General features: G+C 31.2%; 52 protein-coding genes and 1 other annotated feature. Of the genes, 38 read left to right on the plus strand and 14 right to left on the minus strand.

Annotated features, from left to right (window positions below):
- Positions 1 to 141 precede the first annotated feature (141 nt).
- Positions 142 to 693: a DUF5714 domain-containing protein gene (locus tag B5G32_RS05910; protein ID WP_087936117.1), complete on the plus strand. Its 552-nt coding sequence runs from the start codon at positions 142 to 144 to the stop codon at positions 691 to 693.
- A gap of 52 nt (positions 694 to 745) precedes the next feature.
- Here B5G32_RS05910 and B5G32_RS05915 read toward each other — a convergent pair whose 3' ends face one another.
- Entirely contained in the window at positions 746 to 1,669 is a 924-nt protein-coding gene (locus B5G32_RS05915) for an alpha/beta hydrolase (protein WP_239386210.1), read from the minus strand.
- 105 nt (positions 1,670 to 1,774) lie between these two features.
- Here B5G32_RS05915 and B5G32_RS05920 point away from each other — a divergent pair, with 105 nt between their 5' ends.
- The 19 genes from B5G32_RS05920 (at position 1,775) to mscL (ending at position 15,744) form a co-directional block, all read left to right on the plus strand.
- Positions 1,775 to 2,341 carry a GNAT family N-acetyltransferase gene (locus B5G32_RS05920; protein ID WP_087936118.1) on the plus strand — a complete coding sequence of 189 codons (567 nt, stop codon included), beginning with the start codon at positions 1,775 to 1,777 and terminating at the stop codon, positions 2,339 to 2,341.
- A 44-nt stretch (positions 2,342 to 2,385) separates the two neighbouring features.
- Positions 2,386 to 2,592 carry a hypothetical protein gene (locus B5G32_RS05925; RefSeq protein ID WP_087936119.1) on the plus strand — a complete coding sequence of 69 codons (207 nt, stop codon included), beginning with the start codon at positions 2,386 to 2,388 and terminating at the stop codon, positions 2,590 to 2,592.
- A gap of 109 nt (positions 2,593 to 2,701) precedes the next feature.
- Positions 2,702 to 3,304, plus strand: coding sequence for an L-threonylcarbamoyladenylate synthase (locus tag B5G32_RS05930; RefSeq protein ID WP_087936120.1), 603 nt, complete (start codon positions 2,702 to 2,704; stop codon positions 3,302 to 3,304).
- Positions 3,301 to 3,741 (plus strand): ribose 5-phosphate isomerase B, encoded by a 441-nt coding sequence (gene rpiB, locus B5G32_RS05935; protein ID WP_087245160.1) that lies wholly within the window; start codon positions 3,301 to 3,303, stop codon positions 3,739 to 3,741. Before B5G32_RS05930 ends, rpiB begins: the two co-directional genes overlap by 4 nt.
- Before the next feature lie 2 nt (positions 3,742 to 3,743).
- A complete protein-coding gene (locus B5G32_RS05940; protein WP_087936121.1) occupies positions 3,744 to 4,982 on the plus strand; it encodes a serine hydroxymethyltransferase in 1,239 nt (412 codons plus the stop codon).
- 117 nt (positions 4,983 to 5,099) lie between these two features.
- On the plus strand, positions 5,100 to 5,723 hold the full coding sequence (gene upp / locus B5G32_RS05945; protein WP_087936122.1) for a uracil phosphoribosyltransferase: 624 nt from the start codon (positions 5,100 to 5,102) through the stop codon (positions 5,721 to 5,723).
- Positions 5,724 to 5,886: 163 nt separating this feature from the next.
- A complete protein-coding gene (locus B5G32_RS05950) occupies positions 5,887 to 6,252 on the plus strand; it encodes an ATP synthase subunit I (RefSeq protein ID WP_087245157.1) in 366 nt (121 codons plus the stop codon).
- Positions 6,253 to 6,918 carry a F0F1 ATP synthase subunit A gene (locus B5G32_RS05955; RefSeq protein WP_087936123.1) on the plus strand — a complete coding sequence of 222 codons (666 nt, stop codon included), beginning with the start codon at positions 6,253 to 6,255 and terminating at the stop codon, positions 6,916 to 6,918.
- Between the two features lie 57 nt (positions 6,919 to 6,975).
- The gene (atpE, locus tag B5G32_RS05960) at positions 6,976 to 7,218 is read left to right on the plus strand and encodes an ATP synthase F0 subunit C (RefSeq protein WP_087296957.1); all 243 of its coding nucleotides are present in this window, start codon (positions 6,976 to 6,978) and stop codon (positions 7,216 to 7,218) included.
- A 37-nt stretch (positions 7,219 to 7,255) separates the two neighbouring features.
- Complete coding sequence (atpF, locus tag B5G32_RS05965) at positions 7,256 to 7,759, plus strand: F0F1 ATP synthase subunit B (protein WP_087296958.1); 504 nt, start codon at positions 7,256 to 7,258, stop codon at positions 7,757 to 7,759.
- Positions 7,759 to 8,289 carry a F0F1 ATP synthase subunit delta gene (locus B5G32_RS05970; protein ID WP_087936124.1) on the plus strand — a complete coding sequence of 177 codons (531 nt, stop codon included), beginning with the start codon at positions 7,759 to 7,761 and terminating at the stop codon, positions 8,287 to 8,289. Before atpF ends, B5G32_RS05970 begins: the two co-directional genes overlap by 1 nt.
- 8 nt (positions 8,290 to 8,297) lie before the next feature.
- Positions 8,298 to 9,821, plus strand: coding sequence for a F0F1 ATP synthase subunit alpha (gene atpA / locus B5G32_RS05975; protein ID WP_087936125.1), 1,524 nt, complete (start codon positions 8,298 to 8,300; stop codon positions 9,819 to 9,821).
- A gap of 3 nt (positions 9,822 to 9,824) precedes the next feature.
- On the plus strand, positions 9,825 to 10,673 hold the full coding sequence (gene atpG, locus B5G32_RS05980; RefSeq protein ID WP_087936126.1) for an ATP synthase F1 subunit gamma: 849 nt from the start codon (positions 9,825 to 9,827) through the stop codon (positions 10,671 to 10,673).
- Positions 10,674 to 10,687: 14 nt separating this feature from the next.
- Complete coding sequence (atpD, locus tag B5G32_RS05985) at positions 10,688 to 12,094, plus strand: F0F1 ATP synthase subunit beta (protein WP_087936127.1); 1,407 nt, start codon at positions 10,688 to 10,690, stop codon at positions 12,092 to 12,094.
- The gene (gene atpC / locus B5G32_RS05990) at positions 12,081 to 12,488 is read left to right on the plus strand and encodes an ATP synthase F1 subunit epsilon (RefSeq protein WP_087936128.1); all 408 of its coding nucleotides are present in this window, start codon (positions 12,081 to 12,083) and stop codon (positions 12,486 to 12,488) included. Before atpD ends, atpC begins: the two co-directional genes overlap by 14 nt.
- An 88-nt stretch (positions 12,489 to 12,576) precedes the next feature.
- Positions 12,577 to 12,885 carry a PTS sugar transporter subunit IIB gene (locus tag B5G32_RS05995; RefSeq protein WP_087245148.1) on the plus strand — a complete coding sequence of 103 codons (309 nt, stop codon included), beginning with the start codon at positions 12,577 to 12,579 and terminating at the stop codon, positions 12,883 to 12,885.
- Between the two features lie 98 nt (positions 12,886 to 12,983).
- Positions 12,984 to 13,763: an N-acetylmuramoyl-L-alanine amidase family protein gene (locus tag B5G32_RS06000; RefSeq protein ID WP_087936129.1), complete on the plus strand. Its 780-nt coding sequence runs from the start codon at positions 12,984 to 12,986 to the stop codon at positions 13,761 to 13,763.
- 61 nt (positions 13,764 to 13,824) lie between these two features.
- Positions 13,825 to 15,255, plus strand: a complete 1,431-nt coding sequence (locus tag B5G32_RS06005; protein WP_087936130.1) for a polysaccharide deacetylase — start codon at positions 13,825 to 13,827, stop codon at positions 15,253 to 15,255.
- A gap of 93 nt (positions 15,256 to 15,348) precedes the next feature.
- Complete coding sequence (gene mscL, locus B5G32_RS06010; protein WP_087245145.1) at positions 15,349 to 15,744, plus strand: large conductance mechanosensitive channel protein MscL; 396 nt, start codon at positions 15,349 to 15,351, stop codon at positions 15,742 to 15,744.
- 43 nt (positions 15,745 to 15,787) lie between these two features.
- On the opposite strand, the gene B5G32_RS06015 is transcribed toward mscL, so the two are convergent.
- From B5G32_RS06015 to B5G32_RS06040, 6 genes are all read right to left on the minus strand, one after another.
- Entirely contained in the window at positions 15,788 to 16,027 is a 240-nt protein-coding gene (locus B5G32_RS06015; RefSeq protein ID WP_239386211.1) for a TFIIB-type zinc ribbon-containing protein, read from the minus strand.
- 73 nt (positions 16,028 to 16,100) lie between these two features.
- A complete protein-coding gene (locus B5G32_RS06020) occupies positions 16,101 to 17,471 on the minus strand; it encodes an aldehyde dehydrogenase (protein WP_087936132.1) in 1,371 nt (456 codons plus the stop codon).
- Positions 17,461 to 18,630, minus strand: a complete 1,170-nt coding sequence (locus tag B5G32_RS06025; RefSeq protein WP_087936133.1) for an iron-containing alcohol dehydrogenase — start codon at positions 18,628 to 18,630, stop codon at positions 17,461 to 17,463. Before B5G32_RS06025 ends, B5G32_RS06020 begins: the two co-directional genes overlap by 11 nt.
- An 11-nt stretch (positions 18,631 to 18,641) precedes the next feature.
- On the minus strand, positions 18,642 to 19,100 hold the full coding sequence (locus B5G32_RS06030) for a hypothetical protein (RefSeq protein WP_087936134.1): 459 nt from the start codon (positions 19,098 to 19,100) through the stop codon (positions 18,642 to 18,644).
- An 80-nt stretch (positions 19,101 to 19,180) separates the two neighbouring features.
- Positions 19,181 to 19,450: a hypothetical protein gene (locus B5G32_RS06035; RefSeq protein ID WP_087936135.1), complete on the minus strand. Its 270-nt coding sequence runs from the start codon at positions 19,448 to 19,450 to the stop codon at positions 19,181 to 19,183.
- Positions 19,451 to 19,535: 85 nt separating this feature from the next.
- Entirely contained in the window at positions 19,536 to 19,877 is a 342-nt protein-coding gene (locus B5G32_RS06040) for a DUF4299 family protein (protein WP_158093980.1), read from the minus strand.
- A gap of 163 nt (positions 19,878 to 20,040) precedes the next feature.
- Positions 20,041 to 20,239, plus strand: a binding site (T-box leader).
- Here B5G32_RS06040 and metG point away from each other — a divergent pair.
- On the plus strand, positions 20,202 to 22,196 hold the full coding sequence (metG, locus tag B5G32_RS06045) for a methionine--tRNA ligase (protein WP_255374749.1): 1,995 nt from the start codon (positions 20,202 to 20,204) through the stop codon (positions 22,194 to 22,196). (Overlaps the previous feature by 38 nt.)
- A gap of 37 nt (positions 22,197 to 22,233) precedes the next feature.
- Here metG and B5G32_RS06050 read toward each other — a convergent pair whose 3' ends face one another.
- Entirely contained in the window at positions 22,234 to 23,190 is a 957-nt protein-coding gene (locus tag B5G32_RS06050; RefSeq protein ID WP_087936136.1) for a hypothetical protein, read from the minus strand.
- Positions 23,191 to 23,325: 135 nt separating this feature from the next.
- Here B5G32_RS06050 and B5G32_RS06055 point away from each other — a divergent pair, with 135 nt between their 5' ends.
- The 3 genes from B5G32_RS06055 (at position 23,326) to B5G32_RS13800 (ending at position 25,186) form a co-directional block, all read left to right on the plus strand.
- Complete coding sequence (locus tag B5G32_RS06055; protein WP_087936137.1) at positions 23,326 to 23,970, plus strand: YggS family pyridoxal phosphate-dependent enzyme; 645 nt, start codon at positions 23,326 to 23,328, stop codon at positions 23,968 to 23,970.
- Positions 23,963 to 24,940 carry an HD domain-containing protein gene (locus tag B5G32_RS06060; protein WP_087936138.1) on the plus strand — a complete coding sequence of 326 codons (978 nt, stop codon included), beginning with the start codon at positions 23,963 to 23,965 and terminating at the stop codon, positions 24,938 to 24,940. Before B5G32_RS06055 ends, B5G32_RS06060 begins: the two co-directional genes overlap by 8 nt.
- 87 nt (positions 24,941 to 25,027) lie before the next feature.
- On the plus strand, positions 25,028 to 25,186 hold the full coding sequence (locus tag B5G32_RS13800) for a hypothetical protein (RefSeq protein WP_158093981.1): 159 nt from the start codon (positions 25,028 to 25,030) through the stop codon (positions 25,184 to 25,186).
- A 34-nt stretch (positions 25,187 to 25,220) separates the two neighbouring features.
- Here B5G32_RS13800 and B5G32_RS06065 read toward each other — a convergent pair whose 3' ends face one another.
- Positions 25,221 to 26,537: an amidohydrolase gene (locus B5G32_RS06065; protein ID WP_087936139.1), complete on the minus strand. Its 1,317-nt coding sequence runs from the start codon at positions 26,535 to 26,537 to the stop codon at positions 25,221 to 25,223.
- Positions 26,538 to 26,654: 117 nt separating this feature from the next.
- Between B5G32_RS06065 and B5G32_RS06070 the strand changes: the two genes are divergently transcribed.
- The 8 genes from B5G32_RS06070 to B5G32_RS06105 all read left to right on the plus strand — a co-directional run bounded on the left by B5G32_RS06070 (position 26,655) and on the right by B5G32_RS06105 (position 37,800).
- Complete coding sequence (locus B5G32_RS06070) at positions 26,655 to 27,452, plus strand: MurR/RpiR family transcriptional regulator (RefSeq protein WP_087936140.1); 798 nt, start codon at positions 26,655 to 26,657, stop codon at positions 27,450 to 27,452.
- Positions 27,453 to 27,561: 109 nt separating this feature from the next.
- A complete protein-coding gene (locus B5G32_RS06075; protein WP_087936141.1) occupies positions 27,562 to 28,959 on the plus strand; it encodes a glycoside hydrolase family 1 protein in 1,398 nt (465 codons plus the stop codon).
- A complete protein-coding gene (locus B5G32_RS06080) occupies positions 28,959 to 30,260 on the plus strand; it encodes a PTS sugar transporter subunit IIC (RefSeq protein WP_087936142.1) in 1,302 nt (433 codons plus the stop codon). The genes B5G32_RS06075 and B5G32_RS06080 overlap by 1 nt, the downstream gene beginning before the upstream one ends.
- Complete coding sequence (locus B5G32_RS06085; RefSeq protein ID WP_087936143.1) at positions 30,253 to 31,518, plus strand: glycoside hydrolase family 1 protein; 1,266 nt, start codon at positions 30,253 to 30,255, stop codon at positions 31,516 to 31,518. The genes B5G32_RS06080 and B5G32_RS06085 overlap by 8 nt, the downstream gene beginning before the upstream one ends.
- A 109-nt stretch (positions 31,519 to 31,627) precedes the next feature.
- Positions 31,628 to 32,059, plus strand: coding sequence for a MarR family winged helix-turn-helix transcriptional regulator (locus B5G32_RS06090; protein ID WP_087936144.1), 432 nt, complete (start codon positions 31,628 to 31,630; stop codon positions 32,057 to 32,059).
- An 82-nt stretch (positions 32,060 to 32,141) separates the two neighbouring features.
- Positions 32,142 to 36,362, plus strand: a complete 4,221-nt coding sequence (locus B5G32_RS06095) for a 2-hydroxyacyl-CoA dehydratase (protein ID WP_087936145.1) — start codon at positions 32,142 to 32,144, stop codon at positions 36,360 to 36,362.
- 74 nt (positions 36,363 to 36,436) lie between these two features.
- The gene (locus tag B5G32_RS06100; protein WP_087936146.1) at positions 36,437 to 36,688 is read left to right on the plus strand and encodes a hypothetical protein; all 252 of its coding nucleotides are present in this window, start codon (positions 36,437 to 36,439) and stop codon (positions 36,686 to 36,688) included.
- A 146-nt stretch (positions 36,689 to 36,834) separates the two neighbouring features.
- Complete coding sequence (locus tag B5G32_RS06105) at positions 36,835 to 37,800, plus strand: alpha/beta hydrolase (RefSeq protein WP_479684585.1); 966 nt, start codon at positions 36,835 to 36,837, stop codon at positions 37,798 to 37,800.
- 55 nt (positions 37,801 to 37,855) lie between these two features.
- On the opposite strand, the gene B5G32_RS06110 is transcribed toward B5G32_RS06105, so the two are convergent.
- The 3 genes from B5G32_RS06110 to B5G32_RS06120 are packed head-to-tail and all read right to left on the minus strand — an operon-like array spanning position 37,856 to position 40,130.
- Positions 37,856 to 38,665: a Cof-type HAD-IIB family hydrolase gene (locus B5G32_RS06110; protein WP_087936148.1), complete on the minus strand. Its 810-nt coding sequence runs from the start codon at positions 38,663 to 38,665 to the stop codon at positions 37,856 to 37,858.
- Positions 38,658 to 39,689 (minus strand): M42 family metallopeptidase, encoded by a 1,032-nt coding sequence (locus B5G32_RS06115; RefSeq protein WP_087936149.1) that lies wholly within the window; start codon positions 39,687 to 39,689, stop codon positions 38,658 to 38,660. The genes B5G32_RS06110 and B5G32_RS06115 overlap by 8 nt, the downstream gene beginning before the upstream one ends.
- 12 nt (positions 39,690 to 39,701) lie before the next feature.
- Positions 39,702 to 40,130, minus strand: coding sequence for an Rrf2 family transcriptional regulator (locus B5G32_RS06120; RefSeq protein WP_087244651.1), 429 nt, complete (start codon positions 40,128 to 40,130; stop codon positions 39,702 to 39,704).
- Between the two features lie 151 nt (positions 40,131 to 40,281).
- Between B5G32_RS06120 and B5G32_RS06125 the strand changes: the two genes are divergently transcribed.
- The 5 genes from B5G32_RS06125 to B5G32_RS06145 all read left to right on the plus strand — a co-directional run bounded on the left by B5G32_RS06125 (position 40,282) and on the right by B5G32_RS06145 (position 44,673).
- Positions 40,282 to 42,729: a YhgE/Pip domain-containing protein gene (locus B5G32_RS06125; protein WP_087936150.1), complete on the plus strand. Its 2,448-nt coding sequence runs from the start codon at positions 40,282 to 40,284 to the stop codon at positions 42,727 to 42,729.
- A 115-nt stretch (positions 42,730 to 42,844) separates the two neighbouring features.
- Positions 42,845 to 43,255 carry a bilirubin utilization transcriptional regulator BilQ gene (gene bilQ / locus B5G32_RS06130; protein WP_087936151.1) on the plus strand — a complete coding sequence of 137 codons (411 nt, stop codon included), beginning with the start codon at positions 42,845 to 42,847 and terminating at the stop codon, positions 43,253 to 43,255.
- A 5-nt stretch (positions 43,256 to 43,260) separates the two neighbouring features.
- On the plus strand, positions 43,261 to 43,587 hold the full coding sequence (locus B5G32_RS06135; protein ID WP_087936152.1) for a hypothetical protein: 327 nt from the start codon (positions 43,261 to 43,263) through the stop codon (positions 43,585 to 43,587).
- Positions 43,588 to 43,598: 11 nt separating this feature from the next.
- Positions 43,599 to 44,147: a hypothetical protein gene (locus B5G32_RS06140; RefSeq protein WP_087936153.1), complete on the plus strand. Its 549-nt coding sequence runs from the start codon at positions 43,599 to 43,601 to the stop codon at positions 44,145 to 44,147.
- A 79-nt stretch (positions 44,148 to 44,226) separates the two neighbouring features.
- A complete protein-coding gene (locus tag B5G32_RS06145; protein WP_087304459.1) occupies positions 44,227 to 44,673 on the plus strand; it encodes a hypothetical protein in 447 nt (148 codons plus the stop codon).
- A 98-nt stretch (positions 44,674 to 44,771) separates the two neighbouring features.
- Here B5G32_RS06145 and B5G32_RS06150 read toward each other — a convergent pair whose 3' ends face one another.
- A complete protein-coding gene (locus B5G32_RS06150) occupies positions 44,772 to 45,455 on the minus strand; it encodes a YjjG family noncanonical pyrimidine nucleotidase (protein WP_087936154.1) in 684 nt (227 codons plus the stop codon).
- A gap of 96 nt (positions 45,456 to 45,551) precedes the next feature.
- On the opposite strand from B5G32_RS06150, the gene rnmV reads away from it, so the two are divergent.
- Complete coding sequence (rnmV, locus tag B5G32_RS06155; protein WP_087244644.1) at positions 45,552 to 46,088, plus strand: ribonuclease M5; 537 nt, start codon at positions 45,552 to 45,554, stop codon at positions 46,086 to 46,088.
- 14 nt (positions 46,089 to 46,102) lie between these two features.
- Here the strand turns inward: rnmV and B5G32_RS06160 are convergent, their stop codons facing one another.
- Positions 46,103 to 46,678 carry a hypothetical protein gene (locus tag B5G32_RS06160; protein ID WP_087304461.1) on the minus strand — a complete coding sequence of 192 codons (576 nt, stop codon included), beginning with the start codon at positions 46,676 to 46,678 and terminating at the stop codon, positions 46,103 to 46,105.
- Positions 46,679 to 46,791 lie beyond the last annotated feature (113 nt).

A 46,791-nucleotide genomic window follows, 5' to 3' on the forward strand; every position in this document is an offset into this window, starting at 1 on the left:
TATAAAGAAAAACTATTCACCCAACGGGTGAATAGAAAAAGAATAAATAAAAGCAGAAAATGCCTATGAAATAAGGATATTTCATGATTATATTATAATCTCATGAATAATTAAGGTAAAATAAAGAGAGAGGTGAGATTTATGGATGAAAATATGCAAATGATCAAAGATATATGTTTAAAAGAAACAAGTCAAAATCCAATAAAAATTGTGAAGAAATTGATGAAAATTGAAAATATACCAATTCATGGACCTGTTCATCATATTATTGATGGATATGCTTTTTTGACTGCTATGCATAATGTAGGAGTTGAATTTGATTTTCCAAAAGCCTTAGATGAACTAGAAGTCAGAGGAAAGAAAATGCCAGGAGCAACTTGTGGACAATGGGGAATTTGTGGATCAAGTTCTTCTGTTGGTGCAGCTTTAGCGATTATTCATCAGACAACACCATTATCAGATAATGAATATTATAAAGATAATTTAAAACTGACTTCATTAGCACTTGGCAACATAGCTGAAGTTGGAGGACCAAGATGTTGTAAAAGAAATGCTTATCTTTCGTTAAAAACAGCTATCAAATTCGTTGAAGAAACGTATGGTATTCTATTAGAAGATACTGATGAAAAATGTGAGTTTTCTCATTTGAATCAACAATGTATCAAAGAAAGATGTCCATTTTATCATCACTAACAGATATAAGAATTTATTATTAAAAGAAAAATGACTGAAAATCAGTCATTTTTTACTCTTTAACGTATTTATTCATAAATTCAATAATTGTGCTTTCACATAATTGAGGATCAACCAAATAGCTTTGCGCATGACCAGCACCCTCAACAATCAATAAATCTTTATCAGCACTACATGCATTATAAAGATCATAAACCATATAGGTTGGCACAAAATTATCACGATCACCATGTATAAATAAAGTTGGTGTTTTAGATTTTTTAACTTGTTCAATTGTTGAAGCTTCTTTGAAGCTATATCCTACACGTTTTTTACTTAATAAAGTTGCAGTTGGTAAGACAAGAGAAGCAGGAATATGTCTTTGATGAAGTTCATGTTTAAATTCATCAAGAACACTTGTAAATCCACAATCAGAAATAATACATTTGACATCATCAGGAAGTTCTTCACCACTAGCCATGAGAACAGTGGCACTTCCCATTGATATACCATGTAAAACAATTTGTAAATCTTTATGAAAATAATCTTTAACCTGATGAATCCATTGAATACAATCTAATCGATCTAACCATCCAAATCCAATATATGTTCCTTCGCTTTCTCCATGAGCACGATTATCTGGTAATAAAATATGGAATCCTAGATCATGATAAAATTTAATATAATAGGCATATTCTTTTAAATTATATGAACGATAACCATGAACAGCAATTAATACTTTATTTGTATCTCTATCAGCTTTTAAAAATTTGGCTTTGAGTTTTAAACCATCATTTGAAGTCATTTCCCATGTTTCAAAATGTTGTTGTTTTAACCAAGGAAGATATTTTTCAATACGTGGATCAACTTTTGGTTTCATTTTATTAAGTGGTGTGCTTTTATGACAGGCAAAATCAATTGCAGTGACACCTACAAAGCCAACAATAGCACCAGATAATAAAGCTGCACAAGCAAGAGTTTTCTTTTTCAATTTCATCATTCCTTTCCTAGTGATAATATCATACCATAAATTCATGAAAAAATAATGTTCTTTTTTCATATAATCATCATTTATTGTATACTTATAGAGGGAGTGAGACTTATGGAAAGAGAAATCATATATCAAAAAGATGGTTATACTTTAAGATTAACGCAAAAAGAAGATGCTATGGAATATTATAAAAACAACTTTAATCCAATAGATCCAGATATAGTGAGATTGACAGGTAGTCAATCTTCTTATACTCAAGATGAAGTGGTCAACTTTTTTATAAGCTGTATAGATGCTAAGGATCGTTATGACTTTGTTTTAATTGATCCTGAGGGACATATTGTAGGGGAAAGTGTTATTAATGAGATTGATTATGAATTGAAGAGTGCTAATTTTAGAATTGCGATATTTCATCATCAAGCACGTGGACAGGGTATTGGAACATGGATGATTGATCAGACATTGTCGTTTGCTTTTGATGTTTTAAAATTGCATCGTATCTCTTTAGATGTCTTTTCCTTCAATAAAAGAGCCATTCACACTTATGAAAAAGTAGGATTTAAACATGAGGGTGTTCTAAGAGATGCTATCAAAGATGGAGATCAATACGCCGATGATATTTTAATGTCTATTTTAGAAGATGAATGGAGAAAGATGAAATCTCAAAAACATGCATAAATTCTACATATTTTTATGTTATGATATATAAGGAGAAGATTTTTATGAAAAAGTTAATAGAAATTTTTGGGCTAGGGGTTTTAATGATTTTAGGTGGTTCATTAGCTGAATATACACTTTCTTCATTTTCAGAGGTTTTTATTTATAGTGGTGCGTTTGTTTTGATTTGGGGTTTAGGATTATTTTATTGGAAAGTGATTCAAAAAGGTATGGACTGGATTAAAGAACTTAAAAATATTTCAAAAGAATAATAATAAGGCGATAGAAAAATAAAGAATCTATCGCCTATTTTTTATTTTCAAGTGATATTTGTATAATTTTAAAAGCATTTGTGTTAGAATATCAGCTAAGGTGATGAAGATGACAAAAGTTGTATTAGAAAATCAAATGAATGAAATTTGTGATGTGATTCAAAAAGGTGGTATTGTTGCTTTTCCTACTGAAACAGTTTATGGCGTAGGTATTCATTTTAATGATGAAGAAGCATTAGAGCGTTTAATGGAAGCAAAAAATAGAGATTATTCTAAAGCGATTACTTTGATGGTTGCTGATAAAAAGGATATTTCTCAGTATGCTTACATTAGTCCACAGGCACAAAAGATGATTGATCAATTTATGCCTGGAATGATTACGTTGATTTTTAAGAAAAAAGAATCTGTTCGTGATATCATGACAAATGGAAAATCAACCATAGGAATACGTATTCCAGATAGTGAATTTGTTTTATCTTTATTAAAAAAGGTAGGACCTATGTTAGTCACAAGTGCGAATTTATCTCAACATTCTAATACAACTTCAACTCAAGAAGTATTGAATCAATTGGATGGACGTATTGATTTAGTCGTTGATGGTAAAACATCTGATAACATTGCCAGTACAGTTGTTGACGTGAGTCAAGATGAAATCAAAATATTAAGAGCTGGAAAAATAACAAAAGAACAGATAGAGGAGGCAATAAAATGAAAATAGCAGTTGCATGTGATCATGGGGGATATCGTTTAAAAAATGTATTAATGGAAGAAATGAAAAAACAAGGATATGAAGTTGTAGACTTTGGAACATATAATGAGGAAAGCTGTGATTATCCTGATTATGCTGCCAAAGCTGCCAAAGCTGTCGCAAATGGAGAATGTGAAAAAGGTGTTGTCGTTTGTGGTACAGGTATTGGTGTTTCTATTACATGTAATAAAGTCAAAGGTATTCGTTGTGCATTAGTTCATGATGTGTTCAGTGCCAAAGCAACAAGAGCTCATAATGATACAAATATGTTAGCAATGGGGCAAAGAGTGATTGGAGAAGGTTTAGCATTAGAAATCTTAAATGCGTGGCTACATACTGATTATGAAGGTGGTAGACATGATCAAAGAATTGCCAAAATGATGGCTTTGGAGAGTGAATAAAGATGAGAGATGAACAAGTCTTTGAAAGTGTTGAAAGAGAATTAAATAGACAAAGAAATAATATTGAGTTAATTGCTTCAGAAAACTTTGTATCAGAAGAAATATTAGAATTAGCTGGAAGTGTTTTAACAAATAAATATGCAGAAGGATATCCAGGTAAGAGATATTATGGGGGATGTCAATTTGTAGATGAAGTCGAAACTTTAGCAATCAATCGTTTAAAGGAATTATTTGGCTGTGAATATGCAAATGTTCAGCCTCATAGTGGGGCTCAAGCCAATACAGCTGTTTATTTGGCATTATTAAATCATGGGGATAAAGTGTTAGGAATGTCACTTGCTGATGGAGGACATTTAACACATGGACATCCACTCAATTATTCAGGAATCAATTATGAATTTTATAGTTATGGTGTTTCTCGTGATACAGAAACGATTGATTATGATGAATATAAGAGAAAAGTCGAAGAAATCAAACCAAAGTTAGTTGTTGCAGGAGCAAGTGCCTATTCAAGAATTATTGATTTTGAATATATGGCCAAGATTGCTCATGAAAATGGTGCTTTATTTATGGTAGATATGGCACATATTGCTGGTTTAGTTGCTGCTGGTTTACATCCTTCACCTTTCCCTTATGCTGATGTTGTCACAACAACAACACATAAAACTTTAAGGGGACCACGTGGTGGTGTCATTATGTGTAAAGAAGAATTAAGAAAAGCGATTGATAAAGCTGTTTTTCCTGGTATGCAGGGTGGTCCATTAATGCATATTATTGCAGCGAAAGCCGCATGTTTCTATGAAGCTTTACAACCAGAGTTTAAAGATTATGCAAACCAGATTATAAAAAATGCCAAAGCATTAGAACAATCTTTAAAAGAAGAAGGATTTAGATTAGTGGCTGATGGAACGGATAATCATTTAATTTTAATTGATGTGAAAGCAAGTTGTGGCATGAGTGGAAAAAAAGCGGAAAGATTGCTTGATGAAATTCATATTACAGCTAATAAAAATGCGATTCCATTTGATACTGAGAAACCTTTTAAAGCAAGTGGTATTCGTGTAGGAACACCAGCGATGACAACAAAAGGTTTTGATGAAAATGATTTTAGAGAAGTTGGTAAAATTATAGCGTATCGTTTAAAAAATGAAGAAACAGATAGTGTTAAGGAAGAATGTTTAAAAAGAGTGAAAGCATTAACTGATAAAGTGACAATGTATCAAGATAAAACATATTTGTAATAAGAGAAGTTTAATCTTCTCTTTTTTGATTATTGATCATGAAGATGGATAAAGATAGGCTTTATAGGGATAATTTGATATAATGATACTAGAAATGAAAGAAAGAAGGGATTAGAAATGGCAACAATTATTTTAAATCATCCTCTTATTGATCATAAGTTGACCATTATGAGAAATAAAGAAACAGGTACAAAAGAATTTAGACAGAACTTAGATGAAATTGCGATGTTAATGGCTTATGAAGTGACAAAGAGTTTACCATTACAAAATATTGAAATTGAAACACCAATATGTTCTATGACAGGTAAAAAATTAGTCCGTCCTATTGTTTTGGTTCCTATTTTAAGAGCAGGTCTTGGTTTAGTTGATGGTTTTAAAACAATGATACCAACAGCCAAAGTTGGACATATAGGAATGTCAAGAAATGAAGAAACTTTACTGCCAGAGGAATATTATGCTAAATTTCCTTCATGTTTAAAAGAAGCTGATGTGATTGTCCTCGATCCAATGTTAGCAACAGGTGGTAGTGCTTGTGCTGCTATTACAAACATTAAAAAAAGAGGCGCTAAAAATATTAAATTTGCTTGTCTTGTGGCTGCTCCAGAAGGTATTCAGGTGATTGAAACTGAGCATTCTGATGTGGATTTAATTGTTGGAGCACTAGATGAAAAACTGAACGATAAAGGCTATATTGTGCCAGGATTAGGAGATGCTGGAGATCGTTTGTTTGGAACAGATTAGCTATATGTCAAAATTGTATAGTGTGAATAATGGTATGATTTAAGTTATCTTGACAAATACTAAAAAGAAATGACTTTTGAACTATATCTTGTAATCAAAAGATTTGTTATTTTTGATTATCCACGGTATAATCAAGATAGTGTTAAAATAAGGAGTGAGCAATGTGAATGAAAAAGATGTTCAAACAGAGTCTAAAAAAATCTTTTTAATCATGTTGCTCTTTTTTTGTTTGATAGGTTTAATATTGAAGAATATGGCCTATCCTTTAGGAGTCATTGTTGGATATATAATTTGTTATATCAATTTTATATTGACGATTAAATTTAGTCATACTATTTTACAGGAAGGACATCATATTTTATTAATTATATTGATGTTTATGTTAAAATTATTTTTGATGATTGTAGGATTTATGATAGCTGTTATATGGAAAGAATACGTTCATCTTTTGAGTGTGTTTTTTGGTTATTTGATTACACCTATCACAATTCATTGGTTAAATTTAAAAACAAGAAAGGAGATGAAATAGATGCATATAGTGATTCAGACAGAATTGATATTTTCTTTAATTATCATGGCCATGTTAGCAGTCTTTTTTATTTATGCAGGAAGAAAGATTGCATTAGCAGATGCAACCAAGAGACCTAAAGGTTTAGTTCTGGTCGTTGAAACAGGTGTAGAAATGATTTATAACTATTTGAAATCAATTATGCCTAGTCGTTTTGAAAAGAACTATTATCCTTATTTTGCAATGCTGTTTTGTTATCTGATTGTTGCTAATATTAGTGGATTAATTGGTTTTGATGCACCAACATCCAATTATTCTATTACGTTGGCTATGACAATTATTACATTTGTTTTGATACAGTTTAACGCAATTCGAAAAAAAGGAATTAAAGAATATATCAAGGGTAATGTTTGGCCACCAACGAATATCTTTGGAACAATAGCTCCCTTAATATCGTTATCATTCCGTATTTTTGGTAATATTTTAAGTGGTAGTATTTTAATGTCGTTGCTTTATCAGTTTACAGGTTGGTTATCAAGTTTAATTATTCCAACGACAGTTAATTTTTTAGGACCAGTTATTGCGCCAGTGTTCCATGTTTATTTTGATTTATTTGCTGGTGTTATTCAGACATTAGTGTTTGTAACAATTTCATCTATATTAATCATGATGGAAAATGAAGATTGATCTTAACTATAAATATAGTTTTGATAAATAAAAAAATATAATGGAGGTAAATAAAATATGACAGATTTAGGTTTAGTTGCAATCGCTGCAGGAATTGCAGTATGTGCAGGTTTAGGTACAGGTATTGGTGAAGGTATTGCTGCAAGTAAAGCAGTTGAAGCAGTCGGTAGAAATCCAGAAGCTGAAGGTAAAATCAGAACAATGATGATTTTAGGTATCGCATTAACTGAAACAGTTGCTATTTATGGATTATTGATTTCAATTATTTTAATTTTCGTATTCCCAGCTTTATATTTATAAAAAGGTGATTGGCTTTTTATAAGAAGGGAGGCATACAATGAGTATTGATGTTGCAGGGAAATTATTCCCTAATCTTGCGACAATCGTGATTCAATTATTATCCACAGGTGTTTTATTGATTATTTTTAGAAAGTTCTTTTGGGCTCCAACACAAAAGTATTTTCAAAAACGTGCTGATTTTATCGAATCACAAATTCAGGATGCAAAAACATCTCAGCAAAAAGCAAAGCAGCTTATGTTAGAAAGTGAAGAACAGGCACGTCAATCTGCTAAAGAGTATCATGATATTATTGAACAGGCTAAAAATGATGCTTTAAAAATTCATGAAGATTTAGTTGCAAAGGCAAAAGAAGAAGCTGCTCGTAAGCTAGAACAGGCAGAAAGAGAAATTGAAGTTGAAAAACAACAGGCTAGAGAAGACATGAAGAAAGAAATGGTTAATATAGCTATTGAGGCAGCAACAAAAGTAATGAGTAAAGAAATGAATTCAAAGGAAAATCAACAAATGGTAGAAGATTTTGTTGATCAGGTTGTTCATTAATGGATACCATTGCAAAAAGATATGCTGAAGCATTATTTGCTTTAGCAAAAGAGGAAAATGCTGTCGAAACATATCAAAAAGATATGGAGAAAGTTGAAGATATCTTTCATGATCAAAGTATTTTACAGTTTTTTAGTCATGTTGCGATTCATGATGAAGATAAATATCAGGTATTGAATCAATGCTTAAAAGGACAAATTGAAACATATGTCTATCAATTTCTTTTATTGCTGATTAAAAAAAGAAGAATCAAATATATTGTTTTGATTTGTCATCAATTTCAAAATTTATGTTATGAATACTTGGGTATTCAAGTTGGAAAAGTATGGAGTGCTTATGAACTTTCTCAAGCAGAAATAGAGAAAATTCAAGAAGCCATGTCTATGAAGACAAACAAGAAAGTCTTATTAAAACAAGCGATCGATCCATCTTTAATTGGTGGAATTAAAGTTGAGATTGATCATCGTGTATATGATAATTCTATATCTTATAAGATGGGGTTATTGAAACAGGAATTATTAAGAAAGTAGGTGAAAGTGTGGATTTAAGACCAGATGAGATTAGTTCGTTAATTAAGGAACAGATTAAACATTTTGCAGATCAAATAGAATCAAAAGATGTTGGAACTGTTATGACAGTAGGTGACGGTGTAACATTGATTCATGGTTTAGATAATGCCATGTTAGGAGAATTGTTGTTATTTCCTGGCGATGTTTATGGAATGGTTATGAATCTAGAAGAAGATGCTGTAGGTGCTGTTTTACTTGGTGATGAAGGTTCTATCAAAGAAGGCGATGAAGTCAAAAGAACAGGACGAATTATTGAAGTTCCTGTTGGTGATGGATTATTAGGGCGTGTTGTCAATCCATTAGGACAACCTATTGATGGACAAGGAGAAATTGTTTATCAGCATACACGTCCTATTGAAAAAATTGCACCAGGTGTTATGACAAGAAAATCTGTTGATCAGCCACTTCAGACAGGAATTACATGTATTGATGCAATTATTCCTATCGGTAGAGGTCAACGTGAGTTAATTATTGGTGATAGACAAACAGGAAAGACAGCTATTGCGATTGATACAATATTAAATCAAAAAGGACAGAATATTTATTGTATTTATGTTGCTATTGGGCAAAAGAATTCTACTGTTGCTCAAATTGTTGAAAAATTGCGTCAAGGTGGAGCAATGGAATATACAACTGTTGTATCTGCTGGGGCCAGTGAATTAGCTCCTGTTCAATATATTGCGCCTTATGCAGGATGTGCTATGGCAGAAGAATGGCTAGAAGAAGGTAAAGATGTCTTGATTGTTTATGATGATTTATCTAAACATGCGGTTGCTTATCGTACAGTCTCTTTATTATTAAAAAGACCACCAGGACGTGAAGCTTATCCAGGTGATGTATTCTACTTACATTCAAGATTACTGGAAAGAGCTTGTCGTTTAGATGATGAACATGGGGGAGGATCAATTACAGCTTTACCAATTATTGAAACACAGGCAGGGGATATTTCAGCATATATTCCAACAAATGTGATTTCTATTACAGATGGACAGATATTCTTACAACAGGATTTATTTAACTCAGGAATAAGACCGGCTATTGACACTGGATTATCTGTCAGTCGTGTTGGTTCATCAGCACAGATTAAAGCTATGAAACAAGTATCAAGCTCTTTAAAATTAGAACTTGCACAATATAGTGAAATGCAGGCATTTGCACAATTTGGTAGTGATTTGGATGCTGCGACAAAAGCAACTTTGGAACATGGACAAAGAGTGAGAGAAGTTTTAAAACAGGCTCAATATTCTCCACGTAGTGTAGATCAGCAGGTTATCACATTATTTGCTTTAAAATATGGTTATACAAAACAAATTCCAGTTGCTAAAATCAATCAATTCATGGATGAACTTTATCAAAATATTCAAAACCAACATCCTGAAATGATAACAGATATTCAACAACAAAAATCAATCAGCGATGAATTATCTTTAAAAATGAAAGATGTTATCAATGCTTTTGTAGAAAATTTCTTAAAAGTGAATAAGGAAGGTTAGTTTATGGCTAATGATATGCAGTCTATTAAAAGACGTATAAAATCCGTTGAATCAACAAAGAAAATTACAAAAGCAATGCAGCTTGTCGCAACTTCTAAGTTGAGAAAAGCAAGAAATCAGATGGATGAATTAAGACCTTACTATAGTAAAATTCAAGAAACGGTAGGACAAATCTTAGAAAGCAATAAAGGTATGGTGGAAAGTCCATATTTAATAGAAAATCAGGCAGGAAAACATATTTATATTATTGTCACGTCAAGTTTAGGACTATGTGGTGGTTATAATGCAAATGTTTTTAAAACCATGGTTGAATGTTTAAAGCCAGATGATGAAATTTATATGATTGGTAGTAAAGGTGCAAGCTATTTAACACATCATCATATTGACTATCATTCACAATATGTAGAATTAAATTCAACATTAGATTTCAAAGATGTCATTAGACTTGTTCATGAATTAACAAAACGTTATCAAAATCAAGAGATTGCAAGTATTCAAATGATTTATACAAAGTTTGTTAATAACTTGACATTCCAGCCATGTGTGATGGATTTATTGCCTGTTCATACACAGGATTTTGAAAATATGACTTTAACTAAAAAAGCGACTTTATTTGAACCAAGTCCAGAAGCTGTTTTGAATGATTTGATACCTATGTATTTACAGTCAGTTATTTATGGATATTTGGTAGAATCAGTGACAAGTGAAAATGCTTCAAGAAGAACATCTATGGAAAATGCTACAGATAATGCAGAAGATTTAATAGAAGAATTATTATTGAAATATAATCAGGCAAGGCAAAGTGCTATTACGAATGAAATTAGTGAAATCGTGGCAGGAGCCAATGCTTAATAAGGAGGTGCAGCATGTCAAATATAGGAAAAATCGTACGTGCGGTAGGTCCAGTTGTTGATATTGCTTTTGATGATGGACATTTACCAGCATTAAATACTGCTATTGAAATTGATAATAATGGCGAATTATTGACAGTAGAAGTCGCACAACACATTGGTGATGATGTGGTTCGTTGTATTGCGATGGGGTCTACTGATGGTTTAAAAAGAGGTTTGGAAGCCAAAGATACTGAGCATCCTATTTGTGTACCAGTAGGAAATGAAACATTGGGAAGAATGTTTAATGTACTAGGGCAACCGATTGATGAAAAAGAGGCATTACCTTCAGATATTCAAAAAATGCCAATTCATCGTAATGCTCCAACATATGCTGATCAAAAAACAGAAACAGAAATCTTAGAAACAGGGATTAAAGTTATTGATTTAATTTGTCCTTATATCAAAGGTGGAAAGATTGGTTTATTTGGTGGTGCCGGTGTTGGAAAAACAGTTTTAATTCAAGAATTGATTAATAATATTGCGACGCAACATGGTGGTTTATCTGTATTTGCAGGTGTTGGAGAACGTTCAAGAGAAGGTAATGATTTGTATTATGAAATGAAGGAAAGTGGCGTTTTAAATAAAACAACACTTGTCTTTGGACAAATGAATGAACCGCCAGGATCACGTTTAAGAGTAGGTTTAACTGGATTGACAATGGCAGAATATTTTAGAGATGAACAACATCAGGATGTCTTATTGTTTATTGATAATATTTTCCGTTTTACTCAGGCAGGTTCAGAAGTGTCAGCATTGTTAGGACGTGTTCCATCACAAGCAGGATATCAGCCTACTTTAGCTACAGAAATGGGACAATTACAGGAACGTATTACATCGACAAAGAAAGGGTCTATTACATCAGTTCAGGCTGTTTATGTTCCGGCAGATGATTTAACAGACCCTGCTCCAGCAACAACATTTGCTCACTTAGATGCAAAAGTTGTCTTAGATCGTTCTATTGCTGCGTTGGGTATTTATCCAGCCGTTGATCCATTGAATTCATCATCACGTGCATTGGATCCATTGATTGTCGGAAAAGAACATTATGAAGTTGCTCATGGTGTTCAACAGATTCTTCAAAGATTCCAGGATTTACAGGACATTATTGCCATTTTAGGTATGGATGAATTAAGTGAAGAAGATAAAGTCACAGTTGCTAGAGCAAGACGTGTTCGTAATTATTTATCACAACCATTTACTGTTGCTTCACAGTTTACGGGATTAGAAGGAAAATATGTTCGTGTACAAGATACAATTCAAGGATTTAAAGAAATTCTTGAAGGAAAATGGGATCATTTACCTGAACAGGCTTTCCATAATGTCGGATCTATTGAAGAAGCAGTTGAGAAAGCAAAAACTTTAACAGATGGCAACATTTAAATTAAAGATTGTAACACCTAAAGGTGTTTATCAGGAAGTAGATGTTGAAATGCTAAATCTACGAACAACAACAGGGCAAATTGGTATACTTGCCCATCATATTCCTCTAGCCAGTAGCATAGATATATCAGAAATGAACTATGTTGATTCTCATCATAATAAACATTATTTTGCGATTGCAGGTGGTTTTGTTTATGTGGGTGAAGAAGATACAACCATTATCACAAGTGCTATTGAATCAAGTGATGAAATTGATTTATTACGTGCTCAAAATTCTAAAAAGAGAGCAGAGGATCGTTTAAAAACACCACAGGACATTGATGTTTTACGTGCTGAAATTGCATTGAAAAAAGCAATAACAAGAATAAATGTGAAAACAACACATCAAACATAGAGTTATCTCTATGTTTTTTTTCAAAAACTGATTAAAAAATTTTACAACTTCCTTTGAAATTGTTATCATAATAAATGGAGGAATGCTTATGAAAATTTTACTAGTATGTTCAGCAGGAATGTCAACAAGTTTGTTAGTTGAAAGAATGTTAGCTGCTGCTAAAGAAAGACAATTAGATGTTGATATTGAAGCCAGACCAATTGCAGATACAGTTCAATATGGTCAAGATGCTGATGCAATCATGTTAGGACCTCAAGTTCGTTTTCAGGAAGAACATATTCGTTCATTATTTGATGAAAATAAACCTATTGCCGTTATTGATATGAAAGATTATGGGATGATGAATGGGAAAAAGGTTCTTGATGAAGCGATTCAACTTATAGAATCAAAGAAATAAATCATATTGATGAGAGTCAATATGATTTTTTTATGGAAAACATTTGATTATACGACAAAAAATGATAAAATAACAACGATTGCAAAGGAAGTGAACAAGTGGTTAGAAAAAAGAAAAGAATTAGAAAAGATAGAGTGATTATTGTTTGTGTATTAGCATTAGTTATATGTTTTGGTATTTATAAAGGAACATCTTGGATGATTCATACAATTTCTTCTTTATTAGAACCTGAAGTTCAACAAGAAGTTGTCCAAGAAAAAGAGGAAGAAAAGGTTAAAGAATATATAGCAACAGTTGTGTTAGATCCTGGACATGGAGATTGGGATCCAGGCGCTAATGTCAATGATGTCTTAGAAAAGGATATAACATTAATAACTGCAAAAGCGATTGGTCAAGCCTTAGAAGAAGCCAATATTAAGGCTATCTATACAAGAGAAAGTGATGTCTCTTTATCTAATAATAAAATAGAAGATTTAAAGAAAAGAGCAGCGACAAGTGCTGAAAATAATGCACACTATTTTGTATCTGTTCATGTGAATTCATTTGATGAATCTGATGAAGTTTCTGGATTTGAAATTTATAAAAAAAATAATGAGAGCGAATCATTAGCTCAAAATATTGGAAAACATATGGAAACATTAAATTATTCAAAAAACAGAGGTATTATAGATGGAGGGAAATCTCTACAAGTTTTAAGAGATAATATAGTACCGTCTGTTTTGATTGAAATGGGATATCTTAATAATAAAAATGACTATAGTTATTTGAGTGATAATGAAAAATTACAAAAAATGGGAGAAGCTATAGCAAATGGAATTATTGATGAAGTTCAAACTCATCTTTTAAAAGATTCAGCACAAAATAATACAAATAAGTAGAAATATCCACAAGAAATTCAAAACAATTTGATATCATGAAAAACGTGGAAAGGTGTTATATATGAGTCTAAAATTAAAAAAGGATATAAAGAAAAAAGCTATATTATTGGTTGGAATATTATGTATTGTTACAGTTGTGTTTTTTATCTTTAAAATGTTCAATAAACCTTTGATTGCATTTAAGAAAAATCCGGTTGAAGTAGAAATAAATGAAAGTATTGATCCAACTTCTTATATAGAAGAGATACATGGAAAATATAAAAGCAGCGATGTAAAAATTGATGCAAGTCAAGTGGATACAAAAAAATTAGGTGAATATACTATCCAGTATGCATTAAATGATAAAAAATATGATTTAACTGTTAAAGTTGTAGATACACATGCACCTACTTTTAAAGTTAAAAATTTAGATATAGATGTTGGTATGAAAGTAGATGTTAAAGATGTTGTTTCAGACATTAAAGATGCAACAAAAACAAAAGCATATTTTAAAAAAGATTATGATTTTACAAAAGAAGGTAAACAAAATGTCACTGTTGTTGTGGAAGATGAAGGTGGCAATAAAACAAAGAAAGAGATAGAAGTCAATATTGTCAAAGATACTGAAAAACCAGAATTAACAGGATTACATGATTTAACTGTAAAAGTCAATGGAGATGTTGATTATCTTTCAGGTTTAACTGCTAAAGATAATCGAGATCCTAGTCCAAAAATTACTGTTGATTCCAGCGATGTCAATTTGAAAAAAACAGGAACATATACAGTTAAATATACAGTTAAAGATAGAAGTGGTAATGCTGATACTTTTACTAGAAATGTTAAAGTGTTGAAAAAAGTTGTGACAAAGGCTGTTCCATCAAGTGAAGAGAAAATTGTATATTTAACATTTGATGATGGACCATCTGAAAATACAAAGAAAATTATTGATATATTGGATAAATATGATATGAAAGCAACATTCTTTGTGACTGGTAACAATAAAAAAAGTAATAAGTATATTAAAGAAGCTTATGAAAAAGGACATACGATAGGATTACATACCTATAGTCATGATTATAAGGAAGTTTATTCATCAATGGATGCTTATTTTGATGATTTAAATAAAATTGGACAGATGGTTAAAGAACAGATTGGTTTTGTACCTAAATATATTCGTTTCCCGGGAGGAAGTTCTAATACCAAATCAGCAAGTTATTGTAAAGGATTAATGACAACATTAGTGACAGAAGTCCAAAATAGAGGTTATCAGTATTATGACTGGAATGCAGATTCAACAGATGCTAGTGGAAATAACAGACCTGTTTCTGTCATTGTGAAAAATGCAACCCAAAGTAAAGCGAAAAATATTAATTTATTAATGCATGATACAGCTGCGAAATCAACAACTGTAGAAGCTTTACCAAAAATTATAGAACATTATCAAAAATTAGGTTATACATTTAAAGGTATAGATGATACATCATTTACTCCACATCATGGGGTTAATAATTAAAGTCAGACATGATATTGTTTGACTTTTTTTACGATAAGATATTCTGTATTTTCTTGTTGGAATATGTTATTCTATGAAAAAGTAGGTGAAGATATGAAGAATTTTATGAATGAATTTAAGAAGTTTGCTTTACGTGGAAATATGCTGGATATGGCGATTGGGGTTATTATAGGGGGAGCTTTTACTGGCATTGTGACCTCTTTAACTGACAATTTTATTAACCCTATTTTGAATTTTGTCACTGGTGGAAAAATATATACTTTACAGGATATTGCAGGTTTTGCCTCAGCATTTCTTTCGTCATTAGTGAATTTCTTTATTATGGCTTTTGTTTTATTTTGTATTATGAAGGCTGTGAATAAACTCATGAGTATTGGTAAAAAAGAGGATGAAGTTATTCCTGATAAGAAAATTTGTCCGTTTTGTAAATCAGAAATTCATATTGAGGCATCACGTTGTCCTCATTGTACATCACAATTAGAAGACTAAAAAAAGCTGTCGGAATAAGCATTTCACTTATCCCTGACAGCTTTTATCCTCCACCAAAGATTTCAAGAATATCAATTAAAGTAGAACTTTTCTTCTTTTTGTGTGATTTTTCATAATCTTTAGATGAATGTTGTTTTTGTTCTCCTGAAGCTCGTTCAATAATTTTATCAAGTTCACCACGATCCAACCAAATTCCACGACATTCAGGACAATAATCAATTTCAATACCATGTTTTTCTGACATAAGTAATGTCACATCTTTGCATACAGGACACTTCATCATATTTCCTCCTTTATGTTGTATTTATATATATGATATATATTATATTTTAAATCAATATTAACAATATGTGAAATCATTTGAGAAACATTCTGATCAGTTTATCTTTCATTGAATTATAAGGATAATAACGCATTGGTAAATCTATCCAAGTTGCCTTTTTGACAATACTTCTGGTATGAGAGAAAGTTTCAAAACTCTTTTTACCATGGTATGATCCCATACCACTATTTCCAACACCACCAAAACCTAATTCACTTGTCGCAAGATGAATAATTGTATCATTAATACATCCACCACCAAAGCTACAATGTTTTAATAATTTCTTTTGAATCGCCTTATTTTGAGAGAAGATATAGAAAGCCAGTGGCTTTTCTCTTTGATTAATAAAGGCTATAGCTTCATCAATGTTTTGATAAGTTAAGATAGGAAGAATAGGACCAAAGATTTCTTCTTGCATTAATGGATTGTTTCCATCAACATGATCAACAACCGTTGGTTCAATCTGTAAAGTTTCTGGATTTCCTTTTCCACCAATCACAATATCCTGATTTTCTAATAAATGTGATAATCTATCAAAGTGTTTTTGATTAATAATTTTAACAAGTTGAGGATTTTGTAAAGGTTGATCACCAAAGAATTCATGAATCACATCTTTCATATATTGAATGAACTGATCTTTATATTTGTCTTTGATTAATAAATAATCAGGAGCCACACATGTCTGACCAGCATTTAAAAACTTACCAAAAGCAATACGTTTAGCAGCCAGTTTCAAGCTCTTAACATCATCAACGATACAAGGACTTTTCCCACCTAATTCTAAAGTTACAGGTGTTAAATAACGACTCGCTTTTTCCATAACCAGTTTGCCAACATTCACACTACCTGTAAAGAAAATATAATCAAAACGTTGTTCCAAAAGTTCTGTATTCTCAGCTCTTCCACCTTCAACAACTGCCACATATCTTTCATCGCAGCTTTCACTCACCATTTGTTTAATCACATGTGAAACATTTGGAGCATAAGCACTCGGCTTGATAATGACAGTATTTCCAGCTGCAATAGCGCCAACTGCTGGTTCAATTGATAACATGAAAGGATAATTCCAAGGACTCATAATCAATGTCACACCATAAGGCTCATAAGATTCAAAGCTTGTTCCATAGAATTGAGAGATTGGCGTCCAGACATATTTATTACGACTCCATTTTTTAATATGTTTTAACTGATAGTTTAATTCACTTAAAACCAAACCAATTTCACACATATAAGATTCGACAGCATTTTTATTCAAATCTTTTTTCAAGGCTTCAATAATACGATTTTGATGTTCTAAAATCCAAGTTCTCAAAGCTTTTAAAGTCTGTATTCTATGATTAATATCTTTAGTATATTGTGTCTGATAAAATTCACGTTGAGTTTTCACTAATTCTTTAATATCCATAATGACCCTCCAATATATTGATAATATCTTGTTTATTTGCATATTTGTTATTGACTATTAAAGCTCCATCATTTAAAGCCTTCTCAGCCACTTCATTGATATTTTCAGGCAAACTTTCAACACTTTCCAGTGATACAGGAAGATTTGTCTTTTCATGTAAAGTTTGTAATAAACTTGCAATATAATCAATCGCCTTTTGTCCTAACTGATCTTTTGGTGTTTGACTATAAAGTTCTTTTTGTCCAAGATATAATAATAAATCCCCATATAAGTCTTTATTGATTTCAAGATTATAACGCATACAAGGGACAAGCAGCATACTCATGGCATCTCCATGTGCAATATGACAGACAGCACCTAAAGCATGACCAATCGCATGAACAATACCAACCATTGAATTTGAAAAAGCACATCCTGCTTCATAAGAAGCTAAAGCTAAATTCAGTCGAATGTTTTCATCTTTTGGATTGTCTATGACTTTTAAAATATTTTGTGAAATGGTTTGTATCGCTAAGATAGCATAAGCATCACTGATTGGATTTTTCTGTGAACATGTATAAGCTTCAATAGCATGTGTTAAAGCATCAATACCTGTGGAAGCTGTTGTCTTGAGAGGTAGGTTTTGAGTTAAGACAGGATCAAGGAAAGCAACATGACTTTGAATATGCTGTGAGATGATTTCCAGTTTGACTTGCTTTTCAGGATGACTGACTACAGCAACACATGTCGCTTCACTACCAGTTCCACTTGTTGTTGGAATAGCAAAGAATGGCACATCTTGACCAAGTTTTAAATCTTCAAAACCTAAAATATCTTCAATGGATTCACATTCCTGTGATAACATCAAACAAACACCTTTAGCAGTATCTAGAACACTTCCACCACCTAAAGCAATCAATCCATCACAATTTTCTTTCATATAATAATCTTGAATATCTTCAATTGTATGAATAGAAGAATCAACAGGAATATCTGTATATAGACTATAATCTAATGATAAATGTCTGGTAAGAATATCAACATATTTGAGTTGATATAAAACATGGTCTGTTAAAATCAGAGGATGTTTCATATGATATTGTTGACATTCGTATTCAAGTTGGCTTAAAGCATTTTGCCCAGCACATACCTTTGTTTTATTGACAAATTCAAAATACATAATGATCCCTCCTAAGCAAATAAAGCTTTTATATAAATCAATAAAGTCGGTTTATATTTCTTTTCCTGATGATTTAAAATACGTTTTGTCATAAAACGAGGGAAAAGATAAGTTTCCACCAAATCAACACATCTGACAAATCTCATACTTTCAAAAACATCTCCTCTTAAAGAAAAACGATGTTCTAAATAAGCACTTTTGACACTCATCATACCTGTAAAAACAAGCAAAGCTGTCTGAATGCTTTTAAAGGTAATACAAATATCAGGTTTTACATTTTTGACTTTCTGTAATCCTTTTTGATATGTGTATTTGATTGTGATGGAAGGTCCATGCATGACTTGTAATGTTAAAAATTTATCTTGTTTCCATCCATCTAATTCTTCTTTCATACGTGGATCATCATGATAAAGAACTTTCATACCACGATATAAAAACTGCATCACAACCCAAATAATCAGCTTTTTCATATGCACTCACTCCTTATCAATATTATAACATTTAAAAAGTGATAGTAAAAAGATAAAACTTGACCATTATTTTTTATACATTATCCTTTTCCCTTCATCGTGTTTATGGTTTCAATAATGATAAGAACAATATAAATAATCAAAGTTATGATATATATCATAGAATAAGAAGAAATAAAAGAGATGACACTATCTCTTTGCGTGTTGATAATCAATAGATAAATCAATAACAAAGCAGTGAAAAGAGAATTGGCTTTTTTAAGATAACTTTGATTACGATACTTTATGTTTAAAATCTTGACTATGATACAAGAAACAACAATGAACTCTAAAATAATACCTAAAATCATTTTTTTACCTTCCTTTCATGTGTTCAATATTTGTATTTATAAGATTGTTCAAATAATCAAAATATTATAATTGTTATAAGTTATTTTATAGACTCTTCAATTCATCTAAAGTTAATCCTCTTACTAAAATAAAATTGCTATCTTCAGCAAGGATATAAGGCTGTAATTTTTTAAGACATGTTCCATAATCCATTTGACCTATCATCGAATCATTTGTCGCATCAATAAGAGCGATTCTCCATTGTGATATACGCTGACCTTCAACTTCAAAATGTATTTGAGGCTGTTTTAAGAACATTGTTTTCACACCTTCAGTTAAACTCATCGCACCAAATACACTCCCATCAGATTGCTTATAAAAATGAGGTTTAGCTTTATAAGCATCATCCCAATTGACAGTTTTTTTCTTTTTGTTAAATAAACCCATAAAATCAGTCCTTTCTATTCTTATTAATTTCATTATATCATTAGAACTGTAATGAAATCATTGATTTCGCTTATTAAAAAAAAGATTGATTTCTATTTCGCAAAAAATAGTTATGAAACTTTATTGACTTTAAAAAAAATATTTGATAATGTTTAAGAGTATAAAAAAGGCAAAGAACAGCAGAGATTAAAAGGGCGTTGTAGAGAACTGATGGTTGGTGCAAATCAGGACATAACTTTTATGAAGATGGGCTGGGAGCTGTTATCTTGAATAGTGAGAGATAAACGTTAACTGCGTTAAAGTTTTGAGGGTATATCGACAGATATAAAAAAAGGTGGTACCGCGTATAATACGTCCTTTTATAAGGACGTTTTTTATTTTGAAGGAGGAGATATGATGAAAGATCCAAAAGATTATTATTTAACGACGGCGATTACTTATACTTCAGGAAAACCTCATATTGGAAATACATATGAAATTATTTTAGCTGATGCTATTGCAAGAAGTAAAAGACAGGAAGGATACAATGTTTATTTTCAGACTGGAACTGATGAACATGGGCAAAAGATTGAGTTAAAAGCTCAAGAAGCTGGTATTCCACCTAAACAATTTGTTGATGAAAAAGCAGCTGTTGTCAAAGAAATTTGGGATATGATGGATACAACATATGATCGTTTCATGAGAACAACAGATGAATACCATGTGAAACAAGTGCAAAAAATCTTTAAGAAATTATATGATCAAGGAGATATTTATCTAGGACATTATGAAGGTAAATATTGTACAGCATGTGAATCATTCTTTACTGAATCTCAATTGGTTGATGGAAAATGTCCTGATTGTGGTGGAGAAGTTCATGATGCGAAAGAAGAAGCTTATTTCTTTAAATTATCTAAATATGCTGATCGTTTAATTCAACATATTGAAGAGCACCCTGAATTTATTCAACCTGTTTCAAGAAAGAATGAAATGATGAATAACTTCTTAAAACCAGGTTTACAGGATTTATGTGTTTCACGTACTTCATTCAAATGGTCTATCCCTGTAGACTTTGATCCTAAACATGTTGTGTATGTATGGATTGATGCTTTAACAAACTATATTACAGGACTTGGTTATGATGTTGATGGAAATCATGGTGAATTATATAAGAAATATTGGCCAGCAGATTTACATTTAATTGGTAAAGATATCGTGAGATTCCATACGATTTATTGGCCTATTATGTTGATGGCTTTAGATATTCCTTTACCAAAACAAGTTTTTGGACATCCTTGGTTATTACAAGGTGAAAGCAAAATGTCTAAATCTAAAGGAAATGTCATCTATGCAGATGATTTGGTTAAAATCTTTGGTGTCGATGCTGTCAGATACTATGTTTTACATGAAATTCCTTATGACAATGATGGAAGTATCACATGGGATTTATTAGTTGAACGTATTAATTCTGATTTAGCTAATATTTTAGGTAACTTAGTCAATAGAACAATTGCCATGACAAATAAATATTTTGATGGTATTGTGACAAATCCAGGTGTGAGTGAACCTGTTGATGATGAATTAAAAGAAATTGCTTTAGCTATGCCAAAGAAAGTTCAGGCTTACATGGATGAATTTAAAGCATCTAAAGCCTTAGATGAAATCTTTGTATTACTAAGAAGAACAAATAAATATATTGATGATACAATGCCTTGGGCACTTGCAAAAGATGAAAGCAAGAAAGATCGTCTCGCAACAGTTCTTTATAACTTAATTGAAGCCATCCGTTTTGCTGCTATTGCATTAGAACCATATATGCCTTCTACATCTACAAAGATTTTAGATCAAATCAATACAGATCAAAGAAACTTCTTAGACTTAAATACTTTTGGTTTATATCAAGAAGGAACAAAAGTCACTGAAAAACCTCAACAGTTATTTGCAAGATTAGATCCTAAAGAAGTAGAAAAGAAAGTAGCAGCTTTATATCCTCAAAAAGAAGAAAAACAAGAGGATGACAATCAAATTACAATTGATGATTTTGCAAAAATTGAATTGGTTGTAGGTACAGTTGAAAAATGTGAAAAACATCCTGATGCTGATAAGCTGTTAGTTTCTCAAATCAATATTGGTAAAGAAACAAGACAGATTGTCAGTGGTATTGCTGACTTCTATACACCAGAAGATATGATTGGTAAGAAAGTTATTGTTGTATCTAACTTGAAACCTGCAAAATTAAGAGGTGTTGAATCTCAAGGTATGATTCTTGCAGGATCTAAGAAAAAAATGTTAGAACTTGTGTCTGTAGAAAACTTACCAAATGGTACAAAAATAAGATAAAAACACAAGACCATAGAAATGGAATCATTTCTATGGTCTATTTTTTAAATAAGAAACGATATGATTTTATGTTTCTCACTAATTTATATAATGAAATAAAGTAGATAAAGAATAAAGCTGTAATAATAAATGCATTAACAAGAATATATTGAAAATTTGTATTTATAGGTAATAAATATTGACTTAAAAAATGAGAATTCACAACAAAGATTGTTAAAGAAACAATAGTAAATAAATTAATGATAAAGCTATATTTTAAATATTTTTTGGTATATATTTTTTTGGTCATATCTATAAAATAATCAAAAATAATGATCATAATAAATGGTTGAAAGAAATAGGTCATCATATGAATCATTTGATATGATTCATGTTGTATTTTAATAATAATATCACTAGAAAAGAAAAAACCATAACAAATAAAGAAAGTAATAAATATAATCATAAAGATGGTTTCAATAGTATGATTTGGATAATGGGATGGATGGGGTAAATGATCCAGATCTTGTATATTCCAACGGAGATTTAAATCTTGAGGAATAGGCTCTTTTTTATCCAGTATGATTAAAGCTAAGATTGCTATGGCAATGATACCAATCATTATAATGATTGGATAAGAAAGAAAAGCTTCAAAGATAGATGAAGTATTCATTGTTGTCACAACATTGTTTGTTGATTGAAATGATAAACAACCAAATTGTTCAAGATAATAAAGGGTTGATAAAAAAAGATAAATACCTGAAATTAAAAAAACAAGTTTTTCAATGAAATTAACTATTTTAGGATTAAAATGATGATAAATTGTAGGACGATAACCATATGAGTAAGCAACACTTAGTGGATGTCCATAACTCATTAATAAGTCTTCCATATCTTCATATTGATGTACCGATTGACTGATTTGAGTTTTTAAATCATGATAAACATATTGGCGTTTTCTTCCAAAAAAATAAGAACACACAGCACCTAGATATCTTTCTAATAAATCATTCATTGACTTCACCTCATTTATGCATCCATTATAACACGATTTTATGAACTCTTTTTGATAAATGTATGATTTTATAATTTAAGTTATGTTAAAAAGATTATATAATAGAAATATCGAATAAAGATGGGAGGCTTTTTTATGTATGTCAATGAACAAGCAGTCAAAAATATGTTAGAAAAGGTAAAACCTGCAACACTGGTTGCGGCAACGAAATATATAGATGAAAAAGAAATAGAAAAACTGGAAGCATGTGGTTGTTTATATTTTGGAGAAAATAGAGTTCAGGCTTTCTTAGATAAATATGAACAATATCATGGAAAAGGTCATTGGCATTTTATTGGAACTTTACAAAAGAATAAAGTGAAATATATCATTGATAAAGTAGAGTTAATTCATTCTGTAAATAGTTATCATTTGATTGATGAATTAGAAAAGCAAGCACAAAAACATCAGTTAAAAGTTCATATCTTATTACAGGTTAATATTGCTAGAGAGGAAAGCAAACATGGGTTTGATATAGAAGAAATAGATGAAGTGATGAATTATTTGATGAAATGTCCATCTTTGATTGTTGATGGACTGATGATGATGGCACCAAATATTGAACCAGAAGATACACGTATTTATTTTAGACAGACAAGAGAATTATTAGAAAGATTAAAAGAAACATATCCACAATATCCATTACATGAATTATCAATGGGTATGTCCCAAGATTATGATATTGCTTTAGAAGAAGGGGCAACAATAGTCAGAATTGGCAGAGCTTTATTTCATGAGTAACAGTCTTTATAATTTATATCATGAATTTATTCCTGATTATGTACAGGATATAATGAAAACATCTCTTTTTCAAAGATTGAAAGATGTGGGTATGAATTGTGGTATGGAGTATACTCAGTTTGAACCATTTAAAGATTGTCGAGGTGTATCAAGATATAATCATAGTATAGGAGTCGCTTTGATTGTTTATCATTTTACACACGATAAACATCAAACGATTGCTGCATTACTTCATGATATAGCCACACCTGTATTTGCTCATGTGATTGATTTTATGTATCATGATTATATACATCAAGAAACAACAGAAAATTTAACAGAGGAAATGATTCAAAAGAGTTTAGAACTTCAATCTATTTTTGAATATTATCATATTGATAGTGATAAAGTCATGAATTATCATGATTATCCCATTGCTGATAATGATACACCCCAATTATCAGCTGATCGTTTAGAATATACATTATCAAATGCAGTCTATTATAAAATAATGACTAAAGAAGAAATAAGCAATATTTATAAACATGTTCAAGTCAATGATTCCAAAGACGAATTGATTTTTGATGATTTCAAGATAGCTAGACTATTTACTCAAGTGATGTTGAAATGCAGTTTATGTTATACAAGTGATGAAAATCGTTATTGTATGGAATATCTTGCAAGATTAATGCGTTTAGCTATAAATCATCATGTTTGTTCATATGATGATTTATATACAACCGAAACACAAGTTATCCAAAAATTAATAAGTCATTCCTTAACAAAAGAACTTTATGAAAATTATACACACTTTCATAAAGTTCTGAGATCTTCATTTCCTCAAACTGGATATTTAAAGGTGAACGCTAAAAAAAGATATATTAATCCTATAGTCAATCATCAACGTATTTTAGATATTGATTCAAAGCTCAATGCACTCGTTCAGGAATATTTAAGTGATAATTTTGAACGTTATATAAAAGCTATATAAAATTATTTCATTAGAATATTTTCAAAAAAGTGCGAGAAAAAAAGTTCAGGAAAAACATTCAAACAATATGAACAAATTCTTTCTTATATGGAATATGGACAATGGTATAAGGTAAAAGATTTTATAGATATTTTGGGTGTTAAGGAAAGACGTGTTCAAACATTATTAAAAGAACTAGTAGAAAATGAAAAACTTATTGATAATGGTGTAACCAAAGGAAAACGTTATAAGAAAGCTAATAAATAATGAAAAGGCATAAAAGATACTTGATTTGTATCTCTTATGCCTTGTTTTCATGAGAAAGATAATAGATAAGACTTGCAAAGATGCGAGGACCTAATGCTAGAACTTTTTCATCAAAATCAAAAGCATCATTATGTGGTGATGAAACAATAGGTGTTAAAAGTTTCATATAAGTGGCTTTACCACCATGAGCTTGAACACGTTCCATGAAATAAGAAAAGTCATCACTCCCCCCAAGTGGACTTAAATTATATGGAGGTAAGTTTAAATCAGGAAGGTATCGCTGACACATTGAACGAATCGTATTCATAAAGTCTTCATCACAATCTAATGCATAAGCTTTACCCATTTCTTTAATTTCAACAACAGTATCATGCATACGTGCTGAACCTTCAATAATATCTCTCGCATAAATTTCCATATAGCGATTGAGTTCACTTGTCACCCCACGGACTTCAATTTCAAGTTTAGCTGTTTCAGGTACAACGTTTCTTCCTGTACCAGCATGAACAGTTCCAACGTTCACACGTGTCTGACCATCACTGTTTCGAGGAATAGAGTGTAAATTTAAAATACAGTTAGCGGCAGATAGTAAAGCATTTTTTCCAAACTGTGGCGATTCAGCAGCATGAGTCGAAACACCATGATAAGTAATATCCAGTTTTGTGGTCGCAAAAGATTCATCCATTCCAAAATACAAATCATAAGGTTGATCTTCTTGAGGCATAATATGAGCTGCACAAATATAATCAACATCATCCAAGAATCCACTTTCAGCAATACTTCTTGCTCCCATGACACCTTCTTCAGCAGGCTGAAATATAAGTTTGATTGTTCCATGTAAATGTTCTTTGATATCCATTAAGATTCTAGCCGTTGTCAAACCAATGGAAGTATGACCATCATGACCACAGGCATGCATTGTTCCACGATGAACAGAAATGAAGCCTTGTGTAAATGGGTAATGACTAGAAGAAGATTCTTCAATCAAACCTAAGGCATCAATATCAAATCTTAATGCAAGAGTTGGACCATCGCCACATTTTAAAACGCCTGCCACAGCAGTCATCCCCATTTTTACTTTTTCAAGGTAATAAGGATTAGCTCCTTGTTTTTGTGCACGATGATAATTTAAGTGAAGAACAGTTTCTGAAGGTAAACCCATACGTGCATCTTTATTCATGATGTCTTCGCCTACTAAAACTTCATATCCTAACTCTTCTAATGTAGAAGCAATAATACATGCACTTCTGAATTCTAACCAGCCTTTTTCAGGATATTTGTGTAAATCACGACGACATTTGATCGTATCAGGATAATATTGTTGAGCGAGTTCTTTTATTTTTTCATACATATAAAATCTCTCCTTTTTTATATTGTAACAATATCTTTATAGAACTTCAAATATATTGATAGCACAATAGAATTATAATATGTTATACTATGAAGTAGAGTTGAAGGAGGAAATGATATGGCCAAAGGAATTTCAGTCGTTTCTCAATTATTAAGTTGTGTTAATTATGGTGAGGCTCAAGGTGTAGATCGTGAAATAGCAAAAGGAATATTAGAAAATTACAATCTTATTCCAAAACTAACGATATATGAATTGGCTGATTTATGTTTTGTTTCTGCTTCATCAATTACGCGATTTATTAGGAGTCTTGGGTATGATAGTTATAAAGGTTTTAAAATTGAGGTAGAAACTACATTGAAAATTGATGTGGATTATTCAAAGAAAGTGAATCTTGCAACATCAGAAGATCTTCAACCTATTTTTCAAAGATATACAGATAATGTTTTAGAGAATATTCGATTTACATATGACAATATAGATTATGAACAGTTGCATAGAGTTTGTGAAATGATATATCAAGCCAATCAAATTGCATTTTTTGGTTTAGAATATGCGAATCAGGTTGGTTTTCATTTTCAAAATAAAATGGCAAGTTTAAATAAAATAATTAAACTTGGAGTAACTGATGAGAAACAATGGGAACTTGCACAAGAATTACAAGAAGGAGCATTGGTTTTTATAGTTTCTTTAGAAGGAAGTTATTTTTATAGACATACTGAGATTTTTGACTTGCTGGTGGAGAAAAATTGTCGAATAGTTGCTATTAGTATGCTAACTGCAGGAAAATTTATGAATTATTGTGATGAAGTCATCCTCTGTAATAAAACAAATAGTAATACTGAGGGAAGAGTGACTTTGATGTATATGATCGAGCTTATCCTCATGGCTTATTATATTAATTTCAGCCATAAATAAAAAATTTCAGAATATGAAACTAGGTTAGAAATATTGAAATTTCTAGCCTTTTTTTGACAGCGAATATTTTATATATAAATGATAAGATAATCCCATAAGGAGGGATTCGATGGAAATCAAAAATAAATTTCCAAATCATTTTTTATGGGGCGCTTCGACAAGTGCTTTTCAAGTTGAAGGAGGTTTTAAAGAAGGAAGAGGAATCGCCAATAGTGATATGCGATATGTGCCTTCAGGTCTAGCAGATTACAAAATAGCTTCAGACCATTATCATCACGTTAAAGAAGATGTTCATTTAATGAAAGAATTAGGTATTAAAGTCTATCGTTTTTCGTTTTTCTGGTCACGTATCATGCCAGATGGAGAAAATGTAAGTGAAGAAGGATTACGATTCTATCATGAGTTAATTGATGAATTAATAGATAATGGCATTCAACCATTTCCAACGTTATTTCATTTTGAAATGCCTTATGCTTTAATTGAAAAAATGGGTGGTTTTAAAAGCCGTCAATGTGTTGATGCTTATGAAAAATACGCCCGTATTTGTTTTAAAGAATTTGGTCATAAAGTAAAGCTTTGGGCAACGATTAACGAACAGATGTGTGCAACAGCACCAGGAGATATGAATGGAAACACTGAAAAAGATCCATATCTTCAACAAAAAAATTTATATCAAATGAGTTATCATATGAGTTTAGCAGAAAAAAAAGCAATTGCAGCATTTAGAGATATTATTCCAGATGGAAAAATTGGCCATGTTGTAGCAATGCAAGTTATTTACCCTGCTACATCTCACCCTCTTGATATTCAAGCTGCACAAAATGCACAAGATCAAATTCAATGGAGTTTTCTAGATTTTTCTATTCGTGGTCAATATTCATCACATTTTACAACTTTTCTTAAAAAACAAAATCTTTACCCCATTATGGAATTAGAAGATCAACAGTATTTTAACAATAAACCTGATTTTATTGGTGTTAATTATTATGCTAGTTGTACAGTCAGAGCCAAGAAGAAAGATGATGATGACTCAAAAATGCCACCATTTTATCAAAGTCAGCAGTTTATGGTCGTTGAAAACAAATATATTCAAACAACTGAATGGATGCATTTTGGAGTTGATTCTGAGGGATTATACACTGGGTTAAGAGAAATATATGATCGCTATCAATTACCTATGATTATAACTGAAAATGGTATGGCATATACAGATCAGGTAGAGAAAGATGGGACTATACAAGATAATTATCGTATTGATTATCTTAAACAACATATTGAAAAATGTTTACAATTTGTATCAGAAGGTTATCCACTTATAGGATACTGTATGTGGTCATTTTTAGACGTTGTGAGTTCACATGAAGGATTTAATAAACGTTATGGACTTGTATATGTTGATCGTACAAATGACAATCCTAAATCATGTAAGCGTATAAAAAAACAAAGTTTTTATTGGTATAAAGATGTTATTAAAAACAATGGAATAGAAAAGGTAGGGGAAAAATAATGCGAAAATTTACTCATTTTATGGAAGAAAAATTTATTCCAATAGCAACACGTATTTCTAATAATAAATTATTAAAATCTATTTCTAGTGGTTCAATGTCATTATTAGGTGTTATTATGTTAGGAGCTATATTCTCAGTGATCACCTCAATTACATGGGAACCATTTGTTAATCTATTAAATAGTTTTGGTTTACTTACAATTATTAATTATGTTCCTAATGTGACAACAAATCTCATTGGATTATATATGGCATTTTCAATTGCTTATCAGGGATCCAAAGTTTTTGGTATTGGTGAAAATGCATTTAATACGGGAATTATTTCACTTGTATCATTTGTCTTGTTATCACCGATTACTGTTAATGAAGATGTTATGCCAGCTACAAATATGTTTGATGGAGCATATTTCGGACCTAAGGCTGTTATTTCTGCAATTATTGTATCATTGATTGTTATTCAAATTATGAAATTCTTTATGAGTAAAAATTTAACAATCAAAATGCCTCAAGGTGTTCCACAAATGGTTAGTGATTCATTTACATCATTAATTCCAGCAGTTGTGATTGTACTATTCTTTGCTATTGTAAAATATGCTTTTGCTATGACACCATATCATACATTAAATGATTTCATTTATTCAATTATTCAAATACCATTACAATCATTAGTTGGAAGCTTCCCAGCATTCTTATTATTACTTGTGATTTCTCAATTATTATGGTTTTTTGGAATTCATGGTTCTCAAACAGTATTACCTATCTTAATGCCAGTATGGCTTGGATATATGGCAGAAAATTCTGCAATTATTGCTTCTGGAGGAACGATTACAAATATTATTAATTTTGGTTTATGGGATTTAGCATGTATTGGTGGAAGTGGAGCAACTATAGGTTTAGTCTTCATTATGTTCTTTATGTCTAAAAGTAAAAGATATAAAGCTTTTGGTAAAATTGCTTTACCTTGTGGAATCTTTAGTATTAATGAACCGTTGATTTTTGGTATGCCTTTAATGTTGAATGTAATGACTTTAATTCCATTTGTATTATGTCCAGTTGTTGTTTCATCTATTGGATATTTATTAATTAAATTAGGAATTATTGCTCCTTATATTGGTATCTTAGGAACTGGATCTTTACCGCCATTATTACATGGTATTGTAAATGGAAGCTTAAGTGCAGGTATCTATGAATTGGTCGCAGTGTTTATATCTGCATTGATATGGTATCCATTCTTTAAAATGATTGATAAACAAGCATATGAAGAAGAATCAAAATTAGAAGGAGATAATCATCATGATTAATATTTTAGAATATGATGATATTGAATTTCCTCAAGACTTTCTTTGGGGAGCAACAACTGCAGGTCAACAAGTAGAAGGAAATAATAATTCTTTCTATGATGATGAAGAAATATGTCCAAAAACTGCTTATGGAGGTGTACCTTATCTTAAAGCAGGAAAAGCATGTAATAGTTATGAAATGTATCAAGAAGATATTCAATTGTTAAAGCAAATGAATTTAAATACTTATCGTATGTCATTAGAATGGAGTCGTATTGAACCAGTTGAAGGGGTATTTAATGAAAAAGAAATTCAACATTATAAAGATGTCTTAAAAGCATTAAAAGAAGCAAATATTAAAGTTTGTTTAACACTTCATCATAATTCACATCCTGTTTGGTTTCATAAGAAAAAAGCATTCGAAACAATGGAGAATCTCCCTTATTTCCTTCGATATGTAAAAAAAGTTGTTCCAGAATTAGATGAATATGTTGATTATTGGTTAACACTTAACGAAATGAATATTATCTTTGAATATACAATAGAAGAAAGTATTAATATGTTACAATATCATGCAAAAGCTTATCATATGATAAAAAAATATTCATCAAAACCTGTTTCTTGTCCAATTAATTATGCAGAAAAGAAGCCAATGAGAGGAACAAATGATCTTCCTGATCGTATTATGGCTGAATATATTGATTATATGGAAAATGAATTTATGTTTCATGCGATTCGTACTGGAGAAATAGTTGTTCCATTTCATGATGTTGTGAAAATGAAAGAATTAAAAGATACATGTGATTTTTGGTCAGTTAATGTTTATACAAGACAATTAATTAATAGTCGTAAAAAAGTGTTTAGATTTGATCGTTATGAAGCATCAAGTATTCATGCTTTAGACGTACCATACTTTAGTGATGATATTTGTCCAGAAGTCATTTATCATTGTTTAACACGTTTAAAAGATAAACCTGTTTTAATTAGTGAAAATGGTATCGCATGTAAAAATGATGAATATCGTATCGTTTATATTGCATCTATTTTACAAGCCGTTAAACAAGCAATGGATGATGGTGTAAAAGTATTGGGTTATTTACATTGGAGTTTACTAGATAACTGGGAATGGGGAACATATGTTCCAACCTTTGGACTTGCAAGTGTCGATCATACGACATATCAAAGAAAACTTAAACCAAGTGCTTATTTCTATGGCGATATTACAAAGAATGGGAAAATGACTAAAGAAATTATTAGAAAACATTATAATCATTTATAGATTAATTAAGAACTTTTATTTCAAAATAGAAATCAAGGTTCTTTTTTTATGTTTAAATTGACAAAATTCGCGAAGTTGTATAAAATGCTCATAGTGTGAGGTAATAAAAATGGATTATCAAAAATATGCAAAAGAATTAATTTGTTATATGGTGGAAAATGAACAGAATTTTAAATTCTGTAATCATGATGTTAGTGAAATCGCTAGAGGAGAAGGTGCTGTCCTCATTTACTTGATGGATGACCATGATGGAGTGAATGCATCTGAAATTAGCCAACGTTTTGATATTAATACCTCTAGGGTAGCCGCTGTATTAAATGCTTTATCTAAAAAAGGATATATAGAGCGTGTCGTTGATTTACAGGACAAACGTAAGATTAAAGTATTTATTACAGACAAAGGAAGAATTTTTGCTCAACAAAGAAGAGCAGAAATAGAGGATTATTTTAAAAAGATGCTGGAGATGTTAGGTGAAGAAGATACAAAGGAATATTTACGTTTGTATCGTAAAGTGAATCAGATTATTAAGACCTTAAAATAAAGCATAAAGATTGAAAAAGATGTCGAAATTCGTTAAGATTGAAAATTATAAAATAAGTTGTAATGTTTAAAGGAGAAGTGTTATGAGTCAATATTATTTAGGAATTGATGTGGGATCTACAACAGTTAAAGCTTATTTAACAGATGAAAAGGATGTCTGTTTATTTTCACGTTATGTCAGACATAATTCAGATGTCAGAAATACAATACTTACATTATTAGAAGAAATTCATCAAGAATATCCAGGAATCAATATTTATCCAGTTATTACAGGATCAGGAGGATTGTCAATTTCTCAATCATTAAATGTCAAATTTGTACAGGAAGTGATTGCATGTACCAAAACAATAGAAACTTATATTCCACAAACAGATGTTGCCATTGAATTAGGTGGAGAAGATGCGAAAATTACTTATTTTGAAGGTTCGTTAGAACAACGTATGAATGGAACTTGTGCCGGTGGAACAGGTGCATTTATTGATCAGATGGCCACTTTATTACAGACTGATGCTTCAGGATTGAATGAATTAGCCAAAAATCATCAGCGTATTTATCCAATTGCTTCTCGTTGTGGGGTTTTTGCGAAAACTGATGTTCAGCCTTTAATCAATGAAGGCGCAAGAAAAGAAGATATAGCGGCTTCTATTTTCCAGGCAGTTGTGAATCAGACTATCAGTGGGTTAGCCTGTGGAAAACCGATTAAAGGAAAAGTGGCTTTTTTAGGAGGACCTTTATACTTCTTAAGTGAACTGAGACAACGTTTTATTAAAACATTAGAGCTTCAAGATGATGATATTATTTTCCCAGATAATTCCCAATTGTTTGTAGCTATGGGAGCTGCATTAAATGCAAAAGATGTTGAAGAATCACTTTCATTAGAAAAATTGATTTGTGATTTAAAAACATTAAAAGATAATGGAACTGAAGCAGCTCATACATTAGAACCTTTATTTCATAATGAAGATGAATTAAGAGGATTTAGAGATCGTCATCTTCAAGCAATGACAAAGAAAAGAAATCTAAAAAAATATCAAGGCAATATTTATGTTGGAATTGATGTTGGTTCAACAACATCTAAAGTTGTATTGATAGATAATGAAGGCTCAATATTATATTCTTTCTACAATTCTAACGAAGGAAATCCTTTAGATTTAATTATTAGAATTATGAAGGAAATCTATGATTTAATTCCTGAAGGATGTCATATTCAAAAAACTGGTGTCACTGGATATGGTGAAGCTTTAATTAAAGCTGCATTAAAAGTGGATTATGGTGAAGTAGAAACAATTGCTCATTACACAGCAGCTAAACACTTTGAACCTGATGTTGACTTTATTTTAGATATTGGTGGACAGGATATGAAAGCTATCACCATTAAGGATGATGTCATTCAAGATATTACATTGAATGAAGCATGTTCATCTGGATGTGGGTCTTTCCTTGAAACATTTGCTCATTCTTTAGGATATGAAATTGATGAATTTGCCCAGATGGCATTGATGTCAAAACATCCACTTGATTTAGGAAGTCGTTGTACAGTTTTCATGAATTCAAAAGTGAAACAGGCTCAAAAAGAAGGTGCATCTTTAGCAGATATTTCAGCAGGATTATCATATTCCGTTATCAAGAATGCCTTATATAAAGTTATTAAGTTAAGAAGTAAAGACCAAATCGGTAAAAATGTTGTTGTACAAGGTGGAACATTCTATAATGAAGCCGTTTTACGTGCTTTTGAAAAAGAAGCAGGTATTGAAGTCATTAGACCTGATATTGCAGGATTGATGGGTGCTTATGGAATGGCAACAATTGCGAAAGAAAAAGATGATGATAAGGGAACAACTTTATTAACACGTGAAGAATTAGAACATTTAACATATCAAAATAGTATGAAAAATTGTGGTAAATGTACAAATAACTGTATGTTGACAATTACTTCATTTAATGATGGAAGAGAGTTTATTAGTGGAAATAGATGTGAAAGAGGAGCTAATTTACCATTAAAATCTAAATCATTACCAAACTTATTTGATTATAAATATCGTCGTGTCTTTAATTATCATTCTTTACCAATAGAAGATGCTCCTAGAGGTATTGTTGGTATCCCTAGAGCTTTAAATATGTATGAAAATTATCCTTTCTGGCATACATTCTTTACAGAATTGAAATTTAGAGTTGTTTTATCATCTCGTTCATCTAAAGCTATCTATGAAAAAGGAATTGAATCTATTCCAAGTGAAAGTGCTTGTTATCCAGCTAAGATCACACATGGACATATTGAAAATCTGATTGCTAGAGGAGTGCCTTTTATCTTCTATCCATCAGTCGCTTATGAAAGAATGGAAAATGAAGATGCTGGAAATCATTATAACTGTCCTGTTGTTGCTTCTTATCCAGAGGTCATTAGAAATAATGTTGATAATCTTGAGCAAAAAAATATAAAATTCAAAAATCCATTTATTTCTTTAAATAATAAGAAAACATTATTCCATGTCTTAAAAGAAGAATTAAGTGAGTTTCATATCACTGATCAGGAATTGCATCAGGCCATAGATAAAGCTTATGAAGAATTAGATCATTGTCAACAAGATATTCGTCAAGAAGGAAAACGTGCTATGGAATATATGCGTGAAAACCATATGCAAGGTATTGTTTTGGCAGGTCGTCCTTATCATGTGGATCCTGAAATTAATCATGGAATTCCAGATTTAATTACGAGTGAAGGGTTTGTTGTCTTAAGTGAGGATAGTGTTTGTTATTTAGATGAAGAACATTTAAAATTACGTGTTGTTGATCAATGGACATATCATTCACGTTTATATAAAGCGGCTTCTTTCGTTTCCTCACAAAAGGATTTACAATTAATTCAGTTAACGTCATTTGGTTGTGGGTTAGATGCTGTAACAGCTGATCAGGTTTCTGAAATCTTAAAAGCAAGAAATAAAATCTATACTTTAATTAAGATAGATGAAGGAAGTAATTTAGGAGCTATTCGTATTCGTATTCGTTCATTAAAAGCAACGATTGAAAAGAAAGAAGATATTATTGATTTATCTAAGAAGTATGAACAGGTAAAAGTACCTTTTACAAAACAGATGAAAGAAGATCGTTATACAATTCTTTGTCCACAAATGTCACCAATTCATTTCCAGTTTGTTGAAACCGCAATGAATTCGGAAGGCTATAACTTTGAAGTGTTGCCTTCAGTTGATAAAGATGCAGTAGAACAGGGATTAAAATATGTCAACAATGATGCATGTTATCCAAGTATTTTGGTTGTAGGACAAATGATGAATGCTTTAAATAGTGGAAAATATGACTTAAATAAAGTGGCATTGATTATCTCTCAAACAGGTGGAGGATGTCGTGCAACAAACTATATTGCGTTCATTAGAAAGGCATTAAAAGATGCCGGAATGGAACAAATCCCAGTTATCTCTGCAAACTTATCAGGATTAGAAAGTAATCCTGGATTTAAAATTACATATAAGATGGCTAAAAAAGTCGTGATAGGTGCCATGTATGGAGATTTATTCATGCGTGTTCTCTATCGTGTTCGTCCTTATGAAAAAGTCAAAGGTTCAGCCAATAAACTTTATGAATCTTGGGTAGCAAAATGCCAGGAAAATGTGAAAAATGGAAGCATGAAAGAATTTAAGAAGAATGTGTATCAGATTGTTAAAGACTTTGATGAATTACCATTATTAGACATTAAAAAACCAAGAGTTGGGTTAGTAGGAGAAATCTTAGTGAAGTTCCATCCAACTGCAAATAATGAAATTGTCAATATTATTGAATCTGAAGGAGCAGAAGCTGTTATGCCAGATTTAATTGACTTCTTCCAATATTGTTTCTACAATACATGGTATGAACATGAACACTTTGATGCTTCTCAATCTTCTGTATGGTTATGTAATTTTGCGATTTGGTTTGTTGATTTCTTACGTAAAGATATGATCAAAGCTTTGAAAGCTTCTCAACGTTTTGATCCACCAACACCAATCGATCAGATTGCAAAAAAAGCGAGTGAAGTTGTTTCTATTGGAAATCAGACAGGTGAAGGATGGTTCTTAACAGGAGAAATGATTGAGCTTATTGAAGAAGGAGCACCAAATATTGTTTGTATGCAGCCATTTGCTTGTTTACCAAACCATGTAACTGGAAAAGGAGTTATCAAGGCGTTGCGTAAAAAATATCCACAAAGTAATATTGTAGCTGTTGACTATGATCCAGGTGCTAGTGAAGTTAATCAGTTAAATAGAATTAAGTTGATGTTGTCAACTGCATTTAAGAATATGAACAAATAATGGTTCATATTCTTTTTTTGATGTTTGCCTAGAATTTTTATGAATAGAAACGTATTTTAAATAGAGGTGATGAAATGCATATTCCTGATATGGATGTTTATAGTTTTACAGGTATGGCCGTTATTTTAGGATATTTGCTGACTTTAGAATTTGATGTTGATGAACAGGCAGCTTTAGGAGCATGGTTTAATGTAAGAGGTGATATTTTAGCTTCCAATTCAAGCTATTTGGCATTACTGCAGACACGATATGATCAATTAGAAGACAAGACTCAAGATGAACAGAAAGACCAGTTTGATATTTTAAGTGAAGCATTGGATAAATGAAAAGAGAAAATAGATATGCTTGAAAAAGTAACAAAGAGTGATAAAGAAGAATAAATAGTAGAATCAAGATATTATGAAAAATTCATTTTTTCTTGAAGAATTCATATTTTTTCAGTAAAATGGTGCAATATGAAAGGATGATATATTTGAAGAAAAAATGGTTTATCATTGTTTTTGTTATATTTTCTTTATTAATAAGTATTGGTTATGGTGTTGGAACATATTTTGTCAATTATGCCTTATCACCAAGCAGTAATTCTGATCAAAGAGAAATTGATGAAAGTGATGAAGTTCAATTAGCAAATGATGTTGAAAAACAAATTATTCAAAATCAAAATAAAGAAACAATTAAAGGATTGAATTTTTCAGAAAAAACAAAACCTATGATTATAAGTAGTGAAGATTCACTCAGATTACGTGGACAATATCTTGATCATGAGAATAGTCATCGTTGGGTTATCTTGGTTCATGGCTATAAATCAAGTAATGAAAATATGATGTCATACGGTAGTGAGTATTATGACAATGGATATAATGTTGTTTTGCCAGATAATCGTGCACATGGAAAAAGTGATGGCACATATATTGGAATGGGATGGCTAGATAAAGATGATATTGCCTGCTGGGTCAATTGGGTCATTGAAAAAGACCCTCAGGCACAGATTATTTTACACGGTGTTTCCATGGGTGGAGCGACAGTGATGATGGCTTCTGGAGATCGTTTACCACAAGTGGTAGGTTATATCGAAGATTGTGGTTATACAAGTGTATGGGATATTTTTGCGAGTGAACTTGATAAACGCTTTTCTTTACCAACTTTTCTAGTTTTAGATATTTCTAATTTTATTGCAAAAATAAAAGCTGGTTATGATTTTAAAGAGGCTTCAAGTGTTGATCAGATTCAAAAAGCAAACCAGCCGATGTTATTTATTCATGGTGCAAAAGATGATTTTGTCCCACTTGAAATGGTATATGAAGTTTATGATGCTTATCCAACAACTAAAGAGTTGTATATTGTTGAAGAAGCTGGTCACGCTCAATCAAAAGATTATGATGTCAAAGCTTATTGGAATAAAGTCTTTGATTTTATTGATAAAAATATATGGAACTAAAAAATTCATTGGGTTATCCCAATGAATTTTTGTTTAGATATGAAAATAAATTTTATTAGATAATTTTAAAATATTTTAAAGTTTCAAAAATACCATCATCTTGGACATCTTTTGTGATATAATTCGCAGCTTTTTTTGCTGCTTCTCTACCATTTCCCATACAGATGCTTGTTCCAGCACATTGAAACATCGGAATATCAACTTCGGCATCTCCAAAAGCATAAATATCTTTTTGATCGATGTCTAGATAATCAATTAATTGTTCAATAGCTGATTTTTTATCAATATGAGGCAATGCACAATCACCAAATAAAGCATCTTCACCTTGACCACCCCAAGTTAAACATTGGAATTGGGGAAAATGTTCTTTAAAATCAAGATAATCCTGATATGTATTTAAAATATAATTGATTTTGGTAATATTTTTTTGATACATGCTTTGAGGAAATTCCATCATTGGATAGATGTCACGAATTTTAGGTGTACCTGAATGACCATATTTTTGGTAAGTTGGTACAGCTCTTGTTTCAAAATCGTGAGAACCATATAATCCATCATTACCTTCCATAAAATAACAAATATCATGATGATCTAAATAATCTGTAATTTCTTTGACATCCTCTAAAGATAGTTTTTGATCTTTTAAAACTTTTCCTTCACATTCTATATATGCACCATTGCCACAGATCATCCCACTCACTTCAATTGGACCAACGACTGCACGATTACGCGTTCTACCAGTCACAACAAAGACATAGTGTCCTTTTTCTTTTGCTTGTTTTAATGCATCAACACAACTTTGTGGAACAATACCTTCATAACTTACAAGTGTCCCGTCAACATCAAATAATAATTTCTTATTCATGTTCTTCTTTACAGATATAGGCTAAAACCAATTGATAAGTGTTTTCAACAGCCTGTATATGTGTCCTTTCCATACCATGAGAAGCATGAACACCAGGGCCAATTAACGCTCCTTTGATATTTTGTCCACCTCTCAGTGCAGCGGTAACATCACTGCTGTAAAATGGATAAATGTCTATTGCATATTGTAAATTCTTTTCTTTAGCAAGCTTAATAAATGTTGAAGTGATATCGTAATCATAAGGACCACCTGAATCTTTAGCACAAATGCTGACATCGTATTCACTACATGACAAATCTTTTCCAATACATCCCATATCTACAGCAATTAATTCATCAACTAGCTGATCAACATAACTGCTTCCATGGCCAACTTCTTCAAATGTTGAAATCATAAAATAAAGATTATGTAATGGTTGAATCTGATTTTGTGAAAGATGTTTCAAAATTCCAAACAAAATAGCAACGCTCATTTTATCATCTAAAAAGCGTGATTTGATGAAACCAGAATCGGTAATTGTTGTTTTTGGATCAATCGCAATATAATCTCCATTATTAATACCAAGTTTTTGAACATCTGCTTTTGATTTTACCATTTCATCAATACGTACATGCATTGTATCACAAGTTCTCTCTTTCTCTTTTGAATCACTATAAACATGAGCAGCAGGTGAGTCAGAAAGAATCGTTCCTGTATAAATATGATGATCTCTTGTGATAATGCGGCAATATTCCCCATCTAAAGTTGGGATGATTGGGCCACCTACATTAGTAAAAGCTAATGTCCCATCATCTTTAATACTTCTCACCATTAATCCTAATGTATCGACATGGGCACAAAATCCAATCGTATAATCATCTTGTCCTTTGACAAATATCTGTAAGTTCCCTTTATTTGTCAGTTTTGTTTCAAAGCCTAAATTTTCTGCTTCTTTTTGACAGTATTGAATAACTTCTTTAGTGTAACCAGAAGGACTATCAATAGCCATAATATCTTTTAAAATAGAAAGTATGTATGCATTCATAAAATAATCTCCTTATTCCTTTTGATGTGCAGCATCCACAATTTGAGCTAAAGTGATTTCTCTTAATTTTTCTTTGTATTGCCATTCTGCTGCATTTAAATAATCAACAATAAAGTCTTCAGTTTCTTTGACTCTCAATTGAGAATCAAAAACCTTTTCTACCAGATGTGTTGTCTTGACAAAAGCTTCTTTGCCTTCCATAGCTTCAAAGATATCTAATAAAGAAATGCAATCCAATGATTTGGTTAACACAAATCCCCCACGTTTATTTGCCATGGATGAAATTAAGCCAGAAACAACAAGTTGTCTGGTGATTTTTTTGAGATAAGAATCTGATACAAGTAGTTTTTCACTCAATTCATGACTTTTAATAGGTTTATCCTGTGCCCCAATTAAAAGTAATATACAAATAGCCTGTTCAAAACTTTTTCTAATCTTCATATCCTTATCACCTTCTTTTTTATTTTAACAGAAAAATAACACTTTGTATCTAAAAGAGTTGACAAATATGTATAAATTTATATAATATTTCATAGATATTATATATCTATGGATAATAAATATCTAAAGATGAAAAGAAAGAAGGAATTTTATGCTTAAGCAAGAATGGAAAAATATTTTTCATCACACTTGGATAAAAGTTGTACTGGTTGCAATCATTTTGATTCCAAGTTTATATGCGTGTATCTTTTTAGGGTCAATGTGGGATCCTTACGGAAATACGGATAAAATACCAGTTGCTGTAGTCAACCATGATCAAGCGGTTGATTATGGGAATTCAACTTTGAATGTAGGAGAAGAATTGGTTGATCGTCTGCAAGAGAATCAAAGTATGAATTTTCAATGTGTAGATGAAGGAAAAGCACAGGATGGTTTAAAGAACGGTCAATATTATATGATTATAAGTATTCCTGAAGATTTTTCAAAAAATGCAACGACGCTTTTAGATCAACAACCACAAAAGATGAAACTTCAATATATAACAAATCCAGGAAGTAATTATATTGCTTCAAAGATGGATGATTCAGCTATTGAAAAAATAAAAGAAGAAGTTTCTCAAACAGTAACGAAAACATATGCGAAAACTATCTTTGAACAAGTGGGAACATTAACAGATGGATTGAAAGAAGCACAGGATGGAACGAGTCAATTAGTAGATGGTTCGCAACAATTAACAGATGGAAATCAACTTATTTCAGATAATCTTCAAGTTTTAGCAAGCAGTTCATTAACATTTGATGATGGTGTTCAAACACTTAGCCAGGGGTTAAAAGATTATACAGATGGTGTATTGACTGTTCATAATGGCGTTTATTCCTTAAAAACAGGTTTAGATACATTCAATGATTCAACAAAACCATTAAATGATGGTGTTCAACAGCTTGCAATGGGTTCTTCTTCATTGAATGAAGGTCTCCAAAAATATACAGATGGTGTTTTACAAACTTATCAGGGGACACAAAAACTTATTGAAAACAATGAAGCATTAAATAATGGAATAGATAGCCTCAATCAAGGTGTTCATCAGCTTGTTGATGGAAATAAGCAAGTCTTACAAGGCTTAACACAGTTGGATCAACAATTAAAAAATAATTTATCATCTGATAATATGAATAAAATATCTTCAGCAAATCAAGCAAATGATTCTTTGAATCAGGCAACAACATTATTAAATCAAATACTTACTACAAATCCAACCATTGCTCAGACATGGATGAATAGGTCATTGAGCATGGATGAAGCTAATCTTATCGCTAAGGATAATCAAACTGCTCAATATTTATTAACGCATTATTCATATACAGAATTGGTAAAAACTGTCACAAGTGGAAATCAAGAAGCAATCAATCAATTAAGTTCAGGATTAACACAAGTTTATGAGAATACACAGAAATTAGAAGCAGGAAGTCAAAAAGTACAAACAGGATTAGAATCTTTAAATAATTCAGTAGAAGAAACATTGAAACCTGGTTTTGAAACTTATATGAACGGTGTAACACAAGTCTATGGTGGCTTAGAAACATTGAATAGTCAAAGTCAAGTGTTACTAGATGGGGGTCAACAAATGAATGATGGGCTATTAGCTCTTCAAAAACAGACACCAGCACTTATCGATGGCATTCAACAATTAGATCAAGGAGCAAAAGCATTATATGAAGGAACTTCAAAAATCGTATCAAATAATGATGCATTAATAAGCGGCTCTGCTAAGTTAAGTGACGGTTCTACCCAAATCAAAGATGGATCACAACAGTTAAGTGATGGCTCTCAAACATTGGGTTCAGGTTTACAGACATTACAAAATGGACTCGAAACTTTAGATGAAAGTTTAGCTGATGGTGTAAAAAAAGCAAGTCTTGATATCGATGATAAGACTTTAGATATGATGTCAGCTCCTGTAGAGACATCACATCAAGAAATTTCAGTTGTAGAAAATAATGGGCATGCGATGGCACCCTATATGATGAGCGTAGCATTATATGTTGCTGCACTGGCTTTGACATTGATGTATCCAATCAGAGAAGGTATAAAACAAGCTTCATCACCTGTCAAATATTGGTTATCAAAAGCCTCTGTTATGTATAGTATTTCTACATTAGCAGCAATCGTTTTAATTACAAGTTTGAGGTGGATATGTGGTTTTGAACCTCAACAATTATTGATGACATATCTTTTCGCAATTATTGTTTCTGCAGCATTTATGTCACTTGTGATGTTGTTATCACTTACAACTGGGTATATTGGAGAATTCTTACTACTCATTTTTATGATTATCAATCTTGGTGGATCAGCAGGAACATATCCATTAGAAACATCAAGTCTCTTTTATCAAGTGATTCATCCATTTGTCCCTTATACTTATAGTGTGAATGGATTTAGAAAAGTCATTAGTATGGCTAATGCATCCATATCAACAGAAATGATTGTTTTTGTAGGTATATTTATCATTTGTTCATTATTAACAATTCTTTATTATCGTTTTAAAAATAAAGAAGATAAACATCTTATACCTGAAGCTTTTGAAAAAGTGAATGAATAAGAAAGGAAAGACTTACATGAATATCTAACAATGTAAGTCTTTTATATTATAAAATACTTGACTAAGTCAATTAAATGGTATATATTTGACTTAGTCAAGTAAATAGGAGGGATTTATGACTGATTCATTTGCATTTTATATAACGCTTTTAAGAAAGCAATTTACAAAATATTGTAGTGAGAGATTAAATGAAATAGGTGTAAGTTATGGTCAATTATATATCATAATTTATATTGGTAAAAAAGGGTCATGTTCGCCTAGTGAAATCTCACAGGCTTTAAAATTAGATGCTGGTCATCTGAATCGTACAATCAATAAACTTGTAGATAATGGTTTTTTAATACAAAAACCAAATGAAAAAGACAAACGCGCAAAAATATTATGTTTGACTTTGGAAGGTGAAAATGTTTTTCATTTTAGCCAAGATTTATTTCATGAATGGGATGAACAAATATTAAAGTCATTAAGTTATGATGAACGCCAACAGATGATCAACATATTAAAGAAAATCACAAGAGAAGGATAATAGATTTGGAAAAGAAGACAAAGATATGGTTGCTTGTTGCAATAGCCATCTGTGCACTTACAACATGTATAAATGTTGTTGAAGCAAGATGGATAAGTGTTGTTTTAGCAATAGTTGCTATTATAGGATTAATTGAGCTACTGTTGAGAAATGACAAACGTGGATTTTATTTAACATGCATATGTTATGTATTTTCATTTATATATAGTGTTATAAGTAGTATAGGAAGTTCACAAATGATTATTTATATAGTGATGTCATTTGTGGGTAGTGTTTTTGTTCCAGGTATTACAGCTATGTTTTTAGTTAAAGATAAAATATTAAGGAGATAAGGAGAAACAATATGAAAGAATTAAATCATTTTATGAGTGTATTAACAGGAAATTTTGATAATCAGGAACAATTTGAACAAAAAGAAAAAGCAGGGATTGCTTATCCATATGCGCGTCATGTCAATACGATCTGTAATGATAAGATAACAGATCTTCCAGATGATTTTCAGGGAATTTTTATGGTTGAAGAAAGTTATTATACGATGGATGGACAAACACGTGCGACACCACATTTGTTTTTATTCACTCAAGAAGGACAAGATGTTCAATTAACATCTTATGAATTACCTGATGGATATGATAAAGATAGTTTTACGTATCAGGAAATGAAAGAAATATCTTATAAAAATTTAAATGTATCAGAAAAATTTACACCAGCTATTTATCATTACACTGGGAAAGTATGGGAAGGTGGAAGTGACAGTATGTTTTCACCGGTATTAAAATTTCATTTATTTGAAAGATTTTGTGAAGATTATTTAGAAGTTGATGAATCAATGGAAGTTCGTGAAAAAAAAGTATTTGGATTTGATGAACCGATTATTTACAAGAGAAAATAAATATCTATATATGATTATTTCTATAAATTCTGTATATTCTTAAAATCTTTGTCCATGCTATGTATGTGGAGGTTAGAATATGAAGAAAATTTTAGTTTTGCTTTTATGTATGTCATTCTTTACTGGATGTAGCAGTCAGACAGATACACCAAACGATACAGCAAATAACAATCGTTCAACTGAAAATGTCACAGAAAATGAAAACAACAACAATAATACGACAATGAATCAAACAGATGATTGGTATACGCGATTTGAAAATGGACTTAAGGAAGGAAATATTACTTATTCATCTAAGAATGTATTAGATGCAACAAGTGTTGGTGGTGTAGAAGGATATCGCTATGTAACAGATAATGGAAACATTGATGTGTATCGTTATGAAGATGGTGATGAATTCAATCGTATTATGAGTGAAAAGACAATTGGTGATGATAAGAAAAAAGTAGAAGTGAATGATCATATGGTTATTGTGTCAGATGGTCTATCAGAAGATGTATTAGATGTTTTTAGAAATTTAAAATAAATGTATGAGTCTTGTAGAAATACAGGACTTTTTATATGGCATTATGATGTGATGATTTGATGATAAAAAAACTTACAGCATCACGCTGTAAGCTTCAACTATAATAAGTCCAGCAATTCTCTTAAATCATGAATGATATAGGTGATATTCATATCCTGAGGCTCTTCAATGCAATGAGGATTATACCAGCAAGTATCAATACCTACATTGATACCACCTTGGATATCACTAGATAGAGAATCGCCAATAATTAAAGTTTGATCTAAATCTATGTTTTTCATCTTTTTAAAGCAGTAATCAAAATATTCTCGAGTTGGTTTTTGATAACCAATATCTTCTGATACAAAAATATCTTGAAAATACTGATCAATACGTGTTCCTTTTAAACGACTATATTGAGTTTTAGATACACCATTTGTTACAACGTATAATGGATATTTTTGATAAAGCTTTTCAAGTATATCTCTAGCATGAGGTAAAAGAAAATATCCTTCACCTAAGGCATCCTGATAGTCATCTTCAAAAGCAATGCCATCTTCATCAATGCCAAATTCTTGAAATAACTGTACAAAACGTGTATAAACAATTGTTTTTTTATCAATGAGTCCATTCTCAAAATCTTTCCATAATTGTTTATTGATTTGTTCATATCTTTGATTCATCTGTTCAGTGAGGACAATATTATATTTTTGAAATGTATTGATAAGTGCCTGTTCTTCTGCTTTGTTGAAATCTAACAAAGTTCCATCTACATCAAATAACAAATATTTATATTTTTTCATGATATCAACCCCTTGTCATCATATTATACTGATAAAAGTGCTTTATTGACAATGAAAAATAATAAAAATATAGTATAATGAATATGGTGAAGAAGAATGAAGAAAAAGATCAAAGAAGTGATTGTTGTAGAAGGAAAAACAGACACAGCAGTGATTCAAAAATTATTTGATGCAGATACAATAGAAACACATGGTTTAGCTTTAGATGAAGCAACATTGGACTTGATTGAGGAATTAGAAAAAACAAGAGGAGTTATTATTTTGACCGATCCTGATTATCCTGGTATGCGCATTCGAAATATGATTATGGAAAGAGTTCCTCATGTTAAACAGGCTTTTGTAGATAAAAAAGATGCTATTGGGAAAAAGAAATTGGGGATTGCTGAAGCAAGAGAAGAAGCTATTATACAGGCATTAGAAAATGTTGTGAGCTTTTCTAAAGAAAGTCAGTCATTGACATGGGAAGAATTTATTTCTTTAGATATTATTGGTGATAAACAAAAAAGATTAGCTATCTATGATTTATTTCATCTAGGTTATGGAAATGCGAAAACATTATTCAAAAGATTAAATATGGCATCCATTACAAAACAAGATATTCTTAATAAATTAAAAGCATATAACCTTCAATGATTATATGGTTATTTTTATGCGTTTTTAATGAGATTGATTTTCTTCACTTGTGAAACACCAGTGATAACTCTGCTTTGACTTAAAGCCTTCCATACAGGAAGAGTGATACAAAAATCAATAGAGCTGTGAATAATAGTTCCTAAGCCTACTAAACCAAAAATCATATAACAGAACATTTGGATATCCATCCCATTTCCATAATAGAAAGGAATCACAATAATCATTTCTCCAATGGCATGAATCAATGCAATCACAATATTAAACTGTAATGTTTTGATTGGTTTTTCAAAAATTTGTGGATTCTTTTGCGCATATTTTGCACCTAAATAAGCCCAAATGACATGAGTAAGAGCTCTCATGACAACAACAAATGGGAAACCTGCCATAAAGAAACCAAGTGTTGTTCCTAAAGCAACAGCAATGGCTACAGCTGGACTAATAAAGATGGCTATCATGACCGCAACATGTGAAGCTAAGGTAAAAGACATTGGTCCAACAATAATTTTAGGCATTAACATAGGAATGACTGTTCCTACAGCAATTAATAATGAAGCTAAAACGAGTACTTGCATATGTTTATGTGATTTCATATTTCCCTCCATTTCCGTCCGCCTTTGTCGGTCGGACACAAACATTTTATTAAAATCATTTCCCTCCAATCGTTTTTATAGTATCCTATAAGAGAGGTGGTATACTACAGAGC

The sequence above is a fragment of the Massilimicrobiota sp. An80 genome, from assembly GCF_002159255.1.
Taxonomy (GTDB): Bacteria; Bacillota_I; Bacilli_A; order Erysipelotrichales; family Coprobacillaceae; genus Allocoprobacillus; species Allocoprobacillus merdigallinarum.

What these genes read in the sequence shown, in the direction of transcription:
- B5G32_RS05910 (WP_087936117.1), top strand. Translation starts at nt 142, where the DNA reads ATGGATGAAAATATGCAAATGATCAAAGATATATGTTTAAAAGAAACA.
- B5G32_RS05915 (WP_239386210.1), bottom strand. Translation starts at nt 1,669, where the DNA reads ATGAAATTGAAAAAGAAAACTCTTGCTTGTGCAGCTTTATTATCTGGT.
- B5G32_RS05920 (WP_087936118.1), top strand. Translation starts at nt 1,775, where the DNA reads ATGGAAAGAGAAATCATATATCAAAAAGATGGTTATACTTTAAGATTA.
- B5G32_RS05925 (WP_087936119.1), top strand. Translation starts at nt 2,386, where the DNA reads ATGAAAAAGTTAATAGAAATTTTTGGGCTAGGGGTTTTAATGATTTTA.
- B5G32_RS05930 (WP_087936120.1), top strand. Translation starts at nt 2,702, where the DNA reads ATGACAAAAGTTGTATTAGAAAATCAAATGAATGAAATTTGTGATGTG.
- rpiB (WP_087245160.1), top strand. Translation starts at nt 3,301, where the DNA reads ATGAAAATAGCAGTTGCATGTGATCATGGGGGATATCGTTTAAAAAAT.
- B5G32_RS05940 (WP_087936121.1), top strand. Translation starts at nt 3,744, where the DNA reads ATGAGAGATGAACAAGTCTTTGAAAGTGTTGAAAGAGAATTAAATAGA.
- upp (WP_087936122.1), top strand. Translation starts at nt 5,100, where the DNA reads ATGGCAACAATTATTTTAAATCATCCTCTTATTGATCATAAGTTGACC.
- B5G32_RS05955 (WP_087936123.1), top strand. Translation starts at nt 6,253, where the DNA reads ATGCATATAGTGATTCAGACAGAATTGATATTTTCTTTAATTATCATG.
- atpE (WP_087296957.1), top strand. Translation starts at nt 6,976, where the DNA reads ATGACAGATTTAGGTTTAGTTGCAATCGCTGCAGGAATTGCAGTATGT.
- atpF (WP_087296958.1), top strand. Translation starts at nt 7,256, where the DNA reads ATGAGTATTGATGTTGCAGGGAAATTATTCCCTAATCTTGCGACAATC.
- B5G32_RS05970 (WP_087936124.1), top strand. Translation starts at nt 7,759, where the DNA reads ATGGATACCATTGCAAAAAGATATGCTGAAGCATTATTTGCTTTAGCA.
- atpG (WP_087936126.1), top strand. Translation starts at nt 9,825, where the DNA reads ATGGCTAATGATATGCAGTCTATTAAAAGACGTATAAAATCCGTTGAA.
- atpD (WP_087936127.1), top strand. Translation starts at nt 10,688, where the DNA reads ATGTCAAATATAGGAAAAATCGTACGTGCGGTAGGTCCAGTTGTTGAT.
- atpC (WP_087936128.1), top strand. Translation starts at nt 12,081, where the DNA reads ATGGCAACATTTAAATTAAAGATTGTAACACCTAAAGGTGTTTATCAG.
- B5G32_RS05995 (WP_087245148.1), top strand. Translation starts at nt 12,577, where the DNA reads ATGAAAATTTTACTAGTATGTTCAGCAGGAATGTCAACAAGTTTGTTA.
- B5G32_RS06005 (WP_087936130.1), top strand. Translation starts at nt 13,825, where the DNA reads ATGAGTCTAAAATTAAAAAAGGATATAAAGAAAAAAGCTATATTATTG.
- mscL (WP_087245145.1), top strand. Translation starts at nt 15,349, where the DNA reads ATGAAGAATTTTATGAATGAATTTAAGAAGTTTGCTTTACGTGGAAAT.
- B5G32_RS06015 (WP_239386211.1), bottom strand. Translation starts at nt 16,027, where the DNA reads ATGATGAAGTGTCCTGTATGCAAAGATGTGACATTACTTATGTCAGAA.
- B5G32_RS06020 (WP_087936132.1), bottom strand. Translation starts at nt 17,471, where the DNA reads ATGGATATTAAAGAATTAGTGAAAACTCAACGTGAATTTTATCAGACA.
- B5G32_RS06025 (WP_087936133.1), bottom strand. Translation starts at nt 18,630, where the DNA reads ATGTATTTTGAATTTGTCAATAAAACAAAGGTATGTGCTGGGCAAAAT.
- B5G32_RS06030 (WP_087936134.1), bottom strand. Translation starts at nt 19,100, where the DNA reads ATGAAAAAGCTGATTATTTGGGTTGTGATGCAGTTTTTATATCGTGGT.
- B5G32_RS06035 (WP_087936135.1), bottom strand. Translation starts at nt 19,450, where the DNA reads ATGATTTTAGGTATTATTTTAGAGTTCATTGTTGTTTCTTGTATCATA.
- B5G32_RS06040 (WP_158093980.1), bottom strand. Translation starts at nt 19,877, where the DNA reads ATGGGTTTATTTAACAAAAAGAAAAAAACTGTCAATTGGGATGATGCT.
- B5G32_RS06050 (WP_087936136.1), bottom strand. Translation starts at nt 23,190, where the DNA reads ATGAATGATTTATTAGAAAGATATCTAGGTGCTGTGTGTTCTTATTTT.
- B5G32_RS06055 (WP_087936137.1), top strand. Translation starts at nt 23,326, where the DNA reads ATGTATGTCAATGAACAAGCAGTCAAAAATATGTTAGAAAAGGTAAAA.
- B5G32_RS06060 (WP_087936138.1), top strand. Translation starts at nt 23,963, where the DNA reads ATGAGTAACAGTCTTTATAATTTATATCATGAATTTATTCCTGATTAT.
- B5G32_RS13800 (WP_158093981.1), top strand. Translation starts at nt 25,028, where the DNA reads ATGGAATATGGACAATGGTATAAGGTAAAAGATTTTATAGATATTTTG.
- B5G32_RS06065 (WP_087936139.1), bottom strand. Translation starts at nt 26,537, where the DNA reads ATGTATGAAAAAATAAAAGAACTCGCTCAACAATATTATCCTGATACG.
- B5G32_RS06070 (WP_087936140.1), top strand. Translation starts at nt 26,655, where the DNA reads ATGGCCAAAGGAATTTCAGTCGTTTCTCAATTATTAAGTTGTGTTAAT.
- B5G32_RS06075 (WP_087936141.1), top strand. Translation starts at nt 27,562, where the DNA reads ATGGAAATCAAAAATAAATTTCCAAATCATTTTTTATGGGGCGCTTCG.
- B5G32_RS06080 (WP_087936142.1), top strand. Translation starts at nt 28,959, where the DNA reads ATGCGAAAATTTACTCATTTTATGGAAGAAAAATTTATTCCAATAGCA.
- B5G32_RS06085 (WP_087936143.1), top strand. Translation starts at nt 30,253, where the DNA reads ATGATTAATATTTTAGAATATGATGATATTGAATTTCCTCAAGACTTT.
- B5G32_RS06090 (WP_087936144.1), top strand. Translation starts at nt 31,628, where the DNA reads ATGGATTATCAAAAATATGCAAAAGAATTAATTTGTTATATGGTGGAA.
- B5G32_RS06095 (WP_087936145.1), top strand. Translation starts at nt 32,142, where the DNA reads ATGAGTCAATATTATTTAGGAATTGATGTGGGATCTACAACAGTTAAA.
- B5G32_RS06100 (WP_087936146.1), top strand. Translation starts at nt 36,437, where the DNA reads ATGCATATTCCTGATATGGATGTTTATAGTTTTACAGGTATGGCCGTT.
- B5G32_RS06110 (WP_087936148.1), bottom strand. Translation starts at nt 38,665, where the DNA reads ATGAATAAGAAATTATTATTTGATGTTGACGGGACACTTGTAAGTTAT.
- B5G32_RS06115 (WP_087936149.1), bottom strand. Translation starts at nt 39,689, where the DNA reads ATGAATGCATACATACTTTCTATTTTAAAAGATATTATGGCTATTGAT.
- B5G32_RS06120 (WP_087244651.1), bottom strand. Translation starts at nt 40,130, where the DNA reads ATGAAGATTAGAAAAAGTTTTGAACAGGCTATTTGTATATTACTTTTA.
- B5G32_RS06125 (WP_087936150.1), top strand. Translation starts at nt 40,282, where the DNA reads ATGCTTAAGCAAGAATGGAAAAATATTTTTCATCACACTTGGATAAAA.
- bilQ (WP_087936151.1), top strand. Translation starts at nt 42,845, where the DNA reads ATGACTGATTCATTTGCATTTTATATAACGCTTTTAAGAAAGCAATTT.
- B5G32_RS06140 (WP_087936153.1), top strand. Translation starts at nt 43,599, where the DNA reads ATGAAAGAATTAAATCATTTTATGAGTGTATTAACAGGAAATTTTGAT.
- B5G32_RS06145 (WP_087304459.1), top strand. Translation starts at nt 44,227, where the DNA reads ATGAAGAAAATTTTAGTTTTGCTTTTATGTATGTCATTCTTTACTGGA.
- B5G32_RS06150 (WP_087936154.1), bottom strand. Translation starts at nt 45,455, where the DNA reads ATGAAAAAATATAAATATTTGTTATTTGATGTAGATGGAACTTTGTTA.
- rnmV (WP_087244644.1), top strand. Translation starts at nt 45,552, where the DNA reads ATGAAGAAAAAGATCAAAGAAGTGATTGTTGTAGAAGGAAAAACAGAC.
- B5G32_RS06160 (WP_087304461.1), bottom strand. Translation starts at nt 46,678, where the DNA reads ATGAAATCACATAAACATATGCAAGTACTCGTTTTAGCTTCATTATTA.